At 67.6% G+C, this 56250-nt stretch carries 52 protein-coding genes and 1 tRNA gene (1 of these 53 only partly in view); 22 read left to right on the plus strand and 31 right to left on the minus strand.

Annotation, left to right across the window (positions count from 1 at the left end):
- Window positions 1–32 precede the first annotated feature (32 nt).
- Complete coding sequence (locus ACP7A5_RS05940; protein ID WP_426041046.1) at window positions 33–227, minus strand: peptidoglycan-binding protein; 195 nt, start codon at window positions 225–227, stop codon at window positions 33–35.
- A 107-nt stretch (window positions 228–334) separates the two neighbouring features.
- Here ACP7A5_RS05940 and ACP7A5_RS05945 point away from each other — a divergent pair, with 107 nt between their 5' ends.
- The 4 genes from ACP7A5_RS05945 (at window position 335) to lexA (ending at window position 3808) form a co-directional block, all read left to right on the plus strand.
- Window positions 335–925: an anthranilate synthase component II gene (locus ACP7A5_RS05945; RefSeq protein ID WP_426041047.1), complete on the plus strand. Its 591-nt coding sequence runs from the start codon at window positions 335–337 to the stop codon at window positions 923–925.
- A gap of 4 nt (window positions 926–929) precedes the next feature.
- Window positions 930–1973: an anthranilate phosphoribosyltransferase gene (gene trpD / locus ACP7A5_RS05950; RefSeq protein ID WP_426041048.1), complete on the plus strand. Its 1044-nt coding sequence runs from the start codon at window positions 930–932 to the stop codon at window positions 1971–1973.
- A complete protein-coding gene (gene trpC / locus ACP7A5_RS05955; protein ID WP_426041049.1) occupies window positions 1970–2758 on the plus strand; it encodes an indole-3-glycerol phosphate synthase TrpC in 789 nt (262 codons plus the stop codon). Before trpD ends, trpC begins: the two co-directional genes overlap by 4 nt.
- Before the next feature lie 357 nt (window positions 2759–3115).
- The gene (gene lexA / locus ACP7A5_RS05960; RefSeq protein ID WP_426041050.1) at window positions 3116–3808 is read left to right on the plus strand and encodes a transcriptional repressor LexA; all 693 of its coding nucleotides are present in this window, start codon (window positions 3116–3118) and stop codon (window positions 3806–3808) included.
- Here lexA and ACP7A5_RS05965 read toward each other — a convergent pair.
- Window positions 3805–5991, minus strand: a complete 2187-nt coding sequence (locus ACP7A5_RS05965; protein WP_426041099.1) for a ComEC/Rec2 family competence protein — start codon at window positions 5989–5991, stop codon at window positions 3805–3807. The genes lexA and ACP7A5_RS05965 overlap by 4 nt on opposite strands.
- Between ACP7A5_RS05965 and gltX the strand changes: the two genes are divergently transcribed.
- The 3 genes from gltX to lepB all read left to right on the plus strand — a co-directional run bounded on the left by gltX (window position 5990) and on the right by lepB (window position 9810).
- Complete coding sequence (gltX, locus tag ACP7A5_RS05970; protein ID WP_426041051.1) at window positions 5990–7411, plus strand: glutamate--tRNA ligase; 1422 nt, start codon at window positions 5990–5992, stop codon at window positions 7409–7411. The two genes, ACP7A5_RS05965 and gltX, sit on opposite strands and share 2 nt — an antisense overlap.
- A gap of 185 nt (window positions 7412–7596) precedes the next feature.
- Window positions 7597–8898, plus strand: coding sequence for a citrate synthase (gene gltA, locus ACP7A5_RS05975; protein ID WP_426041052.1), 1302 nt, complete (start codon window positions 7597–7599; stop codon window positions 8896–8898).
- 123 nt (window positions 8899–9021) lie between these two features.
- On the plus strand, window positions 9022–9810 hold the full coding sequence (gene lepB, locus ACP7A5_RS05980) for a signal peptidase I (RefSeq protein ID WP_426041053.1): 789 nt from the start codon (window positions 9022–9024) through the stop codon (window positions 9808–9810).
- Between the two features lie 131 nt (window positions 9811–9941).
- Here the strand turns inward: lepB and ACP7A5_RS05985 are convergent, their stop codons facing one another.
- The 17 genes from ACP7A5_RS05985 to dnaE form a co-directional block, all read right to left on the minus strand.
- Window positions 9942–10277: an EF-hand domain-containing protein gene (locus ACP7A5_RS05985; protein ID WP_426041054.1), complete on the minus strand. Its 336-nt coding sequence runs from the start codon at window positions 10275–10277 to the stop codon at window positions 9942–9944.
- Window positions 10278–10297: 20 nt separating this feature from the next.
- Window positions 10298–11473, minus strand: coding sequence for a lipid-A-disaccharide synthase (gene lpxB, locus ACP7A5_RS05990; protein WP_426041100.1), 1176 nt, complete (start codon window positions 11471–11473; stop codon window positions 10298–10300).
- 5 nt (window positions 11474–11478) lie between these two features.
- A complete protein-coding gene (lpxI, locus tag ACP7A5_RS05995) occupies window positions 11479–12318 on the minus strand; it encodes a UDP-2,3-diacylglucosamine diphosphatase (RefSeq protein WP_426041055.1) in 840 nt (279 codons plus the stop codon).
- Window positions 12319–12424: 106 nt separating this feature from the next.
- Window positions 12425–13213 (minus strand): acyl-ACP--UDP-N-acetylglucosamine O-acyltransferase, encoded by a 789-nt coding sequence (gene lpxA / locus ACP7A5_RS06000; protein WP_426041056.1) that lies wholly within the window; start codon window positions 13211–13213, stop codon window positions 12425–12427.
- The gene (gene fabZ / locus ACP7A5_RS06005; RefSeq protein WP_426035809.1) at window positions 13210–13680 is read right to left on the minus strand and encodes a 3-hydroxyacyl-ACP dehydratase FabZ; all 471 of its coding nucleotides are present in this window, start codon (window positions 13678–13680) and stop codon (window positions 13210–13212) included. Before fabZ ends, lpxA begins: the two co-directional genes overlap by 4 nt.
- A complete protein-coding gene (gene lpxD / locus ACP7A5_RS06010; protein ID WP_426041057.1) occupies window positions 13673–14686 on the minus strand; it encodes a UDP-3-O-(3-hydroxymyristoyl)glucosamine N-acyltransferase in 1014 nt (337 codons plus the stop codon). The genes fabZ and lpxD overlap by 8 nt, the downstream gene beginning before the upstream one ends.
- A gap of 10 nt (window positions 14687–14696) precedes the next feature.
- Window positions 14697–15275, minus strand: a complete 579-nt coding sequence (locus ACP7A5_RS06015) for an OmpH family outer membrane protein (protein ID WP_426041058.1) — start codon at window positions 15273–15275, stop codon at window positions 14697–14699.
- A 31-nt stretch (window positions 15276–15306) separates the two neighbouring features.
- Window positions 15307–17736 carry an outer membrane protein assembly factor BamA gene (gene bamA, locus ACP7A5_RS06020; RefSeq protein WP_426041059.1) on the minus strand — a complete coding sequence of 810 codons (2430 nt, stop codon included), beginning with the start codon at window positions 17734–17736 and terminating at the stop codon, window positions 15307–15309.
- Between the two features lie 29 nt (window positions 17737–17765).
- A complete protein-coding gene (locus ACP7A5_RS06025) occupies window positions 17766–18983 on the minus strand; it encodes a M50 family metallopeptidase (RefSeq protein ID WP_426041060.1) in 1218 nt (405 codons plus the stop codon).
- Between the two features lie 30 nt (window positions 18984–19013).
- Window positions 19014–20210: a 1-deoxy-D-xylulose-5-phosphate reductoisomerase gene (gene dxr / locus ACP7A5_RS06030; RefSeq protein ID WP_426041061.1), complete on the minus strand. Its 1197-nt coding sequence runs from the start codon at window positions 20208–20210 to the stop codon at window positions 19014–19016.
- Window positions 20207–21025: a phosphatidate cytidylyltransferase gene (locus tag ACP7A5_RS06035; protein ID WP_426041062.1), complete on the minus strand. Its 819-nt coding sequence runs from the start codon at window positions 21023–21025 to the stop codon at window positions 20207–20209. Before ACP7A5_RS06035 ends, dxr begins: the two co-directional genes overlap by 4 nt.
- Entirely contained in the window at window positions 21025–21780 is a 756-nt protein-coding gene (gene uppS / locus ACP7A5_RS06040; RefSeq protein WP_426041063.1) for a polyprenyl diphosphate synthase, read from the minus strand. The genes ACP7A5_RS06035 and uppS overlap by 1 nt, the downstream gene beginning before the upstream one ends.
- A 34-nt stretch (window positions 21781–21814) precedes the next feature.
- Window positions 21815–22372, minus strand: a complete 558-nt coding sequence (gene frr, locus ACP7A5_RS06045; protein WP_426041064.1) for a ribosome recycling factor — start codon at window positions 22370–22372, stop codon at window positions 21815–21817.
- A gap of 27 nt (window positions 22373–22399) precedes the next feature.
- Complete coding sequence (gene pyrH / locus ACP7A5_RS06050; protein WP_425990831.1) at window positions 22400–23146, minus strand: UMP kinase; 747 nt, start codon at window positions 23144–23146, stop codon at window positions 22400–22402.
- 99 nt (window positions 23147–23245) lie between these two features.
- Window positions 23246–24190, minus strand: coding sequence for a translation elongation factor Ts (tsf, locus tag ACP7A5_RS06055; RefSeq protein WP_426041065.1), 945 nt, complete (start codon window positions 24188–24190; stop codon window positions 23246–23248).
- Between the two features lie 101 nt (window positions 24191–24291).
- Window positions 24292–25188 (minus strand): 30S ribosomal protein S2, encoded by an 897-nt coding sequence (gene rpsB / locus ACP7A5_RS06060; protein ID WP_426041066.1) that lies wholly within the window; start codon window positions 25186–25188, stop codon window positions 24292–24294.
- Between the two features lie 250 nt (window positions 25189–25438).
- On the minus strand, window positions 25439–28882 hold the full coding sequence (dnaE, locus tag ACP7A5_RS06065) for a DNA polymerase III subunit alpha (RefSeq protein ID WP_426041101.1): 3444 nt from the start codon (window positions 28880–28882) through the stop codon (window positions 25439–25441).
- Window positions 28883–29172: 290 nt separating this feature from the next.
- Between dnaE and ACP7A5_RS06070 the strand changes: the two genes are divergently transcribed.
- Window positions 29173–29289: a hypothetical protein gene (locus tag ACP7A5_RS06070; RefSeq protein WP_303695797.1), complete on the plus strand. Its 117-nt coding sequence runs from the start codon at window positions 29173–29175 to the stop codon at window positions 29287–29289.
- A gap of 3 nt (window positions 29290–29292) precedes the next feature.
- On the opposite strand, the gene ACP7A5_RS06075 is transcribed toward ACP7A5_RS06070, so the two are convergent.
- The 3 genes from ACP7A5_RS06075 to folK form a co-directional block, all read right to left on the minus strand.
- A complete protein-coding gene (locus ACP7A5_RS06075; protein ID WP_426041067.1) occupies window positions 29293–31479 on the minus strand; it encodes a RelA/SpoT family protein in 2187 nt (728 codons plus the stop codon).
- 95 nt (window positions 31480–31574) lie between these two features.
- Window positions 31575–31934 carry a DNA-directed RNA polymerase subunit omega gene (gene rpoZ / locus ACP7A5_RS06080; protein ID WP_303695799.1) on the minus strand — a complete coding sequence of 120 codons (360 nt, stop codon included), beginning with the start codon at window positions 31932–31934 and terminating at the stop codon, window positions 31575–31577.
- Between the two features lie 164 nt (window positions 31935–32098).
- Complete coding sequence (folK, locus tag ACP7A5_RS06085; RefSeq protein ID WP_426041068.1) at window positions 32099–32668, minus strand: 2-amino-4-hydroxy-6-hydroxymethyldihydropteridine diphosphokinase; 570 nt, start codon at window positions 32666–32668, stop codon at window positions 32099–32101.
- Between folK and ACP7A5_RS06090 the strand changes: the two genes are divergently transcribed.
- The 3 genes from ACP7A5_RS06090 (at window position 32667) to ACP7A5_RS06100 (ending at window position 34215) form a co-directional block, all read left to right on the plus strand.
- Window positions 32667–33248, plus strand: a complete 582-nt coding sequence (locus ACP7A5_RS06090) for an NYN domain-containing protein (RefSeq protein ID WP_426041069.1) — start codon at window positions 32667–32669, stop codon at window positions 33246–33248. The genes folK and ACP7A5_RS06090 overlap by 2 nt on opposite strands.
- On the plus strand, window positions 33245–33886 hold the full coding sequence (locus ACP7A5_RS06095) for a uracil-DNA glycosylase (RefSeq protein WP_426041070.1): 642 nt from the start codon (window positions 33245–33247) through the stop codon (window positions 33884–33886). Before ACP7A5_RS06090 ends, ACP7A5_RS06095 begins: the two co-directional genes overlap by 4 nt.
- A gap of 107 nt (window positions 33887–33993) precedes the next feature.
- A complete protein-coding gene (locus ACP7A5_RS06100) occupies window positions 33994–34215 on the plus strand; it encodes a hypothetical protein (RefSeq protein ID WP_426041071.1) in 222 nt (73 codons plus the stop codon).
- Here the strand turns inward: ACP7A5_RS06100 and smpB are convergent.
- Entirely contained in the window at window positions 34212–34715 is a 504-nt protein-coding gene (smpB, locus tag ACP7A5_RS06105; protein ID WP_303695808.1) for an SsrA-binding protein SmpB, read from the minus strand. The two genes, ACP7A5_RS06100 and smpB, sit on opposite strands and share 4 nt — an antisense overlap.
- Window positions 34715–35596, minus strand: coding sequence for a 4-hydroxy-tetrahydrodipicolinate synthase (gene dapA, locus ACP7A5_RS06110; RefSeq protein ID WP_426041072.1), 882 nt, complete (start codon window positions 35594–35596; stop codon window positions 34715–34717). Before dapA ends, smpB begins: the two co-directional genes overlap by 1 nt.
- A gap of 114 nt (window positions 35597–35710) precedes the next feature.
- Here dapA and ACP7A5_RS06115 point away from each other — a divergent pair, with 114 nt between their 5' ends.
- Window positions 35711–37762: a transglycosylase SLT domain-containing protein gene (locus ACP7A5_RS06115; protein ID WP_426041073.1), complete on the plus strand. Its 2052-nt coding sequence runs from the start codon at window positions 35711–35713 to the stop codon at window positions 37760–37762.
- 88 nt (window positions 37763–37850) lie between these two features.
- Here the strand turns inward: ACP7A5_RS06115 and ACP7A5_RS06120 are convergent, their stop codons facing one another.
- Entirely contained in the window at window positions 37851–38495 is a 645-nt protein-coding gene (locus tag ACP7A5_RS06120) for a TetR/AcrR family transcriptional regulator (RefSeq protein WP_426041074.1), read from the minus strand.
- Window positions 38496–38616: 121 nt separating this feature from the next.
- On the opposite strand from ACP7A5_RS06120, the gene ACP7A5_RS06125 reads away from it, so the two are divergent.
- From ACP7A5_RS06125 to ACP7A5_RS06135, 3 genes are all read left to right on the plus strand, one after another.
- On the plus strand, window positions 38617–40032 hold the full coding sequence (locus ACP7A5_RS06125) for a glycosyltransferase family 2 protein (RefSeq protein ID WP_426041075.1): 1416 nt from the start codon (window positions 38617–38619) through the stop codon (window positions 40030–40032).
- Between the two features lie 103 nt (window positions 40033–40135).
- The gene (locus ACP7A5_RS06130) at window positions 40136–41035 is read left to right on the plus strand and encodes a class I SAM-dependent methyltransferase (protein WP_426041102.1); all 900 of its coding nucleotides are present in this window, start codon (window positions 40136–40138) and stop codon (window positions 41033–41035) included.
- Window positions 41032–41826 carry a TrmH family RNA methyltransferase gene (locus tag ACP7A5_RS06135; protein WP_426041076.1) on the plus strand — a complete coding sequence of 265 codons (795 nt, stop codon included), beginning with the start codon at window positions 41032–41034 and terminating at the stop codon, window positions 41824–41826. Before ACP7A5_RS06130 ends, ACP7A5_RS06135 begins: the two co-directional genes overlap by 4 nt.
- Here ACP7A5_RS06135 and ACP7A5_RS06140 read toward each other — a convergent pair.
- Window positions 41823–43109: an MFS transporter gene (locus ACP7A5_RS06140; RefSeq protein WP_426041077.1), complete on the minus strand. Its 1287-nt coding sequence runs from the start codon at window positions 43107–43109 to the stop codon at window positions 41823–41825. The genes ACP7A5_RS06135 and ACP7A5_RS06140 overlap by 4 nt on opposite strands.
- Window positions 43110–43169: 60 nt before the next feature.
- A complete protein-coding gene (gene hrpB, locus ACP7A5_RS06145; protein WP_426041078.1) occupies window positions 43170–45602 on the minus strand; it encodes an ATP-dependent helicase HrpB in 2433 nt (810 codons plus the stop codon).
- Between the two features lie 200 nt (window positions 45603–45802).
- On the opposite strand from hrpB, the gene ACP7A5_RS06150 reads away from it, so the two are divergent.
- Complete coding sequence (locus ACP7A5_RS06150) at window positions 45803–47461, plus strand: amino acid permease (RefSeq protein ID WP_426041079.1); 1659 nt, start codon at window positions 45803–45805, stop codon at window positions 47459–47461.
- 315 nt (window positions 47462–47776) lie between these two features.
- On the opposite strand, the gene ACP7A5_RS06155 is transcribed toward ACP7A5_RS06150, so the two are convergent.
- Window positions 47777–47861, minus strand: a tRNA-Leu gene (locus ACP7A5_RS06155).
- Window positions 47862–47998: 137 nt separating this feature from the next.
- Between ACP7A5_RS06155 and ACP7A5_RS06160 the strand changes: the two genes are divergently transcribed.
- The 3 genes from ACP7A5_RS06160 (at window position 47999) to ACP7A5_RS06170 (ending at window position 50391) form a co-directional block, all read left to right on the plus strand.
- Window positions 47999–48565 carry a manganese efflux pump MntP family protein gene (locus tag ACP7A5_RS06160; RefSeq protein ID WP_426041080.1) on the plus strand — a complete coding sequence of 189 codons (567 nt, stop codon included), beginning with the start codon at window positions 47999–48001 and terminating at the stop codon, window positions 48563–48565.
- A gap of 68 nt (window positions 48566–48633) precedes the next feature.
- The gene (locus ACP7A5_RS06165) at window positions 48634–49536 is read left to right on the plus strand and encodes a flagellar motor protein MotB (RefSeq protein ID WP_426041081.1); all 903 of its coding nucleotides are present in this window, start codon (window positions 48634–48636) and stop codon (window positions 49534–49536) included.
- A 120-nt stretch (window positions 49537–49656) separates the two neighbouring features.
- Window positions 49657–50391 (plus strand): arginyltransferase, encoded by a 735-nt coding sequence (locus ACP7A5_RS06170; protein WP_426041082.1) that lies wholly within the window; start codon window positions 49657–49659, stop codon window positions 50389–50391.
- A 28-nt stretch (window positions 50392–50419) separates the two neighbouring features.
- Here ACP7A5_RS06170 and ACP7A5_RS06175 read toward each other — a convergent pair whose 3' ends face one another.
- Window positions 50420–51436 (minus strand): M48 family metallopeptidase, encoded by a 1017-nt coding sequence (locus tag ACP7A5_RS06175; RefSeq protein ID WP_426041083.1) that lies wholly within the window; start codon window positions 51434–51436, stop codon window positions 50420–50422.
- A 6-nt stretch (window positions 51437–51442) separates the two neighbouring features.
- Window positions 51443–52012: a LemA family protein gene (locus tag ACP7A5_RS06180; RefSeq protein WP_426041084.1), complete on the minus strand. Its 570-nt coding sequence runs from the start codon at window positions 52010–52012 to the stop codon at window positions 51443–51445.
- Between the two features lie 133 nt (window positions 52013–52145).
- Here ACP7A5_RS06180 and ACP7A5_RS06185 point away from each other — a divergent pair, with 133 nt between their 5' ends.
- Together ACP7A5_RS06185 and ACP7A5_RS06190 are read left to right on the plus strand one after the other, a co-directional pair.
- The gene (locus ACP7A5_RS06185) at window positions 52146–53222 is read left to right on the plus strand and encodes a PA0069 family radical SAM protein (RefSeq protein WP_426041085.1); all 1077 of its coding nucleotides are present in this window, start codon (window positions 52146–52148) and stop codon (window positions 53220–53222) included.
- Between the two features lie 416 nt (window positions 53223–53638).
- Window positions 53639–54790 carry a DNA cytosine methyltransferase gene (locus ACP7A5_RS06190; RefSeq protein ID WP_426041086.1) on the plus strand — a complete coding sequence of 384 codons (1152 nt, stop codon included), beginning with the start codon at window positions 53639–53641 and terminating at the stop codon, window positions 54788–54790.
- A gap of 66 nt (window positions 54791–54856) precedes the next feature.
- Here the strand turns inward: ACP7A5_RS06190 and ACP7A5_RS06195 are convergent, their stop codons facing one another.
- On the minus strand, window positions 54857–56095 hold the full coding sequence (locus ACP7A5_RS06195) for a class I SAM-dependent RNA methyltransferase (protein WP_426041103.1): 1239 nt from the start codon (window positions 56093–56095) through the stop codon (window positions 54857–54859).
- A gap of 149 nt (window positions 56096–56244) precedes the next feature.
- Here ACP7A5_RS06195 and ACP7A5_RS06200 point away from each other — a divergent pair, with 149 nt between their 5' ends.
- Window positions 56245–56250, plus strand: partial view of a glycine zipper 2TM domain-containing protein gene (locus ACP7A5_RS06200; protein WP_426041087.1) — the 5' portion only. It continues 585 nt past the right edge of the window; only the first 6 of its 591 coding nucleotides appear in the window; it begins with the start codon at window positions 56245–56247; its stop codon lies beyond the right edge, outside the window.

Genomic DNA, 56250 nt, shown 5'->3' on the forward strand with positions numbered 1-56250 from the left:
TCCGTGCCCAGGCTGTGGACGGTGTTTCCGGCTCAGTCGGCGGACGCACTGGCGAAGGCCGGCTCTTCCAGCGCGACGCCGGGCCCCAGAACCATCACCCCGGCCAGCAGCACCGCCGCACAGGCCGCCAGACTGGCGGCGGCCAGCGTTGCCATCACGCCATTGCGGGCCTCGGGCTCGCTCAGCGCCACGCGGGCGGTGTCAATCCGGACCTGGGTCTCGCGCATGGAATCGAAGGCTCCGATGGAAGACCCGATTTCAGGCCGTGATCGTTAACGATCCGTTGCGCACGCGTCGGCTTGGCGTCGGCGCGGTCCCGCTCTAGAAGCGCCGCATGATCCTCGTCGTCGATAACTACGACAGCTTTACCTACAACCTCGTCCACTACCTCGCGGAGCTGGGCGCGACGACGCATGTCGTTCGCAACGACGACCTGACGACGGAGCAGGCCTGGGCCCTGAAGCCCGAAGCGATCCTGCTGTCGCCCGGCCCCTGCGCCCCCGATCAGGCGGGCATCTGCCTGCCCCTGATCGACACCGCGCCGCTGGACATGCCGATCCTCGGCGTCTGCCTGGGTCACCAGGCGATCGGCCAGGCCATGGGCGGCCACGTCATCCGCGCCAAGGCCCTGATGCACGGCAAGACCTCGCCCATCATCCATGAAGGCAAGGGAATGTTCGCCGGGCTGCCGTCGCCCTTCACCGCGACCCGGTATCATTCGCTCGCGGTCCAGCGCGAAACCCTGCCCAACAGCCTCAACGTCACGGCCTGGACCGAGGACGGCGAGATCATGGGCTTCCAGCATCACGAGCGGCCGATCTACGGAGTCCAGTTCCATCCCGAGTCCATCGCCACCGAACACGGTCACGAGATGCTCGCGAACTTCCTCGACCAGGCGGGCGTCAAGCGTCTGGCGATGGTCTGATCCCATGGCTGAGGGTGGTTTCAAGCCGCTGCTGGCCAAGCTGGTCGACGGCCAGACCCTGACCACGGCCGAGGCCGGCGACTTCTTCGCCGCCTGTCTGCGCGGCGAACCGACCCCGGCCCAGGTCGCCGCCGCCGTGACCGCCCTGCGGATCCGCGGCGAGACGGTCGAGGAGATCGCCGCCTTCGCCCAGGCGATGCGCGATGCGGCCGTGACGCTGGACCATCCCTATGACGTCATCGATACCTGCGGCACCGGCGGAGACGGGGCCCACACCTTCAACATCTCGACCGCCGCCGCCCTGGTGCTGGCCGGCGCGGGCCTGAAGGTCGCCAAACATGGCAACCGCGCCATGAGCTCGAAATCCGGGTCATCGGACGTGCTCGGCGTCCTCGGCGTCGACCTGACCGCCGGACTGGCGCAGCAGCGGCACGCGCTCGACGAGGCCGGCATCGCCTTCCTGTTCGCCCCCGCCTACCACGGCGCCATGCGCCACGTCGGGCCGGTCCGCGCCGAGATCGGTTTCCGCACCGTCTTCAACCTTCTGGGACCGCTCTCCAATCCAGCGGGCGCCAGACGTCAGGTCATGGGCGTCTATGATCCGCGCCTTGTCGAGCCGCTGGCCGAGGTGCTGGGCCGGCTCGGCGCAACCCGCGCCTGGACCGTCCACGGTCAGGGCCTCGACGAACTGACCACCACGGGACCGACCGAGGTGGCGGAGTGGAAGGACGGCGTCGTCCGCCGCTTCACCGTCACGCCCGAGGACGCCGGCCTGCCCCGCGCCGACATCGAAGCCCTGCGCGGCGGCGACGCGGAGACCAATGCGGTCGCCCTGACCGCCCTGCTGGCCGGGGAGACCGGTCCCTATCGCGACATCGTCCTGCTGAACGCCGCCGCCGCCCTTGTCGTCGCCGACAAGGCGCCGGACCTCAAAGCCGGCGTGGCCCTGGCCGCCGTTGCCATCGACGAGGGCAAGGCGGCCCGGGCGCTCGCCGATCTGGCCCGCATCACCTCGGCGCCGCCGCCCGTTGCCGAAGACCCCGCATGACCGACATCCTCGACCGTATCGCCGCCTACAAGCGCGAGGACGTGGCCGCCCGCAAGGCCGCCCAGCCGCAGGCGGAGATCGAATCCCTGGCGCTGATCGCCGGCATGCCGCGCGGCTTCCGCTGCGCGCTGGAGCGCCGCACTGCGCCCGGCCGCCCCGCCCTGATCGCCGAAATCAAGAAGGCCAGTCCATCGAAGGGCCTGATCCGTGCGGACTTCGACCCGCCGGCCCTGGCGCAGGCCTATGAAGCGGGCGGCGCGGCCTGTCTGTCCATCCTGACCGACGGTCCCAGCTTCGAGGGCGCCGACGACTATCTGGTCCAGGCCCGCGCCGCCGTCGCCCTGCCCTGTCTGCGCAAGGACTTCCTCGTCGACCCCTGGCAGGTGGCCGAGAGCCGGGCCTTCGGCGCCGACTGTATCCTCGTCATCCTGGCCATGATCGACGACGTTCTGGCCGGCGAGCTGCTATCCGAGGCGAAACGCTTCGGTATGGACGCCCTGATCGAGACCCACGACGAGGCCGAGATGGAGCGCGCTGCGGCGCTGCGCGGTGATCTGGTCGGCATCAACAACCGTTCCCTGCGGACGTTCGACGTCGATCTGGGCGCCACGGCCCGCCTGGCCCCGCTGTCGCCAGCGGGCTCGCTTCTGGTGGCTGAAAGCGGGATCTTCAGCCCGGCCGATGTGGTGGAAGTGTCGGCGGCGGGCGCCTCGGCCATCCTCGTCGGTGAAAGCTTGATGCGTCAGGCGGACGTGACGGCCGCGACGCTCACTCTGCTCTCGTGAAGCGTCGCGAACGCTGGGCAATCTACTTCGTCTGGGCGCTTATCATTCTGTGGTTCGTCTGGATGTTCGCCACAAACTTCGAATGACGAACCCACTCCTGATTTCGCGGGATCAGCGTCCTTGGCGGTTTGACCGCCGAGCTTTTCGCGGTGTCGGCAGTTCACCTCTCGAAATTTTTGCAGTCGGGCTTTTATGGAGAGCCGAATTCGTCAGTGTGCATTGACCACAATCTGACGCGCTCAGAACGGCGGTCAATTTGCAGTCGGTGGGTCGATCCGCCGTCAAGTTGACATTAGGCAAGAACACTTACAGAACATCGACAACGGTTCATGACTTGTTCTGGAGGCGATTCCCACCATGCTGACGCGCAAGCAGCACGAACTCCTGATGTTCATCCATGAACGGCTCAAGGAGACCGGTGTTTCCCCGTCGTTCGACGAGATGAAGGAGGCGCTGGATCTGGCGTCCAAGTCGGGCATCCACCGGCTGATCACGGCGCTGGAGGAACGCGGCTTCATCCGCCGCCTCGCCCACCGCGCCCGCGCCCTTGAGGTGACCAAGCTGCCGGAACAGGCGACGGCGGGGGCCGTGCGTGGCCGCGCGGGCTTCACCCCGGCGGTCATTGAGGGCGGGGGCCGCAGCGCTGCCGCCGAGCCCGCCAACGACACCCGCGAACTGGTTCTGGTCGGCAAGATCGCCGCTGGCGTGCCCATCGCCGCCCTGCAACAGGACCACGGCCGCTATCAGGTGCCCGAATCCATGCTGGGCGCCGGCGAACACTATATGCTCGAGATCGAGGGCGATTCGATGATCGAGGCCGGCATCCTCAACGGCGACCTGGTGGTCATCAAACGCGTCGACACGGCCGCGTCCGGCGAGATCGTCGTGGCTTTGGTTGAAGGGGAAGAGGCAACCCTCAAACGCCTGCGCAAGAAGGGCAATTCCATCGCCCTCGAACCCGCCAACCGCAACTACGAGACCCGCATCTTCGGTCCCGACCAGGTCGAGGTCCAGGGCAAGCTGGTCGGCCTGATCCGCCAATACCACTAGACGCCGTCACCGAGGCCCGCATCCGCCGCATCGGGACCCCCGATGCGGCTCCAAGGCCTGTCGCCCCGCACATCAGTGGCCCAGACCGCGCGCCAGCCCTGAGCGGTGCGCCACAGCTCGACTGAGCCGCCCTGCGCATAATCCAGTCCGTCGAGAACCAGTTTTCCATCACAGCCCGGCGGCAGGTCTTGGACAACGGCCCGGACGCTGACCAGCGGCGCTGAGGCGCACAAGGCGGCGAGCTCGCCGGCGTCCGGCGCGGCCTTCCCCCACCACAGGGCGATGGGCGCGCTATCGGCCTTGGCCGGAGCGCAGCTTGATCGCGCGCACACCCATCCGTCTTCGGGTCGGGGCTCCAGAGTCAGCCCGCGCCGCCGCGACCACAGGTCCGCCGCGAACTGCCGCACGCCCGGCCGCACCACGATAGCCGTGCGCACGACACTGAAGGCCGCGTTCGTCCCGCCGTCCCCGATCCAGACCGTCGGCGTCGGCGCGCGAGGCCACAGCAGGACAGCGCAGGCGAAGGGCAGGCCCAGCCACCGCAGCCGCCCCTGCCACAGGCATAGGAACAGGACGCCGAGGAAGGAGATCGGCAGCACATGGTCCGGCGCGCTGGCGATGGTCTTCACCGCCCCCGGCAGCCCCGCCGTCCAGTGACCGATGGCCAGCATCAGATCGACACCCTTGCCGGCCACCCACAGGAACGGCCCGCCCAGCCCGATAGGCTCCAGCAAGACTCCCAGCGCCAGCGCCGGCATCATCACGAAGTCCGCGATCGGCGAGGTCGTCAGGTTGGCGAGCAGCCCGTACATGGCCGCGCGGTTGAAATGCTGGACCGCGAACGGCCCGGTCGCCGCGCCGGCCACCAGACTGGCCGTCACGGCGATCAACAGCCAGTGCCGCGCCGACTGGAACGCCGCGATCGGCCAGGGCACGGACTGCTCCCGCGTCCTCGGCGGCCAGCCCTCCGACAAGGCCACCAGGGCCGCCGTCGCCGCGAACGACATCTGGAACCCCGGCGTCACGATGGCCTCAGGCTGAAGGATCAGGACAACCATCGCCGCCAGCGCCAGCGGATGCATGGTGATCGCGGGCCGATCGAGCAGGATCGCCGCGAACGCCACCGACGCCGTAATCGCAGCCCGCTGCGCCGGCGGGGGCGCGCCGGACAGCACCAGATAGCTCCACACGGCGACCAGCCCCGCGACCGCCGCCACCTTCTTGCCCGACACCCTCAGCGCTAGCCACGGCCAGGCGGCGACGCCAAGCCGGACAAGGAAGAAGGCGAACCCGCCGACGATGGCCATGTGCAGACCCGAGATCGACAGGATGTGCGCCAGGCCGGAATCCCGCATGGCATCGAGGTCTTCGCGCGCGATCCAGGTCTCATGGCCCGTAGTCATGGCCGCCGCGATCCCGCCCGTCCGCTCGCCCAACCGGTCGACGATCCGCTGCGCCAGGGCGAACCGCGCGCCGTTGACCGCCATCGCCAGCCGCAATCGCCATGGCGCCGGCGCCAGATAAGTCTCCCGCGTCTCGCCCAGTGCGAAAGCCGTGCCGCCGAGCCCCTGAAACCAGGCGTTGCGGCCGAAATCATAGGCGCCGGGACTGGCCGGGGGCGGCGGCGGATTGAGGATGGCGAACAGCCGGATCGCCGAGCCCGGGGTCGGCGGCTCTCCCCGCACCGTCGCCCGCAGCCGGATCGGCGTCGCCTCGGGCTCCAGCCCGCGGATCCGCACCGGCGCGAGGACGATCCGGTGACCCCGGTCGCCCGGGCTGTCGACGTCGACCACCCAGCCCTCGAAGACGGTCGGCTCCGCCAGCGCCGGTGCGATCGGCGCCGCTACCGCCTCCGCCCGCAACCTGGCTCCCGCGAGCCCCAGGAACAGGCAGGCGACCAGCATCAGCGGCAGGGTCACCGCGCGGCCCCGCCCCAGCAGCCTCGCGCCCAGCCACACCCCCGTCGCCGACACCGCCGCGACCGCCAGTGGCCACAACGGCGGCTCCTGCCTCAGCGCGAAATAGATCGCCGCCCCGCCGCCGAAGGCCACCGGCGCCCACAGCCGCCAGCGCATCGACTGGGCCAGCACCTCGTCCCAGGCCCAGGCACGAAGACGCGCCGACAGGCTGGGCTTTGCCGCGTCGGGGGGTATAAGGGCGGCCCGTTCGGACCCCTCCCCCATGCCCACAGCCTCGTCTCCCCAGGTCGTCACCCGCTTCGCCCCCTCGCCCACCGGCTACCTCCACATAGGAGGCGCGAGAACGGCGTTGTTCAACTACCTTTACGCGAAAGGGCGGGGCGGCAAGTTCCTCGTCCGGATCGAGGACACCGACCGGGAGCGTTCGACCGACGACGCCGTCAAGGCGATCTTCGACGGCCTGAGCTGGCTTGAGCTGTTCGCCGACGAGGAGCCGGTTTTCCAGCACGCCCGGGCCGACCGGCACCGCGACGTCGTGGACCAGTTGCTTGAGCTCGGCGCCGCCTATCGCGACTTCACGACCGCGGACGAGACCGGCCGCCTGCGCGACGAGGCCAAGGCCGAACGCCGGACCTTCGAATCGCCATGGCGCGACCGCCAGCCGACCGTCGACGACCTGTCCCAGCCGCACGTCGTGCGCTTCCGACGCCCCCTGCCGGGCCGGGTCATTGTGCCGGACGCCGTCCAGGGCGAGGTCAGTTGGGACGCGAACGATCTGGACGATCTGGTCCTGCTGCGCTCCGACGGCGCCCCGACCTACAATCTCGCCGTCGTGGTCGACGACCACGACATGGGGGTGACTCATGTCATTCGCGGCGACGACCATCTGAACAATGCCGCGCGCCAGTCGCTGATCTATGACGCCCTGGGCTGGAACCGGCCCGTCTTCGCCCACATCCCGCTGATCCACGGCCCCGACGGCGCCAAACTGTCGAAGCGCCACGGCGCCCAGGCGGTCCATGAGTATGCCGACATCGGCTATCTGCCCGAGGCGATGCGCAACTATCTGGCTCGTCTGGGCTGGGCCCATGGCGACGACGAACTGTTCGGCGACGAACAGGCGCGGGACTGGTTCGATCTGGACGGCGTCGGCAAGGCGCCGGCCCGACTGGATTTCGACAAGCTGGCCCACGTCAATTCGCACTGGCTGCGTCTGGCGGCCGACGAGCGGCTGGCCGGCCTGACGCTGGACACCCATCTCGCCAGGGGCGCGCCCCTCAACGAGGGCGACGAGGCCCGCCTCCAGCGCGCCATGCCGTTCGTCAAGGATCGCGCAAAGACCCTGCTGGAACTGGCGGATCAGACGGCATTCGTTCTCAAGACCCGTCCGCTCGAACTCGACGAAAAGGCCCGCGCCCTGCTGTCCGGAGAGACGGTCGAACGCATCGCCCGGGTCCGGGCGCGTCTCGCCCTGTTCGAGAGCTGGGACGTGTTCGCCCTGGAGGCCGAGCTGAAGGCCTTCGCCGAGGAAGAGGGCGTCGGCTTTGGCAAGATCGGCCCGCCGATGCGCGCAGCCCTGACTGGCGGGATCGCTTCGCCCGACATCGCGCGCACCCTTTCGGCCCTCGGACGCGAAGACGCGCTCGGGCGCTTGGATGATGCGCTGCAACACACTAGACCTTGATCGGCTGAGGGGGAACTGCTTCGCAGTTCCGCTGAAGCCGTGAATCAAGGTCCAGCTTGATTCATGGGGCGTGACGCGGCCGTAAAACCGCTCACACTTTTCGGCGTCACGCCCTATGTGAACGTCCATAACAATCGGGGTCCGGGTTATCGCGTCCGGACCGAACGCAATCGCAAGGGCGCCTGATGACCGAAGCCTCCAAACTCGCCGGATCGGCGACCCTGACCTACGGCGACAAGTCCGTCGAACTGCCGGTCCTGTCCGGCACGACCGGACCTGACGTTATCGATATCCGCAAACTTTACGGCGCGACCGACGCCTTCACCTTCGACCCGGGTTTCACCTCTACGGCGGCCTGTGAAAGCGCCATCACCTATATCGACGGTGACGCCGGCATCCTGCTGCACCGCGGCTATCCGATCGGCCAGCTGGCCTCGAAGTCGAACTTCATCGAGGTCTGCCATCTGCTGTTGCACGGCGAGCTCCCAACCGCCGCCGAGTACGCGGCGTTCGAGGAGACGATCACCCGTCACACCATGCTGCATTCGCAGTTCGACCGCTTCTTCGAAGGCTTCCGCCGCGACGCCCATCCGATGGCGATCATGGTGGGCACGGTCGGCGCCCTGTCGGCCTTCTACCACGACAGCCTGGACATCCACGATCCGGTCCAGCGCAATATCTCGGCCATCCGCCTGATCGCCAAGATGCCGACCCTGGCGGCCCGCGCCTACAAATACCATATCGGCCAGCCGTTCGTTTCGCCGCGCAACGACCTCAGCTACGCCGAGAACTTCCTGCGCATGTGCTTCGCCGTTCCGGCCGAGGACTATGTCGTCGATCCGAAGATGGCCAAGGCCATGGATCGCATCTTCACCCTGCACGCCGACCACGAGCAGAACGCCTCGACGTCGACCGTTCGCCTGGCCGGTTCGTCGGGCGCCAACCCATTCGCCTGTATTGCCGCCGGCATCGCCTGCCTGTGGGGCCCGTCGCACGGCGGCGCCAACGAAGAGGCGCTGATGATGCTCAAGGAAATCGGCACGCCCGACAAGATTCCGGAGTTCATCCAGGGCGTTAAGGACAAGAAATACAAGCTGATGGGCTTCGGCCACCGCGTGTACAAGAACTACGATCCCCGGGCGACGGTGATGAAGGAGTCCGCGGACGAGATTCTCGAACTGGTCGGCGCCGACAACGACCCGCTGTTTCAGGTCGCCAAGGAGCTGGAGCGCGTCGCCCTGTCGGACGAGTATTTCATCGAGCGCAAGCTGTTCCCGAACGTCGACTTCTATTCGGGCATCACCCTGTCGGCGATGGGCTTCCCGACCTCGATGTTCACCGTCCTGTTCGCCCTGGCCCGCACCGTCGGCTGGATCGCCCAGTGGGAAGAGATGCTGGCCGATCCGGCGCAGAAGATCGGCCGTCCGCGCCAGCTCTACACCGGTCCGACCGAGCGCGATTACGTGCCGATCCAGAACCGGGGCTGATCCAGTCGCTCAGACAAGACGCCGGGGCCCGCGCCCCGGCGTTTTCTTTGTCCGGACACGATCGGGCGCTGTCCGGACACGACTTCGCTGGCGCACAGAGCGGTCGGGCGCCCAGGTGCCGGCATGACCCAGACCCCCGACACCCGTCCTCCAGAAACGCCGACCACGACAGACGCGGCGCCGTCAGCCATGGCCGGGATCATCGACACGGTCCGCACCATCGCCGTCGCCCTGGCCGCTGCGGTCGCGATCCAGACCGTCGCCTTCCAGCCCTTCACCATCCCCTCGGCCTCGATGGAGCCGGGGCTTGTGGTTGGCGACTATCTGGTGGTGTCCAAGTTCGCCTATGGCTGGAGCCGCGCCTCCCTGCCCTTCAATCCGCCCCTGCCGTCGGGGCGACTGTTCGAGCGCCTGCCCAGACGCGGCGACGTCGTCGTGTTCCGCCGGCCGGGCAATCCGCAGGAGACCTGGATAAAGCGGGTCATCGGCCTGCCCGGCGACACGGTGTCGGTCTCGGGCGGCGTGGTGACGGTCAACGGTCAGGCCCTGTCCCAGCGGGCGCTCGGCCCGGGGCTTGATCTGGACGCGCCCACACGGCCCGTGGAGCAGGTCGAGGAGCGTCAGGCGGATGGGCGCACCTACATCACCTTCGACGCGGGCCACGGGCTTGAGGGCGACGATCGCCCCGCCCGGATCGTGCCCGACGGTCAGTTATTCGTCATGGGCGATCACCGCGACAACTCGCTGGACAGCCGCTGGTCTGCAGACGTCGGCGTGGGCCTGCTGCCGGTCACGAATGTCGTGGGACGCGCCGAACTCGTGGTCGCCTCGTGGAAGCCGGGCGCGTCCCTCTGGAGGCCCTGGACATGGTTCAACCTGAGGCCGGGCCGGATCGCCCACCGTATCCGCTAGAGCAGGATCGGCTGAGCAGGAATCGCTTCGCGATTCCGCTGATGCCGTGACTCCTGCTCCAGGTATTAGCGAGAGCCCGATTCACGGTTTCGACAGAAGCGCGAAGCGCTTCCGTCTCAAACGATCAGGCTCTAGCGGGCCTGAAACTCCGCGAAGGAGACGACGCCGTCATGGTTGGCGTCCATCTGGTCGAAGGCGGCTCGGGATCCAGGCAGGGCCTGGGCTATCGACGGCGCCGCCGCCGCGCCGATGATGACGCCCGCGACGGCCGCGGCCAGCACCTGCCAGGCCGTCATCGTCCGGTGCGCCTTCGGCACCGTCGGAACCTCGCCCTCGATCTGGCGGCGCACGACCTCGCTGGCGGTCAGGCCGGCCGCGCGGCAACGCTCCATGAAGGCGAGCTTCGCGGCGTGCGGTAGCCGGATTTCCAGCGTCTCGCTTTTCTTTGGCAGGCGAGGAGAAGTCATTCGACGGTCATCCAGCAGGATCAGCGGCCGAAATCTAGGTCGGATGCGCCGTTTGATCCAGAGGCGTGCGCGATGACCGTCAGAACCGCTTCGGCGGCCAGGGCCGACGGGTCGTCGCCTCCCCGGCCCATATAGTCCAGCGCCTCCGTCTGGCGCCGGGTCTGGGCCGCCCGTGCGTCGGGATTGCGAAGCAACCGACCGACCTCGGCCGCGACCTTCTCAGGCGTCGCGTCGGCCTGGATCAGCTCGCGCGCGATTTCCTCGTCCGCCGCGTGGTTGAACAGGGTCGCGTATCTGCCTGTGAAGAAGGGCTTCATGATCGCGTAGCTGAGCGGCGCGAACCGGTAGGCGATCACCATGGGCGCGCCAGCGAGCGCCAATTCGGTCGAGACCGTGCCGCTGGTGGCGAGGGCCACGGCGGCCGCCTTCATCGCCGCGTATTTATCGGTTTCAGTGACCACGTGGGTCCGGAACGGCCAGGCGGCGATACGCGCCGTCACGTCGTCCGCGACCGTGCCCGCAACGACGACCGCGACCTCCAGGCCGGGACGCTCCGCCTTCAGTTGCTGGATCGCCGCCTCATAGACGGGCGTCATCAGGCGGATTTCGCTCGGGCGGCTGCCGGGCATGACCAGCAGAAGGGGCGCATCGGCGGCGATCTCCCGCGCGGCGCGGAAGGCCGCCGGATCAGCCGTGCCCATGTCGATGTGCAGCGCCTGCGATCCCACCACGGTCGTCGCCAGCCCTTGGCGCTCGAACCACGGCGCGTCGAAGGCGTAGAGGGCCAGCAGATGATCGACCGCGCCCGCCAGAGTCTTCGCCCGGCCCGGTCGCGAGGCCCAGACCTGGGGGCCGACGTATTTGATCAGCGGCACGCCGGGCAACACCAGCCGCAGCGCCTTGGCGACCCTGATGGTGAACCCCCAGCTGTCGATCAGGACGACCGCGTCGGGCCGCTCGCGCAGCGCCAGGGCGACGGTATCGGCGACCCTCGCCTTGACCCGGCCATAGGCCCGCAACCCCTCCAGCCAGCCGAGGATGGACAACTGGGCGATGTCGAACGGGCTCTCGACGCCCGCGGCCGCCATCTTGGGTCCGCCGACGCCAACAAAGGCGATGTTCGAGAGCCGGGCTCGCAGGGCCTGCGCCAACCCCGCGCCCAACGAATCGCCCGAGGCCTCGGCGGCGACCAGCATGACTTTCACGACCGGTCCTCGCCCCAGACGAACAGGCCCAGCCGATCCGCAGCCTCGATGATCGCGGCCCGGTCGATCAGGATCAGCTTGCCCGCGACCCCGCCGACGCCCGCCAGCCCGGCGGCGGCGGCCATCTCGATCGTCTGTGCGCCTATGACCGGCATGTCGATGCGCAGGTCCTGGATCGGCTTTGGCGCCTTTCCCAACGACCCTTTCGGGTTGCCGGTGGCGCCGCGCAGATCGCCGGGCAGCCCCGCAACCCGGGCCAACATGGCATCGGTGCCCTCCTGGGCTTCGACCGCGAGGACCAGACCGTCGCACACGACCGCGCCCTGTCCGATATCCAGTTCGCCTGCCTTTTCCGCGACATGCAGCGCCTTCCTGAGGTCTGAAAGCTGCGCTTCGTCCGGCGTGACGCGGCCCAAGGCGCCGACCGTCAGGGTCTCTCCGCCCAGAATGTCGTCGGCTCCTTCGATGGCATAGCCCTCGTTCTCGAACACCGACAGGATCTTGCGCAACAGGGCGTCATCGCCCTTCGTCGCCGCCGCGATGATGCCCGGGAGCACCAACGCGCCCTTGAGATCGGGCTTCAGAGCCTTGAAATCCGGACGATTCACGGTCCCGGCGAAACAGACGGCGACACAGTCCGCCGCCTTCAACGCCGCCAGCACCCGCCCGATCTCGGCCATGCCCGCTTCCAGTCCCGGATAACGGATCAGATGCGGGTCGGCGAAACTGGTCAACCGAACCACGAACACAGGCCGCCCCTCGGCCTCGCACCGCGCCGCAATCGCCAGCGGCAGGGCACCTCCGCCCGCGATGAGGCCGAGCTTGCCGGCGCTCATGCCGCGCCGTCGATGGTCGAACGCGAGATTGGCGAGTCTGACGAATTTGACGTCCCGACTGATCGGGTTGGTCCCGATTCCTGGTCAGTTTGGCGTGGGGCTTTGATCATTCGCCCGGCAGGCACAAAGGCCGTTTGCCGTCCTCGCGGATGAAGGCGACGATCTCCATGATCTCAGGCAGGTCCGCGTAAGCTGCCTTGACCGCATCGAGCCGGTCGGCGAACACGCCGTCGCCCTCGAACAGGTCGCGATAGGCGGCGAGCAAACGTCGGATCGCGGTCTTGTCGTAGCCCTTCCGCTTCAGCCCGATCAGGTTCAGGCCATGCAGCTGCGCATGGTTGCCCCAGGCCGAGCCATAGGGGATCACGTCGCGCGTCACGGCCGCCAGACCGCCGACGATGGCGCCCTGCCCCACCCGGCCGTTCTGGTGCACCGCGCAGAGGCCGCCGAGAAAGACCTTGTCGCCGATCCGCGCATGGCCGCCCAGGGTCGCGCTGTTGGCCATCACCACATTATCGCCCACGACCGCATCGTGGCCGACGTGGGCGCCCGTCATGAACAGGCCGTTGGAGCCGACGCGCGTCACGCCCGATCCCTGCGGCGTGCCCCGGTTGAAGGTGGCGTGCTCGCGGATCGCGTTGTCCGATCCGATCTCCAGCCGGACGGTCTCGCCCTTGTATCCGTTGTGCTGGGGGTCGCCGCCGATGACGGCAAAGGGATGGATGACGGTGCGCGCCCCCACTGTCGTGTCCTGCTGGACCACCACATGACTGACGAGATGGACCCCATCCGCCAGCGTCACGCCCGGCCCCACGATGCACCACGGCCCGATCGCCACGTCCGCACCCAGGTCGACCGAGCCATCGACGATGGCGGTGGGGTGGATATGGCTCATGGCGTGACGGGCTGATTGACCGTGACGACCATGGCCGCGAAGTCGGCTTCGGCCGCCAGCTTGCCATCGATGAAGGTCTCGCCCCGGAACTTGAAGATGTCGCCGCGCTGTCGGGTCACGACCACGTCCATGCGTAACTGATCGCCCGGCCGCGCGGGCTTGCGGAAGCGAACGCCGTCGATGGACATGAACATGATGACCTTGCCCTCGACGGCGACGTCCAGGCTCTTGGACATCAGCAGTGCGCCCGTCTGAGCCATGGCCTCGACGATCAGAACGCCCGGCATGACCGGATCGATGGGGAAGTGGCCTTGGAAGAACGGCTCGTTGTGCGTGACGTTCTTGATGCCCGTGATCGAGGTGCTCGCCACGAAGGCCTCGGCCTTGTCCACCAGCAGGAACGGATAACGGTGGGGCAGCCGGCGCATGACCTCGGCGTAGTCGATCTTCACCCCAGGCTCAGTCATCCGTCCGCTCTCTCTTTCGCCCCGCCTGTTTGGACACCCAGACAGTTTCACGCAAGAACTGACGGATCGGCTTGGCCGGATAGCCGGACCAGGTTTCGCCCGCCGGAATGTCGGCCAGCACTCCCGCGCCCGCAGCGACCCGCGCGCCGACGCCGATCCTGAAGTGGTCGCCCACGCCCGCCTGGCCGCCGAACATGACGCCGTCGCCGATCGTCACGGATCCCGAGATCCCCGTCTGGCCCGCGATCAGGCAGTTGCGACCGATGACGCAATTGTGGGCGATCATCACCAGATTATCGATCTTGGTGTTCTCGCCGATCACCGTGTCATCGAACGCGCCCCGGTCGATACAGGTGTTGGCGCCGATCGTGACACCGTCCTGAATGATGACGCGCCCCAGCTGGGGCACGTCCACCGGGCCGGTCGCGCCGCCGGCCGCGCCGAAGCCGGCCTCGCCCAGCCGTGCGCCGGCATAGATCTTCACCCGATCGCCGATCAGGGCGAATCGGACGGTGACGTTGGGGCCGACGTCGCAGTCGCGGCCGATCTGAACTCCGGGGCCGATGACGCTGTTGGCGCCGATACGGCTGCCTCGCCCGATGCGCGCGCCCTGACCCAGGATCGCGCCCGACTCGACCACCACGCTGTCGTCCTCGCAAACATCGGCAGCCGATGTCGCAGTCAGGCCGACGGGGCGATGCAGTGCGACGGCTGAAGCGGCCCAGGCCGCCTGGGGCGTGCGGGAGACGATGATCGCCGCCCCGGCCGGAGCAGCGTCCACGGCTTCCCTGGGCAGAATCACGCAACCGGCCGAGGTCGCCTGCAGCGCTCCGAGGAAATTTCGGTCGCCGAGGAAGGCCACGGCCCGACCTTCCGCCGTGGCGAGCGGTGCGACCCGCGCGATGCGCACATCCGAAGTGCGAACGACCTCGCCGCCCGTCAGGGCCGCGAGGTCGTCGACGCCGAGCGGACCCAGCGTATCGAAAAAGCGGGCGTCGGGCGTCATGCCCTTCGCCTTATTGAGCCGCTTGAGCCGGGACCGGCAGGCGGTTGAAGCTCAGGGTCGGCAGCTGGGTGTTCAACCGCTCGATGACCACGTCGGTCACATCCATCGCCGGGTTCAGGATGAACACGCTCTCGCGGTCGATCAGGATGCCGCAGCCACGTTCCTGATAGACGGCGACCAGGATCGGCTCGACAACGGCCGAAATCAGGCGGCGCTGTTCCGACAGGGTGTAGCGCAGTTCGTCCTGGCGGGTCTGTTCCAGTGTCTGGGCTTCCTGGATGCGGGCCTGCAGGGCCGTGCGGCGCGTACCGTCGGCGTCAGCGGCCTGACCGCCCTGTTGCAGGGAAGTGATCTCGGTCTGGATTGTGGTGGCGTAGGGCGACAGTTCGCCCTGAACTTCGGTCGCCAGCTGTTCCATGCGGGCCTGAACGGCCTGACCGGCGGTCGAGGTCGCCAGCAGGCGCTGGTTGAAATAGACGCAGACGCCCGGGATGTTCGGACCAGGGTTTTGCGGGCCCTGGGTCTGGGCGACAGCGGTCGAGGCGACGAGCGAAGCCAGGGCGAAAGCGCCGATAGCGAAGATTTTCATGGGTAACCTTTTAGGGCCGAAGGGCCCGGGCTTAGAACTGGGTTGAGGTTGAGAAGCGGAAGGTTTCGGTCCGGTCGTAGTCTTCATTGCTCAAAATCTGGCTGAAATCGAACCGGATCGGGCCCATCGGCGACTTCCAGTGGACGCTGAGACCGGCGGAGGCGCGCAGCGACAGGTCATCCGCGATGGAGGGGTCCGGCAGGCCGTTGGTTCCGAGAGTATAACGGTTGTCCAGTACCCCCAGGGTGCCGACGTCGGCAAACAGCGAGGTCTTGATACCGTACTGCGCGGGCAGACCGTTCGGCAGGGTCAGTTCGACGCTGCCCACGGCGTAGAAATTGCCGCCCAGCGCATCATTCGTGGCCAGATCGCGCGGCCCCATGCCGGCGTTCTCGAAGCCGCGGAAGCTGTTGCCGCCCTTGAAGAAGCGGTCGTTGATCCGCACGGCGTCGCCGCTCCAGCCGGACACATAGCCGGACGAACCCGCCACAGTGACAATCCAGCTCGGGGTAATGCCGTAGTAGAGGGTCGCATCAACCTCTGTCTTCACATAGTTCACGTCGCCGCCGAGACCCGCGAAGTCCTGGCGGATCGAGCCGGTCCAGCCGCGCGTGGCCCGCACCGGGTCATTTCGGCGATCGACCAGCAGCGTGTAGCCGACCGACGAGTTCAGCGAGGCGCCGACCTGTTCGCACAGGGCCGACGAGCCGACACCGTTGGCGTCGCAGTAGCCGATCGGCACCAGGATCTCGTCGTCCTTGATGAAGTAGCGCGTCGACAAACGGCTGTAGCCGTTCAGCGGGTAGGTCAGACGCACGCCTGCGCCGGTCGAGCGATAGTCGAACGACGATTCCTGCTGGAAATCGTAGCGCGAGTGGAACAGGTCAAAGCCCGCGCCGACGTCACGGCCCAGGAACCGGGGCTCGGTGAAGCGGAAATCGATCTGCTGGCGCAGCGAGCCCCATTCGACGCGGGCGACCACGTTCTGGCCCCGCCCGCGGAAGTTGCGTTCCGAAATGCCCAGGTTGACCACGAAGCTGTCGACGGAGCTGAAGCCCGCGCCGACGGACAGTTCGCCTGTCGGCTGCTCCTCGACGGTGACATTGACGATCGAACGGTCCGGCGCGGCGCCGCGGGTCTCATCGACCGTGACTTCCTTGAAGAAGCCAAGCGCCCGCAGATTGTTGCGCGACCGCTCCAGCAGGGTGCGGTTGAAGGCGTCGCCTTCGGTCAGCATCAGCTCGCGCCGGATGACCGGGTCGATGGTGCGGGTGTTGCCGATGACGTTGATGCGATCGACGTAGACACGCTGGCCTTCCGACACGTTGAACGTGACGTCGATGGCGTCGGTCTCGGGATTCGGACGATAGGTCGGGTTGATGTCGACGAAGGCGTAGCCCGCCGAGCCCGCCGCAAAGGTCAGGGCGTCGACCGAGCTCTCGATCTTGTCACTCTCGTACAGGTCGCCGGTCCGGATCGGCAGCAGCAGTTCCAGGAAGTCCGCGTTCAGGCGGTCGTTCTCGGTGACGACCCGGATGTCGCCGAAGTTGTACTTGTCACCCTCCTCGACCGTCAGGGTCATGGCGAAGGCGCTGTCGTCCGGCGCCAGTTCGGCCACGGCCGAGGTGATGCGGAAGTCGTAATAGCCCCGGTTCGTATAGAATTTCCGCAGCTGCTCGCGGTCATAATCAAGGCGGCCGGGGTCGTAGTTGTCGTTCTTGGTAAACAGCCGCCACCACTGAGTCTGCTTGGTCACCATGACCTCGCGCAGCTCGCTGTCGGAGAAGGCGTCATTGCCCAGGAAGGTGATCGACTGGACGCCCGTCTCGGGGCCCTCGTCGATCTCGAAGATCAGGTCGATGCGGTTCTGTTCCAGCTGGACCAGCTTGGGCGTCACGTTCGCCGAGATACGGCCCGACAGACGATACAGCTCAATGATCTTGCCCACATCCTCCTGGACCCGGGCGCGGGTGTAGATGCCGCGCGGCGCGATGGTCACTTCCTCGCGCAGCTTGTCCTCGCTGATCGCGCCATTCCCCTCGAACACGACCTGGTTGATGATCGGGTTCTCGACGATGCGGACGACCAGGTCGCCGTTCGGCTGCAGGCCGATCTGGATATCGGCGAACAACTGGGTTCGGTCCAAGGTGCGGATCGCGACGTCCAGGATCACCGCGTCGATGGTGTCGCCCGGCTGGATCGGCAGGTAGGACAGGACCGTGGTCTGGTCGATGCGCTGGTTGCCCTGAACCAGGATGCGGTTGACCACTCCGGTCTCGGACGGGGCCGTCTGGGCGGCCGGCGCGGCAATCTGGCCGGGCAGGATGGCGGGCGCCGGCGCGGTCTGCGCCAAGGCCGGCGTCCCCGCGACGAGCGCCAGAAGGCTGGCCGTGGCCACGCAGGTCCTGCGCAGGTTGCGGTCACCCGTATTCGATGCGGCGCGGAGGTCGTTCAGGATCATGCGGGAAACCATCGGGGGCTGGCGTCGGCTCAACTGACGAGCCCGCCGAGGAATTTGAACAGGTTCAACTTCTGCAGGTCGTTCCAGGTCGCGAACAACATCAAACCCGCCAGCAAAGCAAGACCGACCCGGTACCCCGCCTCCTGAACGACGGCGGCAACGGGTTTCTTCGCCACAGCCTCATAGGCGTAGAAGACCAGATGTCCGCCATCCAGAACCGGGATGGGCAAGAGGTTTAGAAAGCCGATTCCGATCGAAAGTATGGCGGCGAAGCTCGTCAGCGTCAGAAGCAGGTTCAACACGGTCGCCACGGGATCGGGATTGGCGGCCACCGCCGCGTTGGTCAGGGCCCCGGACGCCTTGGCGATGCCCAGCGGCCCGCTCAACTGATCCCCCGATTCACGGCCCGTGAATATCCGGCCCAGATAGGTCAGGGTGGTTCCCAGGATGTCGCCGGTCTCCTGGACGCCGCGGCCGACGGCCTCGACAGGGTTGTAGCGGACGTGACGGGACTCGGCCGCCGTGGAGGACAGGGCCAGGCCGATCCGGCCCACGCTGACATGGCCTGCAATCGGATCCGTTTCGACCCGCCGGATGGGCGTCGCGACCAGTTGTATTTCCGATCCGGCGCGCTCGACGGTGAACTGGACGGTGTCGCCGGCCGACAGGCTGACCTTGCGCGTTACCTCACCGGCGTCGGCGATCACGCGGCCGTCGATGGCCGTGATCAGGTCACCAGCCTGAAATCCGGCGGCGGCGGCGGGCGACCCTGCCGTCACCTCGGCCACCCGGGCGGGGCGCAGGTCCACCCCGAGCAGCGAGAACAGAAGCGTGAAGATGAAAATCGCGAGGATGAAATTCGCCACGGGACCGGCGACGACGATCAGCATCCGCTGCCAGACCGGCTTGAAGTGGAAATAGTCGCGCTCGGCGCCGACACCGTCCTGCGCCACGATCTCGGACTTCAGCGTATCGAGGCCCCGGCTGTCGGGTACGCTGGACGCGTCCATGTCGCCGGAGAATTTCACATAGCCGCCCAGCGGCATCCAGCCGACGCGCCACTCGATACCGTTCCGGTCGGTGCGGCTGAAAATGGCCTTGCCGAAGCCGATCGCGAATCGATCGACCTTCACGCCGAAGGCGCGCGCGACCAGGAAGTGGCCCAGTTCGTGGATGGTGACGATGACCGTCAGCACCAGCAGGAACGGCACGATGTAGATCAGGGCCTGTCCCAGCGCGTTCAGCATGCCGTCTCCATTTCCGCCGAGCCGAAGGGATCAGGCGGCGAGCGCCAGATCCCCGACGATTTCGATCGCGACCCGGCGGGCGCGAGCATCGAGCGCAAGAGCGCCTGCGCAGGCATCGTCGAAATCGGCATCCGCCCCCGTCTTCGTCATCCGATCAAGGGTTTCGGCGACGACTGCGGCAATATTGAGAAAGGCCAGACGGCGGTCAAGGAAGGCCAGGGCGGCGACCTCGTTGGCGGCGTTGAAGATCGTCGGCGCTCCCCTGCCCGCCTCGAGCGCCTCGCGCGCCAGTCGCAGGGACGGAAACCGCTCCGGATCGGGCGCCTCAAAGGACAGCCGACCCAAGGCGGCGAGGTCCAGCTTCGGCGCCGGCCAGCCCATCCGGTCGGGCCAGGCTAGGGCGTAGGCGATGGGGGTCTTCATGTCCGGTGGCCCCATCTGGGCCAGGGTCGAGCCGTCGATGAACTCGACCAAGCTATGAATGATCGATTCGGGGTGGACGACCACATCGATGCGATCGGCCGGCATGTCGAACAGATAGGCCGCCTCGATCATCTCCAGGCCCTTGTTGGCCATGGTGGCGCTGTCGACCGAAATCTTGGCCCCCATGCTCCAGTTCGGGTGAGCGACGGCCTGTTCCGGGGTCATTGAGGCCATGTCAGCGCGCGAGGCCTGGCGGAACGGTCCGCCCGACGCCGTCAGGATCAGCCTGGAGACCCGTTCGGGCGCCTCGGACGGGAAGACCTGGAAGATGGCGGAATGCTCTGAATCGACCGGAAGCAACCGGCCTCCGCTCGCCTTGACCCGCTCGATCAGGGCCGAGCCGCAGCAGACGAGACTTTCCTTGTTGGCCAAGGCCAGGGTCGCTCCCGTCGCGGCGGCGGCCCAGGCGGACTTCAGCCCCGCAGCGCCGACGATCGCGGCCATGACAAGGTCCGCCGGTCGCGTCGCCGCCTCGACTACGGCCGCCTCTCCCGCCGCCACCGCGATGCCGGTCCCGGTCAACGCCGCGCGCAATGCTTCCAGCCTGTCTGGATCGGCCGTGACGGCCACGGCGGGACGCCAGCGGCGCGCCTGTTCGGCCAGCCGCTCGATATTGTTTCCGCCGGTCAGGGCGACGACCTCAAAGGCCCCTGTCCCGGCCGCCTCCGCCTGATTCATCAGGTCCAGCGTCGAGGCGCCGACGGAGCCCGTGGACCCCAGCACAGTCACGCGACGCCGGATCACGTGCCCGCGCCGAAATAGTTGGCCAGGACCCGTCCGACGGCGACGACCACGATGGCGAACATCAGCCCGTCCACCCGATCCATCAGACCGCCGTGTCCCGGAATCAGGTTTCCCGCGTCCTTGACCCCGAACCGCCGCTTCAGAGCAGATTCCCACAGGTCGCCGGCCATGGTCGCCAGGGCGGCGGCGAAGCCGAGCAGCGCGCTCCACTGCATCGAGCGCACGCCCGCCTCGGGCAGGGCCGACATGGCGGCGCCGGCCACAGTGCCCGCCAGCAAGCCGCCTATGAAGCCGGACCAGGTCTTGTTGGGCGAGAACCGCGGCCACAGCTTCGGGCCTCCGACAGCGCTGCCAACCAGGAAGGCCACGATATCCGACGCCCAAGCGACCACGAAGGCCAACGTCACCCAGTAGAAGCCGATCGCCGTGTTCCCGTCCCGCAACCAGATCAGCAGCAGTGCCGGCCAACCGAGGTACAGCACGCCGTAGGCCGCATCGATTCCGGACTGCCCGCGCGCCCTCGCGAACAGGCCTGCCGCAGCGGCGCCGAAAACCAGCAGCACCAGGCTGAAGGACAGGGCCTCGTTCGGATTGGACAGCAGTGTGGCCACCAGCGCCAGGGCGACGGCGGCGGCGACGGCCTTCCAGTCGGACGGCGCGCTCATCCTGGCCCATTCCATGGACAGGACGACACAGGCGATCAGCAGGACGCCGAGAATCCAGGGTCCGCCAAACCAGACGGCCAGCATGGCCAGCGGCGCCAGAACGATGGCCGAAGCGGCGCGCAGGCCCATGTCGCGAACCTTGAACGCCATCAGCTGACCGCGAGCGCCGGCTCTACCGCGATCACGCCGAACCGTCGGTCGCGCTGCAGGTACTGGTCCACCGCATCGGCCAGGGCCTCGGCCCCGTAGTCGGGCCACAGCACGTCCTGATAAACCAGCTCGGCATAGGCCGCCTCCCACAGGAGGAAGTTGGACAGCCTCTGCTCGCCCGAGGTGCGCACGATCAGGTCCACTGGTGGTCCGTCCGCGGTGGACAGGCCCAGACCCAGGGTCGCTTCATCCAGCGGCCCGGTCGCCTGGCCGGCCAGCAGCCGATCCACATAGGTCTGGGCCGCATCGACGATGTCCGCCCGGCCGCCATAGTTGAACGCGACCTGCAACAGGAAGCGGCTGTTGTGCGCCGTCGACCGCTCGGCGCGTTCGACGATGGCCGCGATATCGGCGGGCAGTCCGGTCCGGCGGCCCAGGACGCGCACGCGTACGCCCTCCCGCTCCAGCCGGGCCAGATCGCTGGCCACATAGGACCGCACCAGTCCCATCAGGTCGGAGACCTCTTCGGCCGGACGCCGCCAGTTCTCGGTCGAGAACCCGAACACTGTCAGGCATTCGATGCCGAAGGCCGGCGCCGCCTGGACGGTGCGTTTCAGCGCCTGCACACCCTCGCGATGACCCATGGCCCGGGGCAGACCGCGAGCCTGGGCCCAGCGACCGTTGCCGTCCATGATCAGTGCGACATGCCGGGGCCCCGCTTCAGGGGCTGGCGCGCCGCCGGAGGGGGCCGTCATCCGATATCCGTTCTGTCGAGGCTTGAGGGAGGCCTCAAACCTGCATGATCTCAACTTCCTTGGTCTTCAAGGTCTCGTCGATGCGCTTGATGGCCGCGTCCGTGTCCTTCTGGACCTCGGTTTCCATCTTCTTGTGCTCATCCTGGCTGATGTCGCCCGCCTTCTCGGCCTTCTTGAGGTCGTCGTTGGCGTCCCGACGCACATTGCGCACGGAGATCTTCTGCGTTTCGGCGTATTTGCCGGCCAGCTTGGCCAGGTCCTTGCGACGCTCTTCGGTCAGGGGCGGCACGGGGATACGCAGGGTCTGGCCATCGACGATGGGATTCAGGCCCAGACCGGCGGCGCGGATGGCCTTCTCGACCGGTCCGACCATCGTCTTGTCCCAGACGCTGACCGAGATCATGCGCGGCTCGGGCACGCTGATCGCCGCCACAGCGTTCAGCGGCGACGAGGACCCATAGGCCTGCACCTGAACGGGATCGAGCAGACCAGCATTGGCGCGTCCGGTGCGCAGGCCCTGGAATTCTTCCTTCAGCGAGGACACAGCCTTGTCCATACGGTCGCGATAGGTCTTCAGATCGGGCTTGGCCATCGGGGTCTCCTCATTCTTGGTCTTGTCTCAGGCGGCTTTGGGCGGAGCGTCACTGATCACCGTGAACGTTCCCTTGCCTTTCAGCACCTTGCGCAGTGAATCTTCCTCGCGGATCGAGAACACCACAATCGGAATCTTGGACTCGCGCATCAGGGCGATGGCGGCGGCGTCCATGACCTTCAGGTTCTGCGACAGCACGTCCTGATAGGTCAGGTGGTCGTAGCGGGTCGCGGTCTTGTCCTTCTTCGGGTCAGCGGAATACACGCCGTCCACGGAAGTTCCCTTCAGCAGCGCGTCGCAGCCCATTTCGGCGGCGCGCAGGGCGGCGGCCGTGTCGGTCGTGAAATAGGGGTTGCCGGTGCCGGCGGCGAAGATCACCACGCGTCCCTTTTCCATGTGGCGCACGGCGCGACGACGGATGTAGGGCTCGGCGATCGCGGCCATCGGGATGGCGCTCTGCACCCGGGTATCGACGCCGATCTTCTCCAGGGCGTTCTGCATGGCCAGGGCGTTCATGACGGTGGCCAGCATGCCCATGTAGTCAGCGCTGGCGCGTTCCATGTCCGCGGCCGCCGTCGACAGCCCACGGAAGATGTTGCCGCCGCCGATCACCAGGCAGACCTGGGTCCCGCCCTTGACTACCCGGGCGATGGCCGCGGCCACGGTATCGACCGTGTGCATGTCGATGCCATAGCCCTGCTCACCCATCAGGACCTCGCCCGAGACCTTCAGCAGCACCTTCTTGTATCGCGGGGGGGCGCTGTCAGCGGGCATGGGGGTCTCGTTTCACGGGAATCGGGCGGGCCTTTATAGACGAAGGGCGCGTCCGGCTCCAAAGCCGAACGCGCCCCGATAGTCACGCAGTATGTATGTTTAGGCTTTCGGAGCCATCATCGAGGCCACTTCCGAAGCGAAGTCCGGGCCCTCGATCTTCTCCACGCCCTCGCCCAAAGCCAGACGGACAAAGCCGGCCAGGTGCAGGCCAGGAGCGCCCAGTTCCTTGCCCGTGTCGGCGACCAGCTGTTCGATGGTCACGTCCGGGTTCATCACGAACGGCTGCTTGGTCAGCACCACGTCCTTCTGGAACTTGTTGATCTGGCCTTCCACGATCTTGGCGATCATGTTTTCCGGCTTGCCTTCTTCCTTGGCCTTTTCGGTCAGGACCGAGCGTTCCTTCTCGACGGCGGCCGGGTCCAGATCGTCCGTGTTCAGTGACAGCGGAGCCGTCGCGGCCACATGCATTGCGATCTTGCGGCCCAGTTCGCGCAGGGCGACCTTGTCGCCGCCGCCGTGCAGGGCGACCAGCACGCCGATGCGGCCGAGGCCCGGAGCCACGGCGTTGTGGACGTAGGAGGCGACGACGCCTTCATCGACCGACAGACGGGCGGCGCGGCGCAGCTGCATGTTCTCGCCGATGGTCGCGATCATGTTGGTGACCTCGGCCTGGATGGTGTTGCCGTTTTCCAGCTCGGCGCCGTGCAGGGCCTCGACAGAGTGGTGCTCCAGGCCCTTCTGGGCGAAGGCCTTGGCGGCGTTCTGGAACAACTCGTTACGGGCGACGAAGTCGGTTTCAGAGTTGAACTCGATGGCGGCGCCGATTTCGCCCTTGCCGTCTTCGCGGCTGGCGACGGCCACCAGGCCCTCGGCGGCGACGCGGTCGGCCTTCTTGGCGGCCTTGGACAGGCCCTTAGCGCGCAGCCAGTCGATCGCGGCGCTGATATTGCCGTCGGTTTCCTGAAGCGCCTTCTTGCAGTCCATCATGCCGACGCCGGATTTGGCGCGCAGTTCCATGACGAGGGCGGCGGTGATCTCGGCCATTTCTGGTCTCCTGAGGTCTGTATCGAATGCATGAGCGGCCGGGGGATTACCCCGGCCGCATGTCAGTTTTGCGGACGGTCCGGATCGCCGGACCGATCCGATCAGGCTTCGGTCTTCTCGGCTTCGGCTGCCGGTTCTGCGGCTGCAGGCTCTTCGGCAGGCGTCTCTTCGCCCGACGCGGCCAGCATTTCCTCGGCCACAGCCTCGGCGCCCTCGGGGGCGACATCGGCTTCGACCGGGGCCGAGGCCTCGGCCAGCATAGGCTCGACGGGGTTTTCCATCGCGCCCAGGTCGACGCCGGAGTTCGCGGCGCCGGCGGCCAGGCCGTCCAGGATGGCGTCGGCGATCAGGTCGCAATAGGTCTGGATGGCGCGCGCGGCGTCATCGTTGCCCGGGATCGGATAGGTGATGCCGTCGGGGTCCGAGTTGGTGTCCAGGATCGCGATGATCGGGATGTTCAGCTTGCGGGCTTCGAGGATCGCGATCGCTTCCTTGTTCGTGTCGATCACGAACATGATGTCGGGGATGGAACCCATGTCCTTGATGCCGCCCAGGGAAAGCTCCAGCTTTTCCATTTCGCGCTCGAGGGTCAGCAGTTCCTTCTTAACCCGACCTTCGCCGCCGCGCTCCAGCAGGCCTTCCAGCTCGCGCAGGCGGGCGATCGAGCCCGACACGGTGCGCCAGTTGGTCAGGGTGCCGCCGAGCCAGCGGTTGTTCATGTAATACTGGGCGCAACGCTTGGCGGCCTCGGCGACGGGCTCGGCGGCCTGGCGCTTGGTGCCGACGAACAGGACGCGACCGCCTTTGGCGGCGACTTCGCGCACGGCCACCAGAGCCTGGTGGAACAGCGGCATCGTCTGCGACAGGTCGATGATGTGGATGTTGGAGCGCGAGCCGAAGATGTAGCGCTCCATCTTCGGGTTCCACCGGTGCGTCTGGTGGCCGAAGTGGGCGCCTGCTTCGAGCAGGGTGCGCATGGAGAAGTCAGGCAGAGCCATCTTTGGAAGTCCTTTTTCCGATTATTCCGCCGCAGACGGTGAAAGGACCGGATGGCCCCTCGGAACGGAGCGCTTCAGGATGTCTCCCCGAAACGCGCCACGCCTGCGTGTGAAGTGGGCGGCCTTCTAGTCCTGGACGACCGAGAAAGCAACCCTCCCCCGGCGGAAGAGGTTTCGAGCGCACAAGGGCGGATCGATCATACTTGCTTGCAGGCGTGAGGAATTCACTGGCAAGATATCCGGGCCGACCTCAGGCATCCTCTAGCATCAGCACCCCCGGCGCCGACTTCAGCGCCCCCCGCAGCGCCCCGTCCAGCCGATAGCGGCCCGGCAACCGCACCTCCACCTCGCGTCGGCCGTCCAGGGAGGCGATCAGGGTGACCTCGCCGCCCTTTCCTTGCGCCAGGGCCCGCGCCAGCCGGACCTGGATCGCCGCCGGATCGGTGGAGCGCGCCGAGACGTGGACCCGCAGTCCCACCGACGCGTCGTCCACCAGCGTCTCCAGCCTGGAACAGTCGTCGCCAAAGAATCGCACCTCGCCGTCCGACGACTTGGCCCGGACCCGCAGCATCAGGGCGGCGCCCACCTCCAGCAGTTCACGGCATTTCCTCAACTGTTCCGGCGGGAACAGACATTCGAACTCGCCGGTCGGGTCCGAGAAGGTGACGAAGGCGAACTTCTCGCCGGATTTCTGGCTGGCCCTTTCCTGCCGGCGGCGCACAACGCCGGCCATCAGAAAGGCGTCGTGGCCCTGCTCCGCGCGCTGCACCGCCTCGGCGACGAAGGTCACGCGCTTGCGTCGCAGCGCGCCCTCCATGTCCTCCAGCGGGTGGCCGGACAGGTAGAAGCCGACCGCCGACAGTTCCTGATCCAGCCGTTCGGGCCCGACCCAGGGCTCCAGGCTCTTCAGCCGGGGGCGCGACGCCCCGGCCTGGTCGGCGCCGAACAGCGACACCTGTGACGAGGTCCGGTCGGCCGCCACGCTCTGGCAATAGGCCATCAGGGTGTCGGCCTGTTCGAACAGCTGGCGTCGGTTCGGGTGGATCGAATCGAACGCGCCGGCCTTGGCCAGGCCTTCCAGCGCCCGCTTGTTGACCGCGCGCGGATCGACCCGCTCCAGGAAGTCGAAGATGTCGGCGAACCGCCCGCCGGTCTCGCGCACCTCGACGACATGTTTCATCGCCTCCAGGCCCACGTTGCGGATGGCGCCGAGCGCATAAAGGACCGCGCCCTTGCCCTCATCCCAGCTGACGTCGAAGTCGGCCGAGGAGGCGTTCACGTCGGGCGCCCGCACCGGCACCTCGAACTTGCGCGCGTCCTGATAAAAGACCGCCAGCTTGTCGGTGTTCGACAGGTCGAGCGACATCGAGGCGGCGAAGAACTCGACCGGGTGGTTCGCCTTCAGCCAGCCCGTCTGGTAGCTGATCAGCGCATAGGCGGCGGCATGCGACTTGTTGAAGCCGTAGCCAGCGAACTTGGCCACCAGTTCGAAGATGGTGTCAGACTGCTGTTCCGGCACGGACTTCTCGGAGGCGCCCGCGATGAAGCGCGCCTTCTGGATGTCCATCTCCTCCTTCTTCTTCTTGCCCATGGCGCGTCGAAGAAGGTCGGCCTCGCCCAGAGAATAGCCGGCCAGGATCTGGGCGATCTTCATCACCTGTTCCTGGTAGATGATGACGCCGTAGGTCTCCGACAGCGTCTCCTGCAGAGACGGATGCAGGTAGTCGACGTCCTGTCGCCCGAACTTGCGGTCGATATAGGTGTCGATCATCTCCATCGGCCCCGGCCGGTACAGCGAGATCAGGGCCGTGATCTCCTCGATGGAGCCGCAGCGCATCTTGCGCAGGGTGTCGCGCATGCCCTGGGATTCCAGCTGGAACACCCCGACCGTCTGGCCCGAGGCCATCAGCTCATAGGTCTTGCCGTCATCCAGAGGCAGCAGGTTGAAGTCCTGCGCGGCGCCCCTGCGGCTCAGATAGCCGTGCGCCCGGTCCAGCACGGTCAGGGTCTTCAGGCCGAGGAAGTCGAACTTCACCAGACCGGCCGGCTCGACCCATTTCATGTTGAACTGGGTGGCCGGAATGTCCGAGCGGGGGTCCTGATACAGGGGCGTCAGCTCGACCAGCGGCCGGTCGCCGATGACAATGCCGGCGGCGTGGGTCGAGGCGTTGCGGTAAAGCCCCTCGAGCTCCAGCGCCGTCGCCAGCAGGTTGGCCACCGCCGGCTCGGCGTCGCGGGCCTCCTTCAGGCGCGGCTCGATCTCGATGGCCTGCGCCAGGGTCGTCGGATTGGCCGGGTTGTTCGGCACCATCTTGCAGAGCCGGTCGACCTGGCCCAGCGGCATCTGCAGCACACGGCCGACATCGCGCAGCACGGCCCGGGCCTGCAGCGTACCGAAGGTGATGATCTGGGCGACCCTGTCCTTGCCGTAGCGCTCCTGGACATAGGTGATCACCTCCTCCCGCCGCTCCTGGCAGAAGTCGATGTCGAAGTCGGGCATGGAGACCCGTTCGGGGTTCAGGAACCGCTCGAACAGCAGACCGAACCGCAAGGGGTCCAGATCGGTGATGGTCAGGGCCCAGGCGACCAGCGACCCGGCCCCGGATCCCCGCCCCGGCCCGACCGGAATCCCGTGCGACTTGGCCCATTTGATGAAGTCCGCCACGATCAGGAAATAGCCGGGGAAGCCCATCTGGGTGATGATCCCGACCTCCCACTCCAGCCGCGTCCAGTAGTCGGCCTCGGGCGCCGACGGCGTGACCAGCTTCAGCCGCGCCTTCAGACCCTCGCGGGCCTGGTGCATCAGTTCGTCAGGCTCGGTGCGCCCGTCGCCGGCGTCGAAGCGCGGCAGGATCGGCGGGTGGGTCTTGACCAGGAAGGCGCAGCGGCGCGCGATCTCGATCGTGGTGTCGCAGGCCTCGGGCAGGTCGGCGAACAGGGTCCGCATCTCCGCCGCCGTCTTGAAGAAATGCTGGTCGGTGATCCGGCGCCGGTCTTCCTGGCCGGTGAAGGCGCCGTCAGCGATACACAGCAGGGCGTCGTGCGACTTCGCCTGGTTCTGTTTGGCGTAGTGGACGTCGTTGGTGGCCGTCAGGGGGACGTCGTTGCCATAAGCCCATTCGACCAGACCGCGCTCCGCGGCGGCCTCGTCCCGCAGGCCGTGCCGCTGCAGCTCCACATAGAAGCGGTCGCCGAACACCCCGGCCATGGCGGCCAGGGTCGTGGCGGCCTCGCCCGGCCTGTTCTGCACGAACAGCGGGTCGACGGGACCGTCGGGGCCGCCGGACAGCAGGATCAGCCCTTCCGAATGGGCGACGACCCTGGCCCAGGGCACGTGCGGCTCCTCGTCGCCCGCATCGAGATAGGCCGAGGACGACAGGGCGCACAGGTTTCGCCAGCCGATCTCGCTCTGGCAGATCAGGACCACGGTCGGGACCTTGGCCCAGCGCTCGCCGCGCTTTCCGCCGATGCCGGTGACCGGGAGCGCACAGGCGATCAATGGTTGAACACCAACGCTCTTCGAAGCCTCGGAGAACTCCAGCGCCCCGAACAGATTGACCCGGTCCACCACGGCCACCGCCGGCATGCCGATATCCGCCGCCAGCCTGCCGACCTTGCCCGCCTTGATCGCGCCTTCCAGCAGTGAGTAGGCCGAGCGCACCCTCAGATGGACGAAACCGGTCTCTGGGGGCATATCGGTGATGGCCTGAACCTCGAGCGCAGGCCGGAGGCGACTCATCTCGCCAACAGGGCGACCTGCCAGACCATCCAGACAAAGCCGCCGCACGATGCAAGCGACAGCGCTTCCCGAACCACTCTTGTCATCGCCTTATCCCCAGATGTATCGTTCTGGTATTGTTCTATGTTGGCTGTTTGTTCTCGTCAACAGGGCGTGAAGCTTGGGCGGCGGCTATTGTGGAAAATCTCGCGTTGGAGGAGGACAGTCATCCGCCCTCCCGGCGGCGCGCGTCAGGAGTATCGGTCATGGCCAAGGGTCAAGTGAAGTCGAACAAGGAAGTCCGCAAACCCAAGGCCGAGAAGCCCAAGCCGGCGGTGTCGGTCGGAACCTCGCCCTTCACCCAGCCTCCCGGCAAGAAGTAGCCGTCAGCCGCGCGAGCGTTCGACCGTATCCACGCTGGGGTTGGCCCTCAGAGCGGCGATAATGCTCGTGGCGTGTTTGGCGTCGGCGACCTCGACGTCCAGATCGACGTCGAAGAAGTCGGACTGCCGGTGGGCCATCTTCAGGTTCAGGATGTTGCCGCCGGCCTCGCCGATCACGGTCGCGACCTGACCGAGCACGCCCGGCGCGTTCTGGATCGTGGCGCGCAGCCGGGCGGTGCCGACCACCCCCTGTTCGGCCTGCGGCGTCCACTGCAGGTCCTGCCAGACGCTGTCGTCGTCGGCGAACTCGGCCAGCTTCTGGCAGTCGATGACGTGGACGGTCAGCCCCTTTTCGGGCTCGAGGATGCCGACGATCCGGTCGCCCGGCACCGGGGTGCAACAGGGGCCGAAATGGATGCTGATGCCCGGCGTCAGACCTCCGCCGCGCACGAACAGCCGTGCGTGGGCGTCGCCGATCTTCTTGCGATCCGCGCCCGTCGTCAGCGTCCCCTTCAGCGACGGGAACAGGATCTCGACGACCCGGTTGGCCTGGATCCGTCCCCGGCCGATGGCGTCGAACAGGTCTTCCTGCGTCCCCGTAGCCAAGGTCTCGACCACGACCTTCAGCGACACATCGGCCAGCGACTTGCCCGCGCGCGTCAACGCCTGCTCCAGCGTCGTCTTGCCCAGCTTGTAGAATTCGTCCCGCTCCGACGAACGGATATGGCGACGGATCGCAGACCGCGCGCGTCCAGTCACGGTCAGGCTGCGCCAGTCGGCGGGCGCCTCGCGCTTCTTGCCGCGGATGATTTCGACCACGTCGCCGTTCTGTAGCGCCGTACGCATGGGCTTCAGCTCGCCGTTGATCTTGACCCCAACGGCCGTGTCCCCGACCTCGGTGTGGACCGCATAGGCGAAGTCCAGCGCCATCCCGCCGCGCGGCAGGGTGATCAGGGCGCCCTTGGGCGTGAAGACGAAGACCTGATCCAGGTACATCTCAAGCTTGGCGTGCTCGACCCAGTCCTCGGCCCCCTCCCCGTGCTCGATGACCTGCACAAGGTGCCGCAGGTTCTGCAGCGGGTCGCGCCCGCCGTCCTTCTCCATCGCCTCGGGGTCAAAGCCGTAGGAGTGGTTCTTGTAGGCCCAGTGCGCCGCGACCCCGTCCTCGGCGACCCGGTCCATGGCCTCGGTGCGGATCTGCATCTCGATGCGCAGCCCGCCCGGACCGACGACAGTCGTGTGCAGGGAGCGGTAGTTGTTCGACTTGGGCGTGGAGATGAAGTCCTTGAACCGCTCCGGCACCATCGGCCAGGCGCGGTGGATGACGCCCAGGGCGCGGTAACAGTCGTCCTCGAACGCGACCAGGACGCGGAAGCCGTAGATGTCCGACAGGGACGAAAAGCCCACCGACTTGCGCTGAAGTTTCCGCCAGATCGAATAAGGCGTCTTCTGGCGACCATAGACGCGCGCCGCGATGCCCGCCTCGCTGAGCACCTGCTGGATCTCGGCGGCGACACCTTCGGTGGCGTGGCCGTGTTCGAGCTTCAGCGCCTCCAGGCGCCGCTCGATGGCGGTCCTGGCCGTGGGGTTCAGATGCTCGAACGCCAGCTCTTCAAGCTCGGACGCGATCGAGTGGATGCCGATCGAGCGGCCCAGCGGCGCATAGACTTCCAGCGTCTCTCTGGAAATCCGCTCACGTTTCTCCGGCTTGACGTATTTGAGCGTCCGCATGTTGTGCAGACGGTCCGCCAGCTTCACCAGCAGGACACGCACATCCTTGGAGATGGCGAGGATGAATTTGCGCAGGTTCTCGGCCTGGCGGGTATGCTCGGCCTGAAGTTCCAGCCGGCTCAGCTTGGTCACCCCCTCGACCAGCCCCGCCACCTCCTCGCCGAACATGGCGGCGATGTCGTCGCGCGTCGCCGAGGTGTCCTCGACCACGTCATGCAGCAGGGCGGTGACGATGGTGGCGGTGTCGAGCTTGTAGTCGGTCAGGATGCCCGCGACCTGGATCGGATGGGCGAAATAGGGGTCGCCCGAGGCCCGCAGCTGCGAGCCGTGCATCTTCATCGCATAGACATAGGCCCGGTTCAGCAGGGCCTCGTCGGCGGTGGGGTCATAGGCCTTGACCGCCTCGATCAGTTCGAACTGGCGCAGGACCGGAATGCGTTTCGCCGCCTGCGTTTCCACAGACGGCGAAGCGGTGTCATTGGCAATGATCTTTGGCGGCGGGGTCGTACCGGACCGCGCCGGGAGGATGGTGATACCGTTGGCGGGTTCCGCCGTCAGTAGCGTTCCTCCTGGCCGCCGTCCCGGTCGCTCTGCAGCGCGCGGATCAGCTCGGCCTCGGCCATGTTCATATGTTGCGGCTCGGCCAGCAGACCGACGATTTCCGCCTCGTCCTCGGCTTCCGTGCGCTCGTCGACGCGTTGCAGGGCGACGATGACGGTCTCAAGCAGTTCGGCCGGAACGACTGTGTCGTCGGCGATTTCGCGCAGGGCGACGACGGGGTTCTTGTCGTTGTCGCGATCGAGCGTCAGGGCGGCGCCGTTGGCGATCGCGCGGGCGCGGTTACCCGCCAGCAGGACCAGGCCGAACCGGTTCGGCACCTTCTCGATGCAGTCTTCGACAGTGACGCGAGCCATGAATTACCTCGGGCGGGGGGAGAACCGCGTTGCATACAGATAGGCATGCCTTTGTGCAACGCCACATCTGCACTCCCAGGGCGGCGGTTTTGCGGCGCCGGCTTGTTCAGAGGAATCGCCGGCCCGTCGGACAGGCGATGACCGATGAGCCCATGCTGATCCGGTCAGCGCAAGGGACAGGCGTCGCGTCCGACCGTCGCGACGGCGGCCATCGCAGAGGCGACGGCGGTGGTCTCCGGATGAACCCACCCCGGTGCGATCTCCGCCAGCGGCCCCATCACGAACAGCCGATCGGCCGCTCTCGGATGCGGCAGGATCAGTCCGTTGCAGTCCCCCTTCTCCCGGCCATAGGCGATCAGGTCCAGGTCCAGGGTGCGCGGCGCATTGGCGGCCGTGCGCCGTCGTCCGAACGCCTCCTCGATCCGGCCCAGGGCCGCCATCAGGGCGTGGGGATCATGGTCCGTGCGCACGATGACGACACCGTTCACGAAGGGCGGGTCGCTCGGGTCGGGCCAGGCCTGCGACGTCCACCAGCTCGAACTGGCGATCACATCGATCCCTTCGAAGCGAAACCGGTGCAGCGCCGCTTCCAGCGCCTCGCGGCACGAGGGCCAGACCCCCTTGTCATTGCAGCCCAGCGCGACGATGACGGCGGCGTCCAGATCCAGGTCGACGTCGATATTGACGCTGACCGCCTGAGGGGCTGTGACCGATTCCGGGGACGCGATTGCCATGAGACTCTATCCGACCGACCGTCTGGCGCTGTTTATCGACGGGGCCAATCTGTATTCGGCGACCAAGGCCCTGAACGCGGACATCGACTTCAAGAGGATGGTCGATGCGTTCCGGGAGAAAGCCGTCCTGGTTCGCGCCTATTATTACACGGCGGTGACCGAGGGCGAAGAGTTCTCTCCGATCCGGCCCCTGATCGACTGGCTGGGCTACAACGGCTTCTCGTTGGTGACCAAGCCGGTGAAGCGATTCACCGACGCTCAGGGCCATACCCGCACCAAGGGCAATATGGACATCGAGATCGCCGTGGACATGCTGGAGCTGGCCCCGCGCATCGACCACGCCATCCTCTTCTCCGGCGACGGCGACTTCCGCCGGCTGGTCCAGGCGGTACAGTCGAAGGGCGTCCGCGTCACCGTCGTCTCGACCCTGAAGAGCCAGCCGCCGATGATCGCCGACGAACTGCGGCGTCAGGCTGATGACTTCGTCGAACTGGTCGACCTGCTCCAGGACTACGGCCGCCCCCGCACGCCAGCGACCACGCCGACGGTGCGCACCTTCGACCGGGACGACCGCGCATGACCCCGGAACCGCCCCGCGATTGCCCACTCTGCCCCCGCCTCGTCGCCTATCGTGAGGAGAACCGGCGCCAGAACCCCGACTGGTTCAACGGCCCCGCGCCCTCGTTCGGCGATCCGAACGCCCGGCTTCTGGTCGCGGGCCTCGCCCCCGGACGCACCGGCGCCAACCGGACCGGCCGCCCCTTCACCGGGGACGGCGCGGGCTGGATCCTCTACCAGACCCTGACGAAGACGGGCTTCGCGACCGGCGTCTACGACGCGCGCCCCGACGACGGCCTGCAACTGTTCGATTGCATGATTACCAACGCCGTCCGCTGCGCCCCGCCGCTGAACAAGCCCCTGCCGATCGAGGAAAAGACCTGCCGCCCTTTCCTGATCGACCGTCTGACCGCCCTGCCCCGGCTGAAAGTCATCGTCACCCTGGGCGACGTGTCGCGCAAGAGCGTGCTGAAGGCGCTCGGCGTCCCGGCCTCCGCCATGGCCGCCGGTCACGGCGTCGAGGCAAAGGTCGGCCCCTACACCCTGATCAACAGCTATCACTGCTCCCGGCTCAACACGAACACCGGTCGTCTGACGCCCGAGATGTTCGAGGCCATCTTCGCCCGCGCCCGCGCCGCCATCGAGGCCGCCCCCGTTTAGGCGACTGTTGTTCGCCGGACACACCGAATCGGCGAGTCTTCCTGACGCCGTAACCGGGCGGAACACTGCGGCGCAGCTTCCGTTGCGGGGTGGAGAGGAAGGTTCAGATGCGCAAACAGACCAACAACAAACCTCCGCTGTTCACAGCAGGCGAGCGGAAGGTCGCGGGGCTCGCGATCCTCGCGGCGATTGTTCTGACGCTGTCGGGTCAGGTTCTGCAAGCGATGATCCGCCCGTCGCTCGGCCTCTACGACGCCAATCCGGCCGCCGTCGCCTCGATCCCGAATGTAATCGAGGCCAGCCCCTTGAGCCGCTCCGCGGGCTTCTAGCCCTTGTCGCGCATGAGCCGGGCCTTGTCCCTCTGCCAGTCGCGGTCGGCCGAGGCCTCGCGCTTGTCGTGCAGTTTCTTGCCCTTAGCCAGGGCGATCTCAAGCTTCGCCTTGCCGTCGTCGTTCAGATAGAGCCGCAGCGGGATGATGGTCTGACCGTCCTTCTGGACCGCCCCGATCAGCCGGTCGATCTGCTTGCGATGCAGCAGCAATTTCCGCGGCCGGCGCGGCTCGTGGTTGAACCGGTTGGCCTGGGCATACGGCGGGATGTCGGCGTTGATCAGCACGATCTCACGCCCTTCCACCGCCGCATAACTCTCGGCGATATTGGCCCGACCCATGCGCAGGGCCTTGATCTCCGTCCCCAGCAGCATGATCCCGGCCTCGAGATTATCCTCGAGGAAATAGTCGAACCGCGCCCGGCGGTTCTCGGCGATCAGCTTGGCCTTGGTGATCGGGGCCTTGACGGTCGCGGCCGCCTTTTCCTTGGTGGTGGCCATCACAGACCCGCCGCTGTCATGGCCGAATCGACGGCCGGCTTCACGTCATCGCGCATCGGCACCAGCGGCAACCGCATTTCCTCGGTGCAAAGCCCCAGCCGGGCCAGGGCGTATTTCGCCGGTGACGGCGAACTGTCCAGGAACAGCGCTCTTGCCAGTCCGCTCAGCCGGTCCTGCCATGACAGGGCCAGGGCTCGGTCGCCGGCCTGGATGGCGTTCCACAGGGCGACCATGCCTTCGGGAGCGACGTTCGACACCACGGAGATGATTCCGCCGCCGCCGTGGGCCAGATAGCCGGGGAAGCTCGCATCATCGCCGGTGATCAGGGCGAAGGATCCGCCGATGTTGACCCGCATCCAGCTCACCCGCCCCATGTCGCCGGTCGCGTCCTTGATGCCGACGATGTTCGGATGCGTCGCAAGCGCCGCCACGGTCGTATCGGCCATGTCCACACCCGTCCGGCTGGGCACGTTGTAGAGCACCAGCGGCAGTTCGACCGCGTTCGCGATGGCTTCGAAATGGGCCCGCAAGCCCGCCTGCGAAGGCTTGTTGTAATAAGGCGTCACGATCAGGGCGGCGTCGGCGCCGACGGTCTTGGCATGCCGCGTGTAACCCATGGCCCTGTCGGTCGCGGTCGAGCCGCAGCCCGCGATGACCCGGACCCGACCCGCAGCCAGCCGCACGCACAACTCGACCACCTGACGATGCTCGTCAGATGTCAGGGAGGCGCTCTCCCCGGTCGTGCCCATGGGGACGACGCCGTGAACCCCGGCGGCGATCTGGCGTTCCAGCAGGGCCTCGAAGGCGGCTTCGTCCACGTTTCCGTCACGAAGTGGTGTGATCAGGGCGGTGATCACGCCCTTGAACAAGGGGGCGGTCATTGAAACAAGAATACCTTGCGTGGGGGATGGGCGACGGGCGCCTGATACGAGACGCAAGAGGGTAGGTTGCCGGGCTCGAACCCGCAACCGGGATGAATGAGGATCGGACACATCATGCTCGCGACCAGCCTCGCGGCCGTATTGGCCGTTCTCGCGCCGATTCCGCAGACCGCCGACCTGAACCGTCAGCCGACGCCCTACGTCACCGGACAGAGTGGCGACTATCAGGCGCGCATCCTCGGCGACGCCGACACCGCCCTGTTCCGCCAGGGTCTGGCCGCCGCCCGCGCCCGCGACGTCATCGGCACCCAGAACGCCATCTCCGGCATTGCCGACCCGACCGCCCGCAAGCTGGTCGAATGGGCCCTGGTCGACACCGCCGCCCCGCAACTGTCCTGGACCGAGCTGTCCAACGACGTTCAGTCGATGCGCGCCTGGCCCCGCGCCGAGGCCCGGATCGCTGCCGGCGAACAGGCGCTGGAACGCGCCGGCATGGGCGCCGACGCCGCCCTCGCCTTCTTCAGCGCGTCGCGTCCGACGACGGTGCAGGGCGCCATCGTCCTGGCCGATGCGCTGGACCAGCGCGGCCGGTCCGGCGAGGCCCGCCTGCTGATCCAGGAATGGTGGCAGACCCAGTCCTTCGACGAGGCGACCCAGAGCCGCATCCTGACGCGCTGGGGCAACACCCTCACCCAGCGCGATCATGACGCCCGACTGAACATGTTGCTGACCGGCCCGCATGGCCCGGCGACCCGCGCCATGCTCGATCTGGTCTCGCCGGAGCGCCGCGCCACCGCCAATGCCGCCATGACCCTGCGCAGCGCCTATGCGGCCGACGGCGTCGTCGCCAGCCTGTCGCCGTCGCAGGCCGTCGACCCTGCGGTCGTCCTGGAACGCGTCCGCATCCTGCGAGCCGCCAATCGCCAGACCGAAGGCTTCGCCCTTCTGTCCGCCCTGCCTGCCGCGCCCCTGCATGCCGACGGCCAGACCGCCCTGTGGAACGAGCGCCGCAACTATTTCCTCGACGCGCTGGAGCGCCGCGAGTGGCGCGCGGCCTATGACGCCATGGCCGGTCACGGCTTCCCGGCGGGCGAACGCAAGGTCGACGCCGAGTTCTTCGCCGGCTGGGTCGCCCTGACCAAGCTGGGCGATCCTGCCCGCGCCGCCGGTCACTTCGAGACCCTGCGCCAGTCGTCCTCCACCCCGATCACCCAGGGCCGCGCCCTCTACTGGCTGGGTCGCGCGGCGGAAGCCCAGGGCGACCAGGCCCGTGCGCAGGCCCTCTATCAGGGCGGTGCGCGTCACATTCAGACCTTCTACGGCCAGCTGGCGGCGGAGAAGGCGGGGATGACCACCCTGACCCTGCCCCCCGAGCCCGTCCCGACCCGGAACGACGTCGCATCCTTCGAAGCCAATGAGGTCGTTCGCGCCGCCCGCATCCTGGGCGAGACGGGCGAGACGAGCCTCTACCGCGTCTTCGCCTACCACCTGGACGACACCCTGCCGGGCATCAACGACTTGGCTCTCCTGATGGACATGACGCGCGGCTACGGCGACGGCTTCGGGGCCATGATGGTCGGTCGCGCGGCCAGCCAGCGCGGGTTCCTGCTGCCCGAGCGCCAGTACCCGATCCGCATCCCGCCCGAGGTTGCCGGCGCCGCCCCCCTGGCCTTCACCATGGCCATCACGCGTCAGGAATCCAGCTTCGACCCGCGCGCCCGATCGGGCGCCGACGCCCGCGGCATGATGCAGTTCCTGCCGTCCACCGCCTCTGGCGTCGCCCGTCGTCTGGGCATGTCCTGGTCGGCCGAGCGACTCTGGGACGCCGACTACAACATGACCCTGGGCAGCTATCATCTGGGCGAGCTGATGAGCCAGTTCCGGGGCTCGATGCTGCTCACCACCGTGGGCTACAACGCCGGGCCCGCACGGGCTCCGCAATGGGTGGCCCGTTGCGGCGATCCGCGTGGCGGCGTGGCGGCCGGCGGGGTCGATCCGGTCGACTTCATCGAGTGTGCGCCCTTCACCGAGACGCGTAATTATATGATGCGGGTGATGGAGAACATGGCGGTCTACAAGGCCCGTCTGAACGGGGGCTCGGCCCCGCTTACCACCTCGGAGGACATCGCGCGCGGCTCCGGCGGACCCCAGCCCTACCAGCCTTGATCGCCTGGAGCCTGAACGGTTAATACGGAAGCGCTTCGTGCTTCTGTCGAAAGCGTGAATCAGGCTCTCGCTGATATCCGGAGCAGGATCAGGGCTTGAGGAGCCCGGCGAACAGGGCGTCGAGCATGGTCCGGGTCAGCAGGCTCCGATCGACCCACTCGAAATAGGGTTTGGTGATCATCAGCGAGATGACCCCGTGCGACCCCGCCCACAGCGTCTGGGCCGAGGCGCGCGCATCGCCCCGCAGTCGACCGGCCGCAGCCGCCTCCTCCACGATGGACTCAAAGGCCCGGAACAGTTCGCCGCCCAGCATCTGGGCCGCGCTCTGGGCCCCGTCCCGCGCCTCGATCGGGCGGGTCAGATAGGTCAGGCGATAGGCGTTGGGGTTCTCGAATCCGAAATCGACATAGGCCTCCATCAGCTTGCGCAGGACGACCTCCGGCGGCCCTCCCTCGGCGATGACCGTCGCGTTCGCCGCCTGCAGCCGGGCGAAGGCCAGGCGGCAGATCTCGTGCAGGATCTCGCTCTTCTCGGAGAAGTGCATGTAGAGCGCCGTCGACGACAGGCCGACCTCGTCGGCGATCCGGCGGATGGTCGCGCCCTCGTATCCGACGTCGACGAAGATGCGTTCCGCCGCGGCGAGAATCTCAGCGCGGCGCGCGTGACCCTCGCCCTTCGGCTTGCGGGTCGAGCGGGACGAAGCGGTTGAGGGTATTATGGTTTCAGCCGACACGCTGAACTCCTTGAAGGAGAACCGGCGTACCAACAGGGCCCGCCTCGACCTTGCATAGCGCCATTGCCGCAGGCGCGCCAACGGCTTGCCGGATACACAACCCTAAGCTAGGTTAATAACCATGGCGGGCATCCGGGGCAGCACGCAAGGCGCGATCCGCGGGTATCCCCACCGCGCGGACATGCGGTCGTTCGGCCTCGGCCAGTCGATCATCGTCGTGATCAGCATCGGTGCCCTCGTATGGGGAACGGCGACGAACGGCCCCGTCACCGGCGCCTTCCTCATTCTGCTGGCCCAGGTCGTCTTCCTTGCCGCCGCTGCCTGGCGCGTCGTCCTGATTCTGGTGAGTCTCCGCCTCGCTCCCGATCCCGAACCGGCCGCCGATCTGCCTCGCTACACCATCCTCGCCGCCCTGCTCGACGAGGCGGAGATCCTGCCCCAGTTGGTCGAGCGCCTCGACGCGATCGACTATCCCCGCAAGCTGCTGGAAGGATTCCTGCTTCTGGAGGCCCACGACCACGCGACCCTTGCTGCCGCCGCCCAGTGCGCACTGCCGGCCTGGCTGAATGTGCTCGTCGTCCCGCCTGGCAGCCCGCGCACCAAGCCGGCCGCCCTGAACGCCGGGCTCGCGGTCGCGTCCGGCGCGCTCCTCACCGTCTATGACGCGGAGGACGATCCCGACCCGCGTCAGCTGCGCGAGGCCGCCGCCCGCTTCGCCGCCGATGCGAACGGCCCACTCGCCACCCTTCAGGCGCCCCTGCGGATCCGCGCGCAGGCCGGCTCCGAAGGCGGCTTCCTGGAGCGCCAGTTCGCGGTCGAATATGCCGCCCTGTTCGAGGTCACCCTGCCCGCCTTGGCGCGGCTCGGTTTGCCGTTCCCGCTAGGCGGGACCAGCAATCATTTCAGCGTCCCGGCCCTGCGCGCCGTTGGCGGATGGGACGCCCACAATGTGACCGAGGACGCCGATCTCGGCTTTCGGCTGTGGCGGAGCGGCTACCGCCTCGGCACCCTCCGGCGTCCCACCTATGAGACACCGCCCTGCGAAATGATCGACTGGCTGCCCCAGAGGACGCGCTGGCTCAAAGGCTTCATGCAGACCTGGGGTGTCCACACCCGGTCACCGGCCGGGCTGGGCTGGCGCGGTTGCCTCTCCCTGACGATGACCCTCGGGCTGTCGCTCCTGGCCGCCGTGGCTCACGCCCCGTCCCTGGCCTGGCTCATCGCCACGATCGCCATCTCGACGGTTGCAGGCCTGCCGCCGGAGGCGCCCCGGTTCGCCCTGGCGGTTCTGGTCGTCGGAATGGCCTCCGCCTGGCTGAACGGAAAGATCGGCACGCGACGGGCGGGCGTGCCCTACACTGCCGCCGACATGATCGTCGCCCCGGCCTACTGGTCGCTGCTGACGCTCGCCTTCGGCCACGCGGTCTGGCGTCTGGCGGCCCAACCCTTCGCCTGGGACAAGACCCGCCATCGATGCGATCCGGCCATAGAGATCGCCGCCCAGGCCGAGGTCGAAGCTGGACGCGAGGCCGCCTGACGGCCGGACCTTGATATTGATCAAGGTCCAATTTGAAGTTGAGAGCCTGATCCGACCGGAAAACCGCTTACGCTCTTCCGGATCAGGCTCTATGGCCATGCCGATGCCGCCCGTCCTGTCCTCTCTGCCCGAAACCCTCGTCACGCGCGGATGGTCGGACTACGCCCTGCTGGACAGCGGCGACGGCAGGAAGCTGGAACGCTACGGCCGGTACACCGTGGTCCGCCCCGAGCCTCAGTGCTTCTGGAAGCCGCGCGACCCGGGCGCCTTCGCGCGCGCCAACGCCGTCTTCGATCCTCAGCAGGAGGAAGAGGACGCCGGCCGCTGGCGCTTCGACGACCACGGCACGATCGACGCCTTTCCGCTGAGCTGGCGCGACGTCCGCTTCGTGGGCCGATTCACCCCCTTCCGGCACCTCGCGTTTTTCCCCGAGCAAGCGGCCAACTGGGAATGGCTGGAGGCGCGGATCCGCAACCTGCAGCGCCCGAAAGTTCTCAACCTCTTCGGCTACACTGGCGTCGCTTCCCTGGCGGCCGCTGCAGCCGGCGCCGAGGTGACCCATGTCGACGCTTCCAAGAAGTCCGTCGCTTGGGCGCGGGAGAACGCCGAACTGTCCGGCCTGTCCGACAGGCCGATCCGCTGGATCGTCGATGACGCCCGCAAATACGTTGCCCGCGAGGTTCGCCGGGGAGCCAGATACCAGGGCATCATCCTCGACCCTCCGAAATACGGACGCGGCCCCACGGGCGAGGTCTGGCGCCTATTCGAGGACATGCCGGGCCTGCTCGCCGACTGTGCCGCCCTGCTGGCCGACGACGCCGACTTCTTGGTGTTGAACGCCTACGCCGCCCGCATCTCGGGCCTGTCGCTGGCCCACCAGATGAAGGAGGCCACGGCTGATCGCGGCGGCCGGATCGACTGGGGCGAACTGGCGCTGTCCGAAGAGGGTCCCGACGCCCGCGCCATCGGCCTCAGCTTCTTCGCCCGATGGTCGGCGTCGTGAGCGAAGACCGCCTGATCACCTCTCTGACCAACGACACGGTCAAGGCCGTCCGCGCCCTGCACATGCGCAAGGAACGCGAGGCCACGGGCCTGTTCCTGGCCGAGGGTCTGAAGTTCATCGGCGAGGCCCTGGACCAGGGACGCGCGCCCCGGACCCTGCTTGTCGGCATGGAGGCGCGCCCGCACCCCCTGCTGGACCGCGCCCGCGCCGAGACCCTGAAGGCCGGCGGCGAGATCGTCGTCGTCACCCATCCGATCCTCGAGAAGATCAGCCGTCGCGAGAATCCGCAGACGGTGCTCGGCGTCTTCGAACAGGCCTACACGCCCCTGTCGGCCTTGAAGCCCGAGACCGCCCCCTGCTGGGTTGCCCTCGAGCAGGTCCGTGATCCCGGTAACCTCGGCACCATCATCCGAACCGCCGACGCGGCGGGGTGTGGCGGAGTCATCCTGATCGGCGACTGCGTCGATCCCTTCTCGGTCGAGGCCGTCCGCGCCACCATGGGCTCGGTCTTTGCCGTCGCCATCGCGCGGTGCACGGCCCAGGACTTCCTCGCCTGGCGGGAGGCCTGGCCCGGCAGCGTCGTCGGCACGCGTCTGGACGCCACCGTAGGCTATCGCGACGCCGCCTACGCCAGGCCCAGCCTGATCCTCATGGGCAACGAACAGGCCGGCCTGACGGACGCCCTCGCCGCCGCCTGCGATGTCAACGTCAAGATCCCGATGCGCGGCCGGGCGGACAGCCTGAACCTCGCTATCGCCACGGGCGTCATGGTCTATGCGGTGACCGACTAATCCTCGACCTTCAGCCGGGACATGCCGATGAGCGCCAGAATGGTGATCGTCGCCGTCGCCGCCAGATAGAGTCCCACAGCCGGCACCCCGAACGACCTGGCCAGCGAGGTTGCCGCATAAGGCGCCAATGACGCTCCCGCGATCCCCGCCAGATTGAACGCCATCGAGGCTCCGGTGTAGCGCACCGCCGCCCGGAACGGCCGCGCCATGGCGGAACTGAGCGGTCCGTAGGTGGCCCCCATCAGCGCGAACCCCAGCGAGAAGAAGATCAGCAGCCCGGTCAGCCCGCCGTTCAACAGTGGGGCGATGAGGAAGCCGAACAGGCCGATCCCGACCGAGGCCGCGATCAGCACCCTAACCTGTCCGAACCGGTCCGCCGCCAGCGCCGAGATCGGGATGAAGGCCGCAAAGAAGATCACCCCGACCAGCTGGATCGGCAGGATGTCGGCGCGCGTGAACCCCATGGCCGTCGTCGCCCAGCTCAGGGCGAAGACCGTCATCAGATAGAACAGCAGGAAGGTCGTCGTCGCGCCCAGGGTGCCGAGGATCAACGCGCCCTTGTATCGGGCCAGCAGGGTCAGGACCGGCGTCTTCACCCGTTCGGCCCGCTCGATGACCCGGCTGAACTCAGGCGTTTCGGTGATCCGCAACCGAACCCACAAACCGACAATGACCAGGATCGCGCTGGCCAGGAACGGCGTGCGCCATCCCCAAGACAGAAATGTTTGCTCGCTCATCAGCGAGGTCAGCAGGATGAAGGCGCCGGTCGACAGGATGAAGCCGATCGGCGCGCCCAGTTGGGGGAACATGCCGAACCAGGCCTTGCGTCCCGGCGGCGCGTTCTCGGTCGCCAGCAGCACCGCCCCGCCCCACTCGCCGCCCAGCCCCAGACCCTGACCGAACCGGCAAACGGCCAGCAGCAAGGGCGCGATCACGCCCACCTGCGCATAGGTGGGCAACAGGCCGATGGCGATGGTCGACAGTCCCATGGTCATCAGAGCCGCGACAAGGGTCGCCTTGCGCCCGATCCGGTCGCCGAAATGCCCGAACACCACGGCGCCGACGGGCCGCGCGAAGAAGGCCAGGGCGAAGGTCGCGAACGACTGCAGCTGGGCCGTCACCGGATCGCCACCCGGGAAGAACAGCGCCGGAAACACCAGCACCGCCGCCGTGGCGTAGATGTAGAAGTCGAAGAACTCGATCGTCGTGCCGATCAGGCTGGCGAACAGGACGCGGCGCGTCGAGGCCGGGCTGGGCGCGATCAGCAGTGCAGGTTCGGTCAACGGTAGTCCCCCAGGTCGTCGACCATCGTTGCGTCGGACACCCTCCTCGGGTCAAGCCGTTCAGGTCCCGCGCGGCTTCACCCTGTTGGTCGGCGGCGCCTCGGCCGGATTCTCGGGCCAGGGATGCCTCGGATAGCGACCACGCATCTCGGAACGCACGTCCTTCCATGAGCCACGCCAGAAGCCGGGCAAGTCCCTGGTCAGCTGGATCGGCCGCCGCGCCGGCGACAGCAGCGCCAGCGTCAGCGGGACGCGCCCCCCGCCCACGGCCGGATGGGTCGTCACCCCGAACAGCTCCTGCACCCGGATATCCACGCGCGGCCCGCCCTCGGCCCCGTAATCGATGCCCGCCGACCCGAGCGGCGTCGTCAGCCGTGCGGGCGCCAGCTCGTCCATCAGCCGCCGTCGATCCCACGGAATCATGGATTCGAGCCCCTGCGCCAGGGCCTCATCCCGGATCTGCGACAGGTCCTGAACGGTTTCCAGCAAAGACCACAGCCAGTCCGCGCGACGCTCCATCAGGGCCGCGTCCGACATGTCCGGCCAGTCCGCGTCCAGCCCATGCAGAAAGGCCAGCCGCGCCCGAACCGCGCTCGATCGCTCGCCCCACTTCAGGCCTCTCAACCCGTCCGTCCCGACCTCGTCATGAAGCGCCTTCGTGATCGCTGCCCGATCCGGCGCCCCGGTAATCTTCTCGTCGAACACGATCGCGCCCACCCGGCGGATGCGCCGCACGACCATCCGACCGGAAGGCTCGCGCACCAGCCGGTCCTCGGTCGTCAGCCGTGGCTCCAGCCCGGCCGGGTCCAGCGGCGCCGCCAGCCGGATGCGATCCTTCGCATCCCCGCCGCCGAGGTCGGCCACCGCCAGCCACGCCTCCCGCGCCAGCCCGTCCGTCGGATCGAGAAACGCCCCGCGCCCCGACGCCAGCAGCACCTCGCCCGGCCTGCCCCTTGCCCTGGCGACCCGTTCGGGGAAGGCCTCCGCCAGCAGTTCGCCGACCTCGACCTCTCCCCCGCCGCTGGAGCCGCCGCCCGCCGCCTTCGCCCAACGCTCGACCAGCTTCCTCGCATCCTGCGCCCGTGCCGACCGGTCGCGTTCGAACCCGCGCAGCCGGTGTCTCAGGTCGATGTCGTTTCCGCCCAGCCCCGGCTCGCTCAGCACCGCGGCAATCCGCGCGCCCAGCATTGCCGCGCCCGCATCGGCCGCCGCCGCAACCAGATGCGCCAGCCTCGGCGTCAGCGGCATCCGGGTCAGCCGCCGCCCGTGCTCCGTCAACCCGCCCTGCCCGTCCAGCGCCTTCAACCTCGTCAACACGGCGCGCGCCTCCGCCAACGCCCCCGCCGGCGGCGCATCGAGCAGCGCCAACCCCTCGGTCGTCCGCGCGCCCCACCGCGCCAGATCCAGCGCCAGACCGGTCAGATCCGCTTCAAGGATTTCAGGCCTCTGATGCGGAACCAGTCCCCGCGTCGCCTCCTCGTCCCAAAGTCGGTAACAGACGCCTGGTTCGGTCCGCCCCGCCCGACCCCGGCGCTGCTCCGCCGACGACCGGCTGACCCGCACCGTCGCCAGTCGAGTCAATCCGCTGGAGGGTTCGAATCGAGGCACGCGCGACAGGCCGCAATCGACGACCACCCGCACCCCCTGAATCGTCAGGCTGGTCTCCGCCACCGAGGTCGCCAGCACGATCTTTCTCCGCCCCGCTGGTGAAGGCTCGATGGCCCGATCCTGGGTTTCCTTGTCGAGCGCGCCATACAGCGCGACCACATCGACGCTCGAATCGCGCAGCCGTTCACCGATCCTCTGCGCCGTCCGGTGGATCTCCCCCTGCCCGGGCAGGAAGGCGAGGATCGACCCCGACTGGTCGCCCAGCGCCGTCAGACAGGCCCGCGCTACGGCGTCCTCGATCCGCTCGACCGGGTTGCGACCTGCGTAGATCGTCTCCACCGGAAACGCCCGCCCCTGCGCCTCGATCACCGGCGCCCCGTTCAGCAGCTTCGACACCACCGCGATATCCAGCGTCGCCGACATGACCACCAGCTTCAGGTCATCGCGCAGCACCGACTGGCTGTCCCGCGCCAGCGCCAGTCCCAGGTCGGCGTCGAGGCTGCGCTCGTGGAACTCGTCGAACAGGACGGCGCCGGCGCCCTCCAGCCCCGGATCGTCCAGAATCATGCGGGTGAAGACGCCCTCGGTGATCACCTCGATCCGCGTCTTCGGCCCGATCCGGCTCTGCAGCCGGGTGCGATAGCCCACAGTGTCGCCGGCCTTCTCGCCGAGGGTCTGGGCCATCCGCTCCGCCGCCGCCCGCGCCGCCAGCCGACGCGGCTCCAGCAGCAGGATCTTGCGGCCGCCCAGCCATTCGGCATCCAGCAGCGCCAGTGGCACGACCGTCGTCTTGCCGGCGCCCGGAGGGGCGGCGAGGACGACCGCCGAATTCGCGGCGACCGCGGCCTTCAGGTCATCGAGCACGGCGTGGATGGGCAGGATCATCCGGGGTGCACTAGCCCGACATGGGCGCCTCACCAAGGAATGTGCGTTCGGACGGCCACGCGCGGGGTCACGAAACCGTTGCAGGGCCTTCACGGATCGGAAACCGCGTTGCGCCTGCGGTGATCCGTCGCTAGCGTCCCGCGCTGGAAGGCGGCCCCGGGGAGGGTTCGCCGTGTTTTCGTATCGAGGGGGCGCGACGTATGTCCGCAGATGGCCTTAGGCCCAAGGGGAACCGACTGTTCCTCAGAAAATCCGTAGCGCAGATCCAGAAGGAAGCGGCCAAGAGCGAGCTCAAGCGCACGCTCGGCAAGTGGAATCTGATGAGTCTGGGCATCGGCGCCATCATCGGCGCCGGTATCTTCGTTCTGACCGGTCAGGTGGCCGCGGCCAACGCCGGTCCGGCCATCATGCTGTCCTTCGTCGTCGCCGGCATCGCCTGCGGCCTGGCCGGCCTCTGCTACGCCGAACTGGCCTCGACCATGCCGGTCTCCGGCTCCGCCTACACCTATGCCTACGGTACCCTGGGCGAGGTCTTCGCCTGGATCATGGGTTGGCTTCTGGTTCTGGAATACGGCGTCGCGGCCTCGACCGTGGCGGTCGGCTGGTCCGGCTACGTCGTCTCGATCCTGACCGATTTCGGCATCAGCCAGCAGATCTTCCCGACCATCGCCTACGCCGGCGGCGAGGGCCCTCAATGGGCGACGCCTCTGGTTCAACTGGTCCAGGAAGCAGGCGCCACATCCTTCCCGCTGACCGGCACGTTCAACCTGGTCGCCGCCATCGGTATCGCCGCCGTTTGCGGCCTGCTGGTGCTGGGTGTTTCGGAATCGGCCAATATCAACAACGTCATCGTGGTCATCAAGATCATCGTCCTGCTGACTTTCATCGCCGTCGGCATCGGCTATGTGAACCCCGACAACTGGGTGCCCTTCATCCCTGAACCGACCGGGGTCGCCGGCCAGTACGGCGTCGGCGGCATCTTCCGGGGCGCCGCGATCATCTTCTTCGCCTACGTTGGCTTCGAGGCCGTCTCGACCGCCGCGGCCGAGGCCAAGAACCCGTCCAAGGACGTGCCTTTCGGCATCCTCGGCGCCCTGTTCGTCTGTACCCTGATCTATATGGCCGTCGCCGCGGTCATGACCGGCGTGGTTCCGTATATGGAGCTGGCCAGCCCCGCGCCGGTGGCTGTCGCCATCGACCGCATGAGCCTGGAATGGGCCAACACGCCGATCATCCTGGCGAGCGGTCAGCCGCTGAACATCATCAGCTTCATGATCAAGATCGGCGCCATCACCGGCCTCAGCTCGGTCATGCTGGTGCTGTGCTACGGCCAGACGCGGATCTTCTACACCATGGCCCGTGACGGTCTGCTGCCGCGCGCCTTCGCCGTGATCCATCCGAAGTTCCGCACCCCCTGGATCGGCACCATCCTGCTGGGCGTGCTGATCGCCATCGCGGCGGCCTTCCTGCCCATCTCGATCCTGGGCGACCTGGTCTCGCTGGGTACGGCCACGGCCTTCTCGATCGTGTGCCTGAGCGTGATTTTCCTGCGCATCAAGCATCCGGACATGCCGCGTCCATTCAAGGTCCCGGGCGGCATCTTCACCGCCGTTCTGGGCATCCTGGCCTGCCTGTTCCTGGCCAGCCAGAACCTCATCCCGATGTTCCAGCACGCGGCGGAGGACAACCCCCTCCCGCTCATGCTGCTGGGCGGCTACGCCGCCGTAGGCGCGGTCATCTACGCCGCCTACGGCTTCTGGAACTCCAAATTGGCAAAGGGCATCGACATCACCGAGGAGACCACCATGTCCTCCCCGGCCGAAGCGATGGGCTCCGGCGTCGACAACCAGAAGGACTGAGTTCTCTCTGTCCAGACAAACGGAAGGCCCGGGAGCAATCCCGGGCCTTTTGTTTTTTCGGCTGCATACTGAATGCAGCCGGCTCAACCCCAACCGCGCACCCCGGCGACGGCCGGCAAGACTGGCGCTCTGAACTGCATGAGGCGGCTGACCCGTGCCGCCGGCGTCTGCGATCTGGACCCCGGCATTCGCCGGAGTGCACGGGGAATTGGGGAACCCGCGCTCAAGCAGCGAGGCTCCGCGAGCCAAGCGATTGCGCCCAAAATGCGCTCAAGCAGTGAGCCGCCGCGCGGCGAGCGATAGCGCCCTAAAAAATGGTGCGGATGAGAGGACTCGAACCTCCACATCTTGCGATGCCAGAACCTAAATCTGGTGCGTCTACCAGTTTCGCCACATCCGCGTGGCGGCGGGTTTAGGACCTGACGGCGCCTGCGACAACCGTCATGTCAGTTCAGTCTGGGCTAACTGATCCGCCATCCCCTAGGACGGCCCCCGCCCGATCCGGCCGGGCGCCGTGACTGCCCGGCGAGATCGATCATGACGCCCGGAGCGATCGCTGTCCTGTCCCTGAGCATGTCCACGGACGCCTTCGCAGCCGCCGTGGGGCGCGGCGCCTCGCATCGACCGTCATGGCGCTCGGCGGTCAAGGCGGGCGCCGTCTTTGGCGTGATCGAGGCCATCACGCCCCTGATCGGCTGGAGCCTCGGCCTGCTCGCCGCAGGATTCGTCGAGAGCGTCGATCACTGGATCGCCTTCGTCCTGCTGGCCGTCGTCGGCGGCAAGATGATCTGGGAGGCCTCCAGACCCTCCGAACCCGATGCAGCCCCGACGCGGTCCGGCCCATGGGCCCTGATCGCCACCGCCGTGGCCACCAGCATCGACGCAGCGGCGGTCGGCGTGGGCCTGGCCTTCCTCGGCGTGAATATCTGGGTCATCGCCCTCAGTGTCGGCCTGACGACCTTCGCCCTGACCACGGCGGGCATGTTGATCGGCCGGGCCGTCGGCGCCCGCTTCGGCAAGATCGCGGAAATGATCGGCGGCGTCGCCCTCATCGCCCTGGGGACGACGATCCTGCTCGAGCATCTCGGATTTCTCGCCGCCTGAGGCGACTGCGAAACGTCGCATTAACCTTGATCATCGACGGTCGGTTCAGTTCCCGTGAGCCCGAGTCGATGAACGCCAGCGATCGTCCGATCATCATCAAGAAGATCAAGAAGGTGGTCGGCGGCGGCCACCATGGCGGCGCCTGGAAGGTCGCCTACGCCGACTTCGTGACCGCGATGATGGCCTTCTTCCTGCTGATGTGGCTGATCAACACGACCGACCCGGAACAGAAGCGCGGCATCGCCGAATATTTCGCGCCCGCCAGCGTGTCCCAGACGACATCCGGATCCGGCGGCATCCTGGGCGGCACCTCTCTGGGCGAGGACGGCTCCAAGAGCTCGGGCTCCCAATCGGTCCTTGAACAACAGGCCCCCGAAGCGCCCCAGGACGCGCCCGAGGAGGCGGGGTCCAGCGCCAACCTCGGCGCCGCATCCGAAGAGGAACTGCGTCAGGAGATCGCCGCCCGCGAGGCCGCCGAGTTCGCCTCCGCCGCCGAATCCCTGCGCCAGGCCATGCAGCGCATGCCCGAACTGGCCGAGCTGTCGAAACAACTGATCATTGACCAGACGCCCGAAGGCCTGCGCATCCAGCTGGTCGATCAGGAAGGCCGCTCGATGTTCGAACAGAACTCGACCCGCCCGAACGCCCGCGCCCAGGTCCTGCTGCGGGCCATCGCCGGGGTCGTGAACCGGTTGCCGAATCGCATCTCTATCTCGGGCCACACCTCGGCGGTCGCCGACTCAGGCCGCGCCTCGACCGCCAGCGACTGGCCCCTGTCGGCCGGCCGCGCCGACGCCTCTCGCCAGATCCTCCAGGGCGCCGGGATCGACGCCGACCGGGTCTACTCGGTCGCAGGCAAGGCGGGTTCTGATCCTCTGTATCCGGACGATCCTTCCCTCGCCGGCAACCGCCGGATCGCCATCGTCCTGCTGCGAGAAGCGCCGGTCCTGCCCACGGACACCAGCCTGTGAGGGCCGCGCCGTTCGGTTACGGCGCGAACCGGCTTGCGGCGCAGCAGCGATTGGCGGCAAATCGTCCGATGAACACGGCCCTGCCCTACGCCGGACGACATCGGATGCGGAGCTGACGCCGTGACGCAGCATGTTCCGACACGTCAGCTTCGCTTCTTCATGACGGCGGTCGCGCCCTGCCCCTATCTGCCGGGCATGACCGAGCGGAAGGTGTTCGCCAACCTGCCTTTCTCGGACGGTGCCCACGTCAACGACGAGCTGACCCACGCAGGCTTCCGGCGCAGCCAGAACATCGCCTACCGCCCGGCCTGCGAAGGCTGCGACGCCTGTGTCTCCGTGCGGCTTCCGGCGCCAGAGTTTCAGTTCTCGCGCGGCCAGCGCAAGGTCTTCGCCCGCAACGACGACCTGTCGCGCGATCTCGTCGAGGCCGAGGCGACCCAAGAGCAGTTCGCCCTGCTGAAACGCTATCTCGCCCGGCGCCACCCGGGCGGCGGCATGACCGACATGACCTGGCCCGACTATATCGCCATGGTCGAGGACACGGCGGTCCGCACCCATCTGATCGAATACCGCCTGCCCCCGACCGACGAGGGTCCGGGCGATCTGGTCGCCGTGACCCTGGCCGACCTGCTCTCCGACGGCCTGTCGATGGTCTACAGCTTCTTCGATCCGGAGATGGTCAAGCGGTCGCTCGGCGTCTTCGCCATCCTCGAGCACGTGCGCCAGGCCCAGGCCGTGCGCCTGCCGTTTGTCTACCTCGGTTACTGGGTCGAGGGCTCGCCCAAGATGGACTACAAGGCCCGGTTCCGGCCAATGGAGGTCCTCAAGCCGCTCGGCTGGACGCGCGTCGACTAACCGTCTCCCTCTCCCGGGGGGAGAGGGTTCAGGAAACCGGAACGGCCGTCCCGTCCCCCGTCACCGGTCCGTCGAAGCCATCCCAGGCCCCCGGATCCCGCCCGCCGCCGAATTTCACCAGGGCCGCGATCCGCCTGTCGATCGACGGGTGGGTGGCGAACAGGGCGTCGGTGAAGCCCGCGCGCTCGTTGTCCAGGAACATGCCCTGCACGTCATCGGGCGCCTCCAGCTTGGATCGCCCCGACACCTTCCGCAGCGCCGCGATCATGGAATCCGGGTTCTTGGTCAGCTCGACCGCCCCGGCATCCGCCACATACTCCCGCGTCCGCGACAGCATCAGCCGGATGACGATGGCGAACACATATCCGATACCCGCGACGGCGAACCCGATCAGGATCAGCGGCAGTGCGTTCTTATTGTCCTTGCCGCCCCGCAGATAGAACAGCCCCCGGAACACCAGCTGGCAGATCACGCTGATGATCCCGGCGAAGATCGAGGCGACCACCATCGTCCGCACGTCCTTGTTGATGACGTGGGTCATCTCGTGCGCCAGCACGGCCTCCATCTCGTCGCGATCCAGGGCGTCGATCAGCCCCCGGGTCACCGTGACGCTGTAGTGGCCCTCGCGGATGCCCGAGGCGAAGGCGTTCAGGCTGTCCGACTCGATGATCCGCAGCGACGGAGTCCGCAGACCGCGGGAGATCGCCAGGTTCTCCAGCAGGTTATAGAGCTCCGGCGCGTCCTGCCGCTCGACCTTCCGCGCCCCGGTCATCACGTCGATCATCACCTGATTGCCGAACCAGGCGATGGCGAACCAGATCAGAGCGACGACGACCGCCAGCGGAATGGTCCCCGCCAGCATCCCCACGGCGTAATTGATGTCGTCGCCCAAGGTCCCGCCCGAGTTGGGCAGGACGCCGAATCCCATCAGCACCAGCTCCAGCCCGAACAGGACCAGGGTCAGCATGACCGGGAACCCGATCAGCAGCAGGGTCGACCGGGTGTTGTTCGCCCAGATGTGGGTCTGGAGACCGACAGCGGCCATGTGGACCTAGAACTTCACCGACGGCGGCGCGGCGGTCATGGCCGCGCGATCCGCAGTGTCCACGGCGAAGAAGGGCTTCTCGGTTCCGAAGCCGAACATCCCGGCGAACAGCACGGTCGGGAACTGGGCCCGCACCGCGTTGAACTCGGCCACGGCGTTGTTGAAGAAGCGGCGCGCGGCGGCCAGTTTGTTCTCGATATCCGCCAGCTCGCGCTGCAGCTCCAGGAAGTTGGTGTTGGCCTTCAGGTCCGGATAGGCCTCGGCCACGGCGAACAGTTTGCCCAGCGCCCCGGTCAGCATGTTGTCGGCCTGAACCTTCTGATCGACCGTCGTGGCCCCGGCGGCGGCGGCCCGCGCCTGGGTCACCGCGTTCAGCGTCTCCTGCTCGTGCGAGGCGTAGCCCTTCACCGTCTCGACGAGGTTGGGGATCAGGTCGTTCCGCTGCTTCAGCTGCACGTCGATGTCGGCGAACGACTGGTCCGCCTTCTGATCCAGCGCGACCAGACGGTTGTAGGCCCCCATGACCACGAAGATCAGGATGACGACGATGACGCCGATGACGATGAGTGTGATCATGACAGCTCCTCTGCGATGGCCGTGATTATCGCGCGAAGGGCGAGCCCCGGATAGTGAAATCGGCGTCAGGAGATCGCGAGCTCACGACGAAATTGTTCTTGCTTTGTTCCGTTCCGATACCTAGCCTCCCCCCATGTCTACTGCTCCCCTGCCGAGGAAAGGACGCGGCGCCCGCACCAACGCCACCGGCCGGTTCGAACCCGTCGTGCACGAGGATTTCGATGACGGCTGGACGGCGGAGGACGAGACGCCGGCCCCGCTCCGGACAACCCTGACGCCCGAACACGCCCGAAAGATCATCACCACCAATACCAGTCCCGACGTCGGCTTCGACCGCTCGATCAACCCCTACAAAGGCTGCGAACATGGCTGTATCTACTGCTACGCCCGTCCATCCCATGCCTGGATGGGCCTATCCCCGGGCCTGGATTTCGAGAGCCGGCTCTTCTTCAAGCCCGAAGGGCCGCGTCTCCTGGAACAGGAGCTCGCCGCGCGCCGGTACGTCTGCAAGCGCATCCACATAGGCGGCAACACCGACCCCTATCAGCCGGTCGAGCGGACGCAGAAGATCACGCGCGGCCTGCTGGAGGTCCTGCAGCGGTTCAACCAGCCCTTTTCCATCATCACCAAGTCGAATCTGATCACCCGCGATCTGGATATCCTGGGCCCGATGGGCCGCGACGGTCTGGCCAGCGCCTTCGTCTCGATCACGACGCTGGACCGCGACCTGGCCCGCACCATGGAGCCGCGCGCCGCGACGCCGGCCCGCCGCCTCGACGCCGTGAAACGTCTGGCCGATGCGGGCGTCCCCGTCGGCGTCGGCTTCGCCCCCGTCATCCCGGGCCTGAACGACCATGAGCTTGAAGCCGTGCTGGAGGCAGCCGCGAAGGCCGGGGCGACGACGGCCATGTATGTGACGCTGCGCCTGCCGCTGGAGATCAAGGACCTGTTTCAGGAATGGCTGGCCGACGCCCGGCCGGACCGCGCCGCCCGGGTCATGTCTCTGGTCCGCCAGACCCGGGGCGGCAAGGACTACGACGCCGACTGGTCCCAGCGCATGAAGGGCACGGGTCCGGTCGCCGACCTGATCTCCGCGAGGTTCAAGGCGGCCGTGAAACGCTACGGACTGGATGGGCCGAGGCATGATCTCGACGTGACGAAGTTCAAGGTGCCGGCCGATGCGCGCGCGCAGCTGGAGCTGTTTGGGTAAGGCACGCTTCCGTCCCCTCTTTCGTCATCCTCCGGCAAGTCGCCGCTTGGCGGCGCAGACCGGGGGACCCAGCGGCGCCGAAGGCGATCTGTTCAGGCACGATATTGGAAGTGACCTCGGCCGCGGGAGGTTCGCGCTCTCGCGCGCTGCTGGGTCCCCCGGTCTCGCTGCGCTCGCCGGAGGATGACGAAAGATAGAAGGGGGTGCCGTACAGCATCGCACCGAAATGCACTCGGAAGGCCGCAAACATCAGATTATTCCGTAGAATACATACACAACACGATGTATTTGAAAGACATTCTCCAAATTGCACTCTGTGGACTCGGTTTCTCGAGTCCAATCCATGGATGGACGCGACTCACCCGCACCGGCACCCTGATCCGATGCCCGATTCCTTCCGCCCCCGAACCTGAGCCATGCCCGGTTTCTACGAATTTTTTGCGGGCGGCGGCATGGTGCGCGCCGGCCTGGGCGACGGCTGGGACTGTCTGTTCGCCAACGACTTCGACGCACGCAAGGGCCTGACCTATCAGGCCAATTGGGGCACGGGCGGCGAACTGACCGTCGGCGACATCCGCGCCCTCGACGCCGCCGCCCTGCCCGGCCGTCCCGACCTCGTCTGGGGCAGCTTCCCCTGCCAGGACCTGTCCCTCGCCGGCCATGGCGCCGGCCTCGCCGGCGAACGCTCCGGCACCTTCTACGCCTTCTGGGACCTCGTCCGGGGCCTCGCAGCCCAAGGCCGCGCCCCCCGCCTCGTCGCCGTCGAGAACGTCTGCGGCGCCCTCACTTCGCGCGGCGGCGCCGACTTCGAGGCCATGTGCCGGACCTTCGCCGAGGCCGGCTATCGCTTCGGCGCCCTGGTGATCAACGCCGACCGGTTCGTGCCCCAGTCCCGCCCCCGCCTGTTCGTCGTCGGGATCCAGGCCGAGGCCGAGGCCGACATCGCCCCCGACCTGACCGCGCCCGGGCCGATCGCCCCCTTCCACACCCCCGCCGTGGTCCGCGCCGTGGATCGCCTGCCCGACGACCTGCGCGCCTCCGCCCTGTGGTGGAACCTGCCTGCGCCCGAACGCCGCGCCTCCACCTTCGCCGACCTGATCGAGGACCAGCCCGACAGCGTCGCCTGGCACAGCCCCGCCGAGACTGATCGCCTCCTGTCGCTGATGTCCCCGGTCAACCGCGCCAAGGTCCAGGCCGCCCAACGCGCCGGCCGCCGCATGGTCGGCGGCGTCTACCGCCGCACCCGCACCGACTCCGCCGGAGCCAAGGCCCAGCGCGCCGAGGTCCGTTTCGACGACGTCGCCGGCTGCCTGCGCACCCCCTCCGGCGGCTCCAGCCGCCAGACACTCCTGGTCGTCGACGGCCCTCGCATCCGCTCCCGCCTGATCTCGGCCCGCGAGACCGCCCGGCTGATGGGCCTGCCGGACAGCTACATCCTGCCCCGGAGCTATACCGACGCCTACCACCTGACCGGCGACGGCGTCGTCGTCCCCGTCGCCCGCCATCTGGCCCGGTATCTGTTCGAGCCGCTCATCGGCTCCGCGACCGCCGCCCGCGCAGCGGCCTAAAGCCTGATCCGTCGAGCTCTGGCGAGGCGGTGAATCAGGCTTCGAAAGGAGCTAGGCCCGCAGGGCCTAGCGCCGGAACACGCCCACCAGCTCGACGTGGGCGGACCACAGGAACTGGTCCACGGGCGTGACCGTCTCCAGCCGGAACCCGGCGTCGATCAGCACCCGGGCATCCCGCGCGAAGGTCTGAGGATTGCACGACACCCCGACCACGACCGAGGCCTTGGTGTCCTTGATCTGGGCCGTCTGGTCGATGGCCCCGGCCCGGGGCGGGTCGAACACGATGGCCTCCACGCCCTTGAGGTCATAGGGCGACAGCGGCCGCCGGAACAGATCGCGCGCCTCCGCCGTGATGGGCTTCATCCCCCTGGCCGAGCCGATCCCCTGTTTCAGCGCCGCGATCCCCGCCGCCGAGGCGTCCGCCGCCTGCACGCTCGCCACCGTCGCCAGGGGGAAGGTGAAGGTCCCGGTCCCGCAGAACAGGTCCGCTACCTTCTTCGCCCCCTTCACCGCCGCCACGGCCCGCTCGACCATCGCCGCCTCCGCCTCCGGCACAGCCTGCAGGAAGCCCCCGGCCGGCAGGGGCACGGTCGCCGGTCCGAACTGGACCCGGGGCTGGCGCGCCATCATCAGGGTCTCGCCGGCCATGCTGAGCCGCGCGACATCCACCTCCCGGGCGGCACGGATCGCCTGCATCTGCCGGTCGGCCGACAGGCCGCCGGACTTCCGCTCCACGCCGGTCACATCGACGTCCATCCCGTCCAGCGTCCAGGTCACATGCAGGGTCGGGGCCGACTTGGGATGCTCCAGAAAGGCCGCCGCCACCTTTGCCAGAGCCGGAAAGGCCGCCACCAGCCGGGGATCCGCCACCGGACAGGTCGAGACCTCCACCAGCCGCCAGGACTTCCTCGCCTTGAACCCCAGCACGATCCGCCCGTCCTCCAGCCGCCGCGCGTGCAGGGCCAGCCGTCGCCGCGTCCCCGGCGGCACCGCCACCGTCGCCTCGACCTCGGTCTCGATCCGCTCTCGCGCCAGAGCCCCGACGACCTGATCCCGCTTCCAGTCAAGATAGGGCCCGCTCGCCCAGTGCTGCAGCGAACACCCGCCGCAGTCCCCGTAATGGGGCGACACCGGCGCGATCCGGTCCGGGCTGAGCTCCAGGATCTCGGGAGCCTCCATCCGGCCATCGATCACCACACCACGCACCGTCTCGCCGGGCAGGGTCAGGGGCGCGAACACCGGCCCGGCCGGGGTCTCGGCCACGCCGTCCCCCTGCCCGGCCACCCGGGCGATCTTCAGCGTCATGGTCATGGGCCGCTTCTAGCCGCCCGGAACCCCATCTGAAACCTGAACGAAGATGAATGGCCCGCTCAAAACGCATTCAGGTTGAGAGGCCCATAGATCGCCTCAACAAGACGTCGGACCTCCCCGGCGCCGCACAGGGGTTCTCTCCAATGACC

Source organism: Brevundimonas sp. TWP2-3-4b1 (assembly GCF_049897665.1).
Classification (GTDB): Bacteria; Pseudomonadota; Alphaproteobacteria; order Caulobacterales; family Caulobacteraceae; genus Brevundimonas; species Brevundimonas subvibrioides_B.

Bases quoted from the DNA above. Each gene is read 5' to 3' on its own strand.
- ACP7A5_RS05940 (WP_426041046.1), bottom strand. From the start codon at position 227: ATGCGCGAGACCCAGGTCCGGATTGACACCGCCCGCGTGGCGCTGAGC.
- ACP7A5_RS05945 (WP_426041047.1), top strand. From the start codon at position 335: ATGATCCTCGTCGTCGATAACTACGACAGCTTTACCTACAACCTCGTC.
- trpD (WP_426041048.1), top strand. From the start codon at position 930: ATGGCTGAGGGTGGTTTCAAGCCGCTGCTGGCCAAGCTGGTCGACGGC.
- trpC (WP_426041049.1), top strand. From the start codon at position 1,970: ATGACCGACATCCTCGACCGTATCGCCGCCTACAAGCGCGAGGACGTG.
- lexA (WP_426041050.1), top strand. From the start codon at position 3,116: ATGCTGACGCGCAAGCAGCACGAACTCCTGATGTTCATCCATGAACGG.
- gltX (WP_426041051.1), top strand. From the start codon at position 5,990: ATGCCCACAGCCTCGTCTCCCCAGGTCGTCACCCGCTTCGCCCCCTCG.
- ACP7A5_RS05965 (WP_426041099.1), bottom strand. From the start codon at position 5,991: ATGGGGGAGGGGTCCGAACGGGCCGCCCTTATACCCCCCGACGCGGCA.
- gltA (WP_426041052.1), top strand. From the start codon at position 7,597: ATGACCGAAGCCTCCAAACTCGCCGGATCGGCGACCCTGACCTACGGC.
- lepB (WP_426041053.1), top strand. From the start codon at position 9,022: ATGACCCAGACCCCCGACACCCGTCCTCCAGAAACGCCGACCACGACA.
- ACP7A5_RS05985 (WP_426041054.1), bottom strand. From the start codon at position 10,277: ATGACTTCTCCTCGCCTGCCAAAGAAAAGCGAGACGCTGGAAATCCGG.
- lpxB (WP_426041100.1), bottom strand. From the start codon at position 11,473: ATGCTGGTCGCCGCCGAGGCCTCGGGCGATTCGTTGGGCGCGGGGTTG.
- lpxI (WP_426041055.1), bottom strand. From the start codon at position 12,318: ATGAGCGCCGGCAAGCTCGGCCTCATCGCGGGCGGAGGTGCCCTGCCG.
- lpxA (WP_426041056.1), bottom strand. From the start codon at position 13,213: ATGAGCCATATCCACCCCACCGCCATCGTCGATGGCTCGGTCGACCTG.
- fabZ (WP_426035809.1), bottom strand. From the start codon at position 13,680: ATGACTGAGCCTGGGGTGAAGATCGACTACGCCGAGGTCATGCGCCGG.
- lpxD (WP_426041057.1), bottom strand. From the start codon at position 14,686: ATGACGCCCGACGCCCGCTTTTTCGATACGCTGGGTCCGCTCGGCGTC.
- ACP7A5_RS06015 (WP_426041058.1), bottom strand. From the start codon at position 15,275: ATGAAAATCTTCGCTATCGGCGCTTTCGCCCTGGCTTCGCTCGTCGCC.
- bamA (WP_426041059.1), bottom strand. From the start codon at position 17,736: ATGATCCTGAACGACCTCCGCGCCGCATCGAATACGGGTGACCGCAAC.
- ACP7A5_RS06025 (WP_426041060.1), bottom strand. From the start codon at position 18,983: ATGCTGAACGCGCTGGGACAGGCCCTGATCTACATCGTGCCGTTCCTG.
- ACP7A5_RS06035 (WP_426041062.1), bottom strand. From the start codon at position 21,025: ATGGCGTTCAAGGTTCGCGACATGGGCCTGCGCGCCGCTTCGGCCATC.
- uppS (WP_426041063.1), bottom strand. From the start codon at position 21,780: ATGACGGCCCCCTCCGGCGGCGCGCCAGCCCCTGAAGCGGGGCCCCGG.
- frr (WP_426041064.1), bottom strand. From the start codon at position 22,372: ATGGCCAAGCCCGATCTGAAGACCTATCGCGACCGTATGGACAAGGCT.
- pyrH (WP_425990831.1), bottom strand. From the start codon at position 23,146: ATGCCCGCTGACAGCGCCCCCCCGCGATACAAGAAGGTGCTGCTGAAG.
- tsf (WP_426041065.1), bottom strand. From the start codon at position 24,190: ATGGCCGAGATCACCGCCGCCCTCGTCATGGAACTGCGCGCCAAATCC.
- rpsB (WP_426041066.1), bottom strand. From the start codon at position 25,188: ATGGCTCTGCCTGACTTCTCCATGCGCACCCTGCTCGAAGCAGGCGCC.
- dnaE (WP_426041101.1), bottom strand. From the start codon at position 28,882: ATGCCCCCAGAGACCGGTTTCGTCCATCTGAGGGTGCGCTCGGCCTAC.
- ACP7A5_RS06070 (WP_303695797.1), top strand. From the start codon at position 29,173: ATGGCCAAGGGTCAAGTGAAGTCGAACAAGGAAGTCCGCAAACCCAAG.
- rpoZ (WP_303695799.1), bottom strand. From the start codon at position 31,934: ATGGCTCGCGTCACTGTCGAAGACTGCATCGAGAAGGTGCCGAACCGG.
- ACP7A5_RS06090 (WP_426041069.1), top strand. From the start codon at position 32,667: ATGAGACTCTATCCGACCGACCGTCTGGCGCTGTTTATCGACGGGGCC.
- folK (WP_426041068.1), bottom strand. From the start codon at position 32,668: ATGGCAATCGCGTCCCCGGAATCGGTCACAGCCCCTCAGGCGGTCAGC.
- ACP7A5_RS06095 (WP_426041070.1), top strand. From the start codon at position 33,245: ATGACCCCGGAACCGCCCCGCGATTGCCCACTCTGCCCCCGCCTCGTC.
- ACP7A5_RS06100 (WP_426041071.1), top strand. From the start codon at position 33,994: ATGCGCAAACAGACCAACAACAAACCTCCGCTGTTCACAGCAGGCGAG.
- smpB (WP_303695808.1), bottom strand. From the start codon at position 34,715: ATGGCCACCACCAAGGAAAAGGCGGCCGCGACCGTCAAGGCCCCGATC.
- dapA (WP_426041072.1), bottom strand. From the start codon at position 35,596: ATGACCGCCCCCTTGTTCAAGGGCGTGATCACCGCCCTGATCACACCA.
- ACP7A5_RS06115 (WP_426041073.1), top strand. From the start codon at position 35,711: ATGCTCGCGACCAGCCTCGCGGCCGTATTGGCCGTTCTCGCGCCGATT.
- ACP7A5_RS06125 (WP_426041075.1), top strand. From the start codon at position 38,617: ATGGCGGGCATCCGGGGCAGCACGCAAGGCGCGATCCGCGGGTATCCC.
- ACP7A5_RS06130 (WP_426041102.1), top strand. From the start codon at position 40,136: ATGCCGCCCGTCCTGTCCTCTCTGCCCGAAACCCTCGTCACGCGCGGA.
- hrpB (WP_426041078.1), bottom strand. From the start codon at position 45,602: ATGATCCTGCCCATCCACGCCGTGCTCGATGACCTGAAGGCCGCGGTC.
- ACP7A5_RS06150 (WP_426041079.1), top strand. From the start codon at position 45,803: ATGTCCGCAGATGGCCTTAGGCCCAAGGGGAACCGACTGTTCCTCAGA.
- ACP7A5_RS06160 (WP_426041080.1), top strand. From the start codon at position 47,999: ATGACGCCCGGAGCGATCGCTGTCCTGTCCCTGAGCATGTCCACGGAC.
- ACP7A5_RS06165 (WP_426041081.1), top strand. From the start codon at position 48,634: ATGAACGCCAGCGATCGTCCGATCATCATCAAGAAGATCAAGAAGGTG.
- ACP7A5_RS06175 (WP_426041083.1), bottom strand. From the start codon at position 51,436: ATGGCCGCTGTCGGTCTCCAGACCCACATCTGGGCGAACAACACCCGG.
- ACP7A5_RS06180 (WP_426041084.1), bottom strand. From the start codon at position 52,012: ATGATCACACTCATCGTCATCGGCGTCATCGTCGTCATCCTGATCTTC.
- ACP7A5_RS06185 (WP_426041085.1), top strand. From the start codon at position 52,146: ATGTCTACTGCTCCCCTGCCGAGGAAAGGACGCGGCGCCCGCACCAAC.
- ACP7A5_RS06190 (WP_426041086.1), top strand. From the start codon at position 53,639: ATGCCCGGTTTCTACGAATTTTTTGCGGGCGGCGGCATGGTGCGCGCC.
- ACP7A5_RS06195 (WP_426041103.1), bottom strand. From the start codon at position 56,095: ATGACGCTGAAGATCGCCCGGGTGGCCGGGCAGGGGGACGGCGTGGCC.